The 57,671-nt window shown below is 37.8% G+C and carries 51 protein-coding genes and 1 pseudogene (1 of these 52 running past the window's edge); 46 read left to right on the forward strand and 6 right to left on the reverse strand.

Annotated elements, in window-relative coordinates; translation table 11 throughout:
- Positions 1-138: 138 nt before the first annotated feature.
- Positions 139-1,470 carry a branched-chain amino acid transport system II carrier protein gene (brnQ, locus tag PQ479_RS10095; protein ID WP_047990218.1) on the reverse strand — a complete coding sequence of 444 codons (1,332 nt, stop codon included), beginning with the start codon at positions 1,468-1,470 and terminating at the stop codon, positions 139-141.
- Between the two features lie 909 nt (positions 1,471-2,379).
- Here brnQ and PQ479_RS10100 point away from each other — a divergent pair.
- The 4 genes from PQ479_RS10100 (at position 2,380) to PQ479_RS10115 (ending at position 6,807) form a co-directional block, all read left to right on the forward strand.
- Positions 2,380-3,522, forward strand: a complete 1,143-nt coding sequence (locus PQ479_RS10100; protein ID WP_047990220.1) for a cysteine desulfurase family protein — start codon at positions 2,380-2,382, stop codon at positions 3,520-3,522.
- A 25-nt stretch (positions 3,523-3,547) separates the two neighbouring features.
- Positions 3,548-4,759 carry a tRNA uracil 4-sulfurtransferase ThiI gene (gene thiI, locus PQ479_RS10105; RefSeq protein ID WP_047990221.1) on the forward strand — a complete coding sequence of 404 codons (1,212 nt, stop codon included), beginning with the start codon at positions 3,548-3,550 and terminating at the stop codon, positions 4,757-4,759.
- 161 nt (positions 4,760-4,920) lie between these two features.
- Entirely contained in the window at positions 4,921-5,121 is a 201-nt protein-coding gene (locus PQ479_RS10110; protein ID WP_047990222.1) for an alpha/beta-type small acid-soluble spore protein, read from the forward strand.
- A 117-nt stretch (positions 5,122-5,238) separates the two neighbouring features.
- Positions 5,239-6,807 (forward strand): amidohydrolase, encoded by a 1,569-nt coding sequence (locus tag PQ479_RS10115; RefSeq protein WP_047990223.1) that lies wholly within the window; start codon positions 5,239-5,241, stop codon positions 6,805-6,807.
- A 49-nt stretch (positions 6,808-6,856) separates the two neighbouring features.
- Here the strand turns inward: PQ479_RS10115 and PQ479_RS10120 are convergent, their stop codons facing one another.
- Positions 6,857-7,654, reverse strand: coding sequence for an NAD kinase (locus PQ479_RS10120; protein WP_047990495.1), 798 nt, complete (start codon positions 7,652-7,654; stop codon positions 6,857-6,859).
- 200 nt (positions 7,655-7,854) lie between these two features.
- Between PQ479_RS10120 and PQ479_RS10125 the strand changes: the two genes are divergently transcribed.
- From PQ479_RS10125 to ald, 12 genes are all read left to right on the forward strand, one after another.
- Positions 7,855-8,526, forward strand: coding sequence for a DUF2953 domain-containing protein (locus PQ479_RS10125; protein WP_053070508.1), 672 nt, complete (start codon positions 7,855-7,857; stop codon positions 8,524-8,526).
- Positions 8,527-8,545: 19 nt separating this feature from the next.
- On the forward strand, positions 8,546-8,995 hold the full coding sequence (ytfJ, locus tag PQ479_RS10130) for a GerW family sporulation protein (RefSeq protein ID WP_047990225.1): 450 nt from the start codon (positions 8,546-8,548) through the stop codon (positions 8,993-8,995).
- A 212-nt stretch (positions 8,996-9,207) separates the two neighbouring features.
- On the forward strand, positions 9,208-10,197 hold the full coding sequence (locus PQ479_RS10135) for a class I SAM-dependent methyltransferase (protein WP_047990226.1): 990 nt from the start codon (positions 9,208-9,210) through the stop codon (positions 10,195-10,197).
- Between the two features lie 286 nt (positions 10,198-10,483).
- Complete coding sequence (locus tag PQ479_RS10140; RefSeq protein WP_047990227.1) at positions 10,484-11,671, forward strand: acetate kinase; 1,188 nt, start codon at positions 10,484-10,486, stop codon at positions 11,669-11,671.
- A 588-nt stretch (positions 11,672-12,259) separates the two neighbouring features.
- Positions 12,260-13,144, forward strand: a complete 885-nt coding sequence (locus PQ479_RS10145; RefSeq protein WP_047990228.1) for a CMP-binding protein — start codon at positions 12,260-12,262, stop codon at positions 13,142-13,144.
- A gap of 594 nt (positions 13,145-13,738) precedes the next feature.
- Positions 13,739-14,578 (forward strand): EcsC family protein, encoded by an 840-nt coding sequence (locus PQ479_RS10150; protein ID WP_047990229.1) that lies wholly within the window; start codon positions 13,739-13,741, stop codon positions 14,576-14,578.
- A 199-nt stretch (positions 14,579-14,777) separates the two neighbouring features.
- Positions 14,778-15,989 carry an argininosuccinate synthase gene (locus tag PQ479_RS10155; RefSeq protein ID WP_047990230.1) on the forward strand — a complete coding sequence of 404 codons (1,212 nt, stop codon included), beginning with the start codon at positions 14,778-14,780 and terminating at the stop codon, positions 15,987-15,989.
- Positions 15,986-17,356, forward strand: a complete 1,371-nt coding sequence (argH, locus tag PQ479_RS10160; protein WP_047990231.1) for an argininosuccinate lyase — start codon at positions 15,986-15,988, stop codon at positions 17,354-17,356. Before PQ479_RS10155 ends, argH begins: the two co-directional genes overlap by 4 nt.
- Positions 17,357-17,816: 460 nt before the next feature.
- Positions 17,817-17,963, forward strand: coding sequence for a hypothetical protein (locus PQ479_RS10165; protein ID WP_273716966.1), 147 nt, complete (start codon positions 17,817-17,819; stop codon positions 17,961-17,963).
- Positions 17,964-18,069: 106 nt separating this feature from the next.
- Positions 18,070-18,837 carry an SDR family oxidoreductase gene (locus tag PQ479_RS10170; protein ID WP_337957094.1) on the forward strand — a complete coding sequence of 256 codons (768 nt, stop codon included), beginning with the start codon at positions 18,070-18,072 and terminating at the stop codon, positions 18,835-18,837.
- 47 nt (positions 18,838-18,884) lie between these two features.
- A complete protein-coding gene (locus PQ479_RS10175) occupies positions 18,885-19,316 on the forward strand; it encodes a hypothetical protein (RefSeq protein ID WP_047990233.1) in 432 nt (143 codons plus the stop codon).
- Positions 19,288-20,403: an alanine dehydrogenase gene (gene ald, locus PQ479_RS10180; RefSeq protein ID WP_047990234.1), complete on the forward strand. Its 1,116-nt coding sequence runs from the start codon at positions 19,288-19,290 to the stop codon at positions 20,401-20,403. Before PQ479_RS10175 ends, ald begins: the two co-directional genes overlap by 29 nt.
- Before the next feature lie 58 nt (positions 20,404-20,461).
- Here the strand turns inward: ald and PQ479_RS10185 are convergent, their stop codons facing one another.
- Entirely contained in the window at positions 20,462-21,565 is a 1,104-nt protein-coding gene (locus PQ479_RS10185) for a M24 family metallopeptidase (protein ID WP_047990235.1), read from the reverse strand.
- Between the two features lie 140 nt (positions 21,566-21,705).
- Between PQ479_RS10185 and PQ479_RS10190 the strand changes: the two genes are divergently transcribed.
- The 4 genes and pseudogenes from PQ479_RS10190 (at position 21,706) to PQ479_RS10205 (ending at position 24,370) form a co-directional block, all read left to right on the forward strand.
- A complete protein-coding gene (locus PQ479_RS10190) occupies positions 21,706-22,389 on the forward strand; it encodes a metal-dependent hydrolase (RefSeq protein ID WP_047990236.1) in 684 nt (227 codons plus the stop codon).
- A gap of 149 nt (positions 22,390-22,538) precedes the next feature.
- A pseudogene (locus PQ479_RS10195) lies at positions 22,539-22,649 on the forward strand (acyl-CoA thioesterase); the annotation flags it as partial.
- 89 nt (positions 22,650-22,738) lie between these two features.
- On the forward strand, positions 22,739-22,984 hold the full coding sequence (locus tag PQ479_RS10200) for a hypothetical protein (protein WP_047990237.1): 246 nt from the start codon (positions 22,739-22,741) through the stop codon (positions 22,982-22,984).
- A gap of 84 nt (positions 22,985-23,068) precedes the next feature.
- Positions 23,069-24,370: a DRTGG domain-containing protein gene (locus tag PQ479_RS10205; protein WP_047990238.1), complete on the forward strand. Its 1,302-nt coding sequence runs from the start codon at positions 23,069-23,071 to the stop codon at positions 24,368-24,370.
- Between the two features lie 70 nt (positions 24,371-24,440).
- Here PQ479_RS10205 and PQ479_RS10210 read toward each other — a convergent pair whose 3' ends face one another.
- Complete coding sequence (locus PQ479_RS10210) at positions 24,441-24,740, reverse strand: YtpI family protein (protein WP_047990239.1); 300 nt, start codon at positions 24,738-24,740, stop codon at positions 24,441-24,443.
- 157 nt (positions 24,741-24,897) lie between these two features.
- Here PQ479_RS10210 and PQ479_RS10215 point away from each other — a divergent pair, with 157 nt between their 5' ends.
- Positions 24,898-25,839 carry a DHH family phosphoesterase gene (locus PQ479_RS10215; RefSeq protein ID WP_047990240.1) on the forward strand — a complete coding sequence of 314 codons (942 nt, stop codon included), beginning with the start codon at positions 24,898-24,900 and terminating at the stop codon, positions 25,837-25,839.
- 19 nt (positions 25,840-25,858) lie between these two features.
- Here the strand turns inward: PQ479_RS10215 and ytrI are convergent, their stop codons facing one another.
- Together ytrI and PQ479_RS10225 are read right to left on the reverse strand one after the other, a co-directional pair.
- Positions 25,859-26,374: a sporulation membrane protein YtrI gene (ytrI, locus tag PQ479_RS10220; protein WP_047990241.1), complete on the reverse strand. Its 516-nt coding sequence runs from the start codon at positions 26,372-26,374 to the stop codon at positions 25,859-25,861.
- Positions 26,374-26,703, reverse strand: coding sequence for a YtrH family sporulation protein (locus tag PQ479_RS10225; RefSeq protein WP_047990242.1), 330 nt, complete (start codon positions 26,701-26,703; stop codon positions 26,374-26,376). The genes ytrI and PQ479_RS10225 overlap by 1 nt, the downstream gene beginning before the upstream one ends.
- Positions 26,704-26,902: 199 nt before the next feature.
- Here PQ479_RS10225 and dnaE point away from each other — a divergent pair, with 199 nt between their 5' ends.
- From dnaE to dnaI, 25 genes are all read left to right on the forward strand, one after another.
- A complete protein-coding gene (gene dnaE, locus PQ479_RS10230; RefSeq protein WP_053070509.1) occupies positions 26,903-30,028 on the forward strand; it encodes a DNA polymerase III subunit alpha in 3,126 nt (1,041 codons plus the stop codon).
- Positions 30,029-30,258: 230 nt separating this feature from the next.
- Positions 30,259-31,503 carry an NADP-dependent malic enzyme gene (gene ystJ, locus PQ479_RS10235; protein WP_047990243.1) on the forward strand — a complete coding sequence of 415 codons (1,245 nt, stop codon included), beginning with the start codon at positions 30,259-30,261 and terminating at the stop codon, positions 31,501-31,503.
- A gap of 23 nt (positions 31,504-31,526) precedes the next feature.
- Positions 31,527-32,177, forward strand: a complete 651-nt coding sequence (locus tag PQ479_RS10240; RefSeq protein ID WP_047990497.1) for a FadR/GntR family transcriptional regulator — start codon at positions 31,527-31,529, stop codon at positions 32,175-32,177.
- 119 nt (positions 32,178-32,296) lie between these two features.
- Entirely contained in the window at positions 32,297-33,151 is an 855-nt protein-coding gene (accD, locus tag PQ479_RS10245) for an acetyl-CoA carboxylase, carboxyltransferase subunit beta (RefSeq protein ID WP_047990244.1), read from the forward strand.
- Positions 33,152-33,167: 16 nt separating this feature from the next.
- The gene (accA, locus tag PQ479_RS10250) at positions 33,168-34,145 is read left to right on the forward strand and encodes an acetyl-CoA carboxylase carboxyl transferase subunit alpha (RefSeq protein WP_047990245.1); all 978 of its coding nucleotides are present in this window, start codon (positions 33,168-33,170) and stop codon (positions 34,143-34,145) included.
- 311 nt (positions 34,146-34,456) lie between these two features.
- Positions 34,457-35,416, forward strand: a complete 960-nt coding sequence (gene pfkA, locus PQ479_RS10255) for a 6-phosphofructokinase (protein ID WP_047990246.1) — start codon at positions 34,457-34,459, stop codon at positions 35,414-35,416.
- 275 nt (positions 35,417-35,691) lie between these two features.
- Positions 35,692-37,449 (forward strand): pyruvate kinase, encoded by a 1,758-nt coding sequence (gene pyk, locus PQ479_RS10260; RefSeq protein WP_047990247.1) that lies wholly within the window; start codon positions 35,692-35,694, stop codon positions 37,447-37,449.
- A 97-nt stretch (positions 37,450-37,546) separates the two neighbouring features.
- Positions 37,547-37,948, forward strand: a complete 402-nt coding sequence (locus tag PQ479_RS10265) for an FxsA family protein (protein WP_047990248.1) — start codon at positions 37,547-37,549, stop codon at positions 37,946-37,948.
- 51 nt (positions 37,949-37,999) lie between these two features.
- Positions 38,000-38,476, forward strand: a complete 477-nt coding sequence (locus tag PQ479_RS10270) for a DUF441 domain-containing protein (RefSeq protein ID WP_047990249.1) — start codon at positions 38,000-38,002, stop codon at positions 38,474-38,476.
- An 820-nt stretch (positions 38,477-39,296) separates the two neighbouring features.
- Entirely contained in the window at positions 39,297-40,412 is a 1,116-nt protein-coding gene (citZ, locus tag PQ479_RS10275; protein ID WP_047990250.1) for a citrate synthase, read from the forward strand.
- A 150-nt stretch (positions 40,413-40,562) separates the two neighbouring features.
- The gene (gene icd / locus PQ479_RS10280) at positions 40,563-41,831 is read left to right on the forward strand and encodes an NADP-dependent isocitrate dehydrogenase (protein WP_047990251.1); all 1,269 of its coding nucleotides are present in this window, start codon (positions 40,563-40,565) and stop codon (positions 41,829-41,831) included.
- Between the two features lie 96 nt (positions 41,832-41,927).
- Entirely contained in the window at positions 41,928-42,872 is a 945-nt protein-coding gene (mdh, locus tag PQ479_RS10285) for a malate dehydrogenase (RefSeq protein WP_047990252.1), read from the forward strand.
- Positions 42,873-43,077: 205 nt separating this feature from the next.
- Positions 43,078-43,794, forward strand: coding sequence for a response regulator transcription factor (locus tag PQ479_RS10290; protein WP_047990253.1), 717 nt, complete (start codon positions 43,078-43,080; stop codon positions 43,792-43,794).
- Positions 43,794-45,584: a two-component system histidine kinase PnpS gene (pnpS, locus tag PQ479_RS10295; protein ID WP_047990254.1), complete on the forward strand. Its 1,791-nt coding sequence runs from the start codon at positions 43,794-43,796 to the stop codon at positions 45,582-45,584. Before PQ479_RS10290 ends, pnpS begins: the two co-directional genes overlap by 1 nt.
- A 1,084-nt stretch (positions 45,585-46,668) precedes the next feature.
- The gene (hflK, locus tag PQ479_RS10300) at positions 46,669-47,670 is read left to right on the forward strand and encodes an FtsH protease activity modulator HflK (protein WP_047990255.1); all 1,002 of its coding nucleotides are present in this window, start codon (positions 46,669-46,671) and stop codon (positions 47,668-47,670) included.
- Entirely contained in the window at positions 47,663-48,598 is a 936-nt protein-coding gene (gene hflC / locus PQ479_RS10305; protein WP_047990256.1) for a protease modulator HflC, read from the forward strand. The genes hflK and hflC overlap by 8 nt, the downstream gene beginning before the upstream one ends.
- 482 nt (positions 48,599-49,080) lie before the next feature.
- Positions 49,081-51,714 (forward strand): DNA polymerase I, encoded by a 2,634-nt coding sequence (gene polA / locus PQ479_RS10310; protein WP_047990257.1) that lies wholly within the window; start codon positions 49,081-49,083, stop codon positions 51,712-51,714.
- A 12-nt stretch (positions 51,715-51,726) separates the two neighbouring features.
- Positions 51,727-52,551: a DNA-formamidopyrimidine glycosylase gene (mutM, locus tag PQ479_RS10315; RefSeq protein ID WP_047990258.1), complete on the forward strand. Its 825-nt coding sequence runs from the start codon at positions 51,727-51,729 to the stop codon at positions 52,549-52,551.
- 61 nt (positions 52,552-52,612) lie between these two features.
- The gene (gene ytaF, locus PQ479_RS10320) at positions 52,613-53,251 is read left to right on the forward strand and encodes a sporulation membrane protein YtaF (protein WP_047990259.1); all 639 of its coding nucleotides are present in this window, start codon (positions 52,613-52,615) and stop codon (positions 53,249-53,251) included.
- Positions 53,252-53,268: 17 nt separating this feature from the next.
- Positions 53,269-53,877: a dephospho-CoA kinase gene (gene coaE / locus PQ479_RS10325; RefSeq protein ID WP_047990260.1), complete on the forward strand. Its 609-nt coding sequence runs from the start codon at positions 53,269-53,271 to the stop codon at positions 53,875-53,877.
- Positions 53,878-54,229: 352 nt separating this feature from the next.
- Positions 54,230-54,613 carry an adenosylmethionine decarboxylase gene (speD, locus tag PQ479_RS10330; RefSeq protein WP_047990261.1) on the forward strand — a complete coding sequence of 128 codons (384 nt, stop codon included), beginning with the start codon at positions 54,230-54,232 and terminating at the stop codon, positions 54,611-54,613.
- Between the two features lie 127 nt (positions 54,614-54,740).
- Complete coding sequence (locus tag PQ479_RS10335) at positions 54,741-55,175, forward strand: DUF1499 domain-containing protein (protein ID WP_273716967.1); 435 nt, start codon at positions 54,741-54,743, stop codon at positions 55,173-55,175.
- A 130-nt stretch (positions 55,176-55,305) separates the two neighbouring features.
- Positions 55,306-55,764 carry a transcriptional regulator NrdR gene (gene nrdR / locus PQ479_RS10340; protein ID WP_047990263.1) on the forward strand — a complete coding sequence of 153 codons (459 nt, stop codon included), beginning with the start codon at positions 55,306-55,308 and terminating at the stop codon, positions 55,762-55,764.
- Between the two features lie 132 nt (positions 55,765-55,896).
- A complete protein-coding gene (locus PQ479_RS10345; protein WP_047990264.1) occupies positions 55,897-57,315 on the forward strand; it encodes a replication initiation and membrane attachment family protein in 1,419 nt (472 codons plus the stop codon).
- A 15-nt stretch (positions 57,316-57,330) separates the two neighbouring features.
- On the forward strand, positions 57,331-57,671 hold the 5' portion of the coding sequence (dnaI, locus tag PQ479_RS10350) for a primosomal protein DnaI (RefSeq protein WP_047990265.1). The gene runs 592 nt beyond the window's last position; the window shows 341 of its 933 coding nt (coding positions 1-341); its start codon is at positions 57,331-57,333; its stop codon lies beyond the right edge, outside the window.

Here is a 57,671-nt window from a genome sequence, read left to right on the forward strand (position 1 = left end):
AATGGAACCGCCGTATACGGAACCGTACGTACGGTGGTGTGGGGGGTGGAGGTTAGTCGCCTCCTTCTATCCCGATTGCATTTATAGGTGGTCGTACTTACATGTACTGTATTTAAAGATGTTTTATTAACGACTCTACTAAACGGTTTTTGTCTTTTTGCTAATAATGGTTGTAATCACAAATCCTACTACAGCACCAAAAAACGTTGGAATTAACCAACCCATTCCTGTTTCAAAGAGTGGCAATTTCCGTAAAAATGGAAAAGCGTCACTAACGGGAATATTTGCCGCTTCGAGTCCGTCAATAAAACTAAATATGGAAGTTATCAGGATACTTGTAATAAAAACGGGCCTTTTTAATTTGAAATAATCATCAATTAAGGTTAAAACAATTAATACTATCGCGATAGGGTAGAGAAAAATAAGCACCGGTAAAGAAATCGATATTAATTGATTAAGACCTAGGTTGGCCATTAAAAAGCTAGAGAAGGTTAAGATAAAAACAAATATTGAGTATTTTACTTGAGGAAATCTTTTGGCAAAAAATTCACTACAAGCTGATACTAATCCAATCGCAGTCGTTAAACAAGCAACTAAAATAACGACAGCTAATAAGATGAGACCAAAATATTGGTACATATGAAAAGATAGCTCTGATAAAATTTGCCCTCCATTATCAAGCCGACCAATGATAGGAACACTGATAGTCCCAAGAAGTGCCAAACTTATATAAACAAAAGAAAGCCCAGCTCCAGCTATCAATCCTGAATGAATCGTATATTTACGCATAAGCTTTTGGTCATGTATACCCAAATCCTTCAATCGATCCATAATGACGATACCGAATACGAGAGCGGCAATCGTATCCATTGTCAGGTAACCTTCGATGAAACCAGAAGAAAATGGATTTTGAACATATGTACCTAATGCAGGAGTAACCAAATCAAAAGAATAAAGGAAAAAAGTTGAAATCGTCATAAATCCAATTAACCCAAGTAAAATCGGCATCATCCGTTTTCCAATTGAATCAATAAGTTTTAAAGGATTCAAAGCTAACCAAAATGTGAGTCCGAAAAATACAAAGGTTGAAATGAAAAGGGCAATCTCATGATTGAAGTGACTTGGCAAAAATGGTGCGACGGCAATTTCATGTGTAACCGTACTCGTTCTTGGAATACCGAAAAATGGTCCGAGTGCTAAATAAACAGCATAAGCAAAAAAGGTTGAAAAGATAGGATGAACCCGTTTCGCCATTTCAAACATATTACCTTTTGTTAGGGATATGGCCATAATTGCGAGTAAGGGCAGGCCAACAGCCGTTAATAAAAAACCTAAAGTAGCAAGAAGGATTGAACTCCCCGCGTCTTGACCTAACTGAGGAGGGAAAATTAAATTACCAGCTCCTAAAAAAAGTGCCAGCATAAGTAATCCTAATGCGAATTGATTCTTTATAGATAGTTGTTCTTGCATATTAATCCTCCAATTGTATTTTAACGCTTTTCATCTATTGCCAGATTTCCTCAGTAAAGGAAAAAGAAAAAAAGAAATAGTGTGAAAATTGAATAGAAAAGACAAATTTCGACAACGAGATTTATCTTAACATATACTAAATAAGAATGGAAGTAAGACTAGCGAATGAGCTTTTGTAATAAGTTGCAAATAAGAGAGAAAGCCCGAGCGAACGAGAAATCGAAGGGGTACGAGCCTAAAAAAGGGAGAAAGCCTGAGCAAAGTTGGAATCGCAGGGTTATGAGCGAAAAAAGAGGAAGTCACGAGAGTGCGGTCGAAAAAAATCGTTTACAACTTCATCACCAACAAAGGTGAAAGTGGTGATTAGCCTTAACAACTCAGCTTTTCATACAAAAGCCTCATGTCGGAGCCAAAACCGCTCCAACACCAACAAAGATGAAAGTGTGGTTTTGCTCTTTAACTGGTGGCTTTTCATTCATAAACGGTTTTGAGGATTCTCAAACTTTGCCGTAGCCCCGCCACTTTTTAGGAAAGAGCTCGCAAGAGCTTTCCTAAAAAGATTCAGCGCACCGCACAACCAGCCACCACCAACCAAAAATTGTGTAGTATTCTATCAGGATTAGTATCTAAAATCGAAGTGTTTTTGGACCGTTAGCCAAGCTTGCTTGGCTACTTCACGCATTTGCGTGAAGTTTTGAAAATCGAAATGAACCTTTAGACGAATTCATTCGTCTGTGAGGTCATTTCGATTTTCAAAAACGGTCCAAAAACAAAGATCGAAATGTCAATAACATGAGAAATGAGCAACACCCATATAACTTTCATACAAAAAATATTGTTATTCCACATTTTTATGCTAAGATATAGTGATGCAAACTTTTATATCTGGAAAGAGGAGTTAGCCTTTTTATGATTTACTTCGATAACAGTGCTACAACTAAACCATTAGAAGAAGTCGTTCAGACCTATTTAAAAGTATCAACCAATTATTTTGGAAATCCATCGTCACTACATACGTTAGGAATGGATTCTCAAATTTTAATAGAAAAAGCAAGAAAACAAATAGCAGAGCTATTAAAAATTAAGCCAAAAGAAATCATCTTTACTTCTGGGGGAACAGAGGGTAATAATTTGGCCATAAAAGGGACCGCACAGGCAAGAAGAAATCGCGGAAAACACCTGATCACAACCATGGTTGAACATGCCTCAAGTTATGAAGTATTTCAAAGCTTAGAAAAGGAAGGCTTTGAAGTAACGTATTTAAACGTGAATAAAGAAGGTCATATTTCGGTTGATGAATTAATAGAGGCGATTAGGCAGGACACTATTTTAATATCAGTTATTCATGTAAATAATGAAACAGGGGCCATACAGCCGATAGAAGAAATATCTAGGCGCTTAGTTGATTATCCACATGTTCGTTTTCATGTTGACCATGTTCAAGGTGTTCATAAAGTTCCTTTACATTTTAACGATGTACGTATCGACTTTTGTACGATGTCAGCTCATAAATTCCATGGATTGAAGGGGAATGGTCTATTATATGTTCGTGAAGGGAATCGACTTTCTTCCTTATTACACGGTGGTGAACAGGAATTCAAGCTGCGAGCAGGAACTGAAAATGTAGCAGGGATTGTTGCGATGGCTAAGGCGTTTCGGTTAGGAAGTGAGCATAGCCGTCAAGGTAATCAACACCTCGAAACATTAAAAACAACATTTATTGCTGGGATAAAAAAAATAGACAAGGTCGTTATTCATACACCAGTGAAAGGTTCCGCTCCCCATATTGTTAATTTTTCTATTGGCCATATGAAACCGGAAGTTTTAATTCAGTCACTTTCCAAAGTTGGTGTTTATGTATCAACGAAATCGGCATGTTCTTCGAAGCTTAATGAGCCGAGTAGAATATTACTTGCACAAGGTATTGATGATAAAAAGGCAAGTAGTGCAATAAGAGTTAGCTTTTCTTATCTGAATACAGAAGATGAAGTTAAACGAGTATTGAACGATTTAGAAACAATGATTCCTGAATTACTACAAGTACAAGGGTAACGGGAATGAGGAGGTTTTAAGGTTGATGGAATATAATCATATATTAATTCGCTACGGTGAGCTTGCTTTAAAGGGGAAGAATCGTACGTATTTTGAAAAACAGTTACAACAAAATATGAAATATGCATTAAAGGCTCATCCAAGTGCAAAAGTGAGACGAACTTTTGGACGAATGATTGTTGAATTAAATGGAGAAGCATACGAACCAATTATTGAGAAGCTTCAAAATGTATTTGGTATTCACTCAATGAGTTTGGCTGTAAAAGTAGAGAATGATTTAGAGAAAATGAAGGTAGCGGCCCTTCACTTATTTCAAGAAAGCCGCAAGGAAAAAGCGATTCATACGTTTAAAATCTCAGCACGGAGAGCGTATAAACCTTTTCCAATTTCTTCTCAGGAATTAAATCACCACTTAGGTGGGTATGTATTAACAAATACAGAAGATTTAAAAGTGGATGTGCATCATCCAGACTTAGACATTCGTGTTGAAGTTCGCGAAACAGCTACCTATATCACTTCAGGTGTTTTTGAAGGGGCTGGTGGTTTACCGGTTGGAACGAGTGGGAAAGTGCTGTTAATGTTATCGGGTGGGATTGACAGCCCTGTGGCCGGTTATTTAATCCAAAAACGAGGTGCCATGTTAGAAGCTATACATTTTCATAGTCCACCTTATACAAACGAACGTGCAAAGCAAAAAGTCATTGATTTAGCAACAACATTAACCAAATATGGGGCTAGCATTAAACTTCATTTAGTTCCATTTACGGAAATTCAAACTTATTTGCATAAAGAGGCCCCAAGTAATTTCCAAATGACTCTTATGCGAAGAATGATGCTTCGAATTAGTGAGTGCATTGCCAAAGAACGCGGAATACTTGCTTTAGCATCAGGAGAAAGCTTAGGACAGGTAGCAAGTCAAACACTACACAGTATGAATACGATTAATGAGGTAACGAATTTACCTATAATTCGTCCGCTCGTGACAATGGACAAGCTAGAAGTCATTCAAATTGCTCATAAGATTGATACGTATGAAACATCCATTTTACCATATGAGGATTGCTGTACGATTTTTTTACCTTCTGATTCAAAAACAAGACCAAGACGTGACCAAGCACAAAAGTATGAAAGCTACCTAGATATCGAACCTATTTTGGAGAAAGCAATAGCCGATACAGAAATAATTACAATCTCTTCAAAAGAAAAAGTGAATCAGCAAATAGACGATTTATTTTAAAACATAAACTTTTTAAAAACCTTGAGTATTTGAACTCAAGGTTTTTTACTGTCTGACAAGGTTAATCTCGCTCAAAAAAACATAAATATTACCATTTTAAATATTGTATGTTTCGAACTTCTTTCGCACATTCTATAGTTACAGAAGGAGGTGAAAGAGAAATGGCAAACAACAGTTCAAACCAACTTGTCGTACCTGGTGTACAACAAGCTCTTGACCAAATGAAATACGAAATCGCTTCTGAATTTGGAGTTCAATTAGGACCTGATTCAACATCTCGTGCAAACGGTTCTGTAGGTGGCGAGATTACAAAACGCTTAGTTCAAATGGCTGAGCAACAATTAGGTGGATATCAAAAATAATTAATTTAATTAAAATGGCTTGAAGGAGAGAGTAGGAAACTACTCTCTTTATTTAGTTTCACGAAAAAGTTACAATATATTCAAGAATGAAATGAATGGTAACTAGGAGTGAATGCAATGGGAAAATTATGGTTTCATGCTACCTTTTATACAATGAACAAAGAAAATGAATATGTAGAAGCTCTCTATACAGAAGGGGGACTGATTCGAGATACCGGTACGGAAGCAGAGCTCGTTGAAAAATATTCAGAAAAAATAGAAGAAACGATCGATTTAGATGGAGCATTTGCTTATCCTGGATTTGTTGATAGCCACTTACATATGATTGGACATGGTGAACGATTAATGCGCTTAGATTTATCACATGTATCCTCTTCAGTCGAGATGCTTCAACTTTTGCTTGAGCAAAAAGAGAAAGCCGATCAATGGATTATTGGTGAAGGTTGGAATGAAAACAACTTTATTGATAGAAAAATATTTCACAGGATGGAATTAGATGAAATTTCAGATGACAAACCGATGTTTTTGACAAGGATATGTCGTCATGCGGCTTTAGTCAATTCCAAAGCTCTTGAAATGGCAGGAATAACAAAAGATACGATAAACCCAGAAGGTGGGGTTATCGTTAAAGATGCAGAAGGTGAACCCACTGGTTTATTGTTAGATGAAGCAGTAGAGCTCGTAAAAGAGGTTATGCCAGGTGTTTCGGATCGTTATATAAAAAAAGCCTTAATGGTTTCAATTAAAGATTTATACAAAAAGGGTTTAGTCGGTGGACATACGGAGGACTTAGCCTATTATCGCGATCCTCTTGAGACGATTAAAGCTTTTGATGAGTTAGTAGAGGAAGGAGAATTACCACTTCGGGCTCATTTGCTTGTCAATCATAAGGCATTTGAAAAAGTTCCCTATGAACAATTACATCGTTCAGGTGCATTTGTCGAAACTGGAGCAATGAAGATATTTGCTGATGGTGCATTAGGTGGAAGAACAGCTCTTTTATCAGAACCTTATGCGGATGACCCGAGTACAAGTGGAGTCGCTATACACAATCAGATGCAATTAGATCAATTAGTGGTGGATGCGAGAAATAAAGGGATGGATGTGGCGATTCATGTCATTGGCGATAAAGCCTTAGAGATGGCCCTTACAGCAATTGAGAGAGCTCCACGTGCCCCTGGTCGGGATAGACTTATCCATGTGCAGGTAGCTAGAAAGGATCTAAGAGAAAGAATGAAAAAGTTACCGGTGATTTTAGATATTCAGCCACGCTTTGTCGCTTCTGATTTTCCGTGGGTCCAAGAACGATTAGGTCTCTCGAGAATGGAAGAATCATTCGCTTGGAAGACTCTTTTAGATGAAGGCTTAATCTGTGCAGGTGGCTCTGATGCTCCTATTGAACCAGTTGATCCTTTATTAGGAATTCATGCTGCTGTCACAAGAAAAAAGCCGACAGAAAACCATCAAGGCTATCAACCTGAACAAAAATTAAGTATGTATGAGGCTATTCAATTGTTTACGACAGCTAGTGCTTATGCCATTCAAAAAGAACATGTCGCAGGAAAGCTCAGTAAAGGTTTTTATGCCGATATGACTATTCTTTCCAATGACCTATTTAAAATGGAACCTGATCAAATATTAGATACGGAGATATTAGGGGTTGTTATAGCGGAGCAAAGGAAGTAACCTACATGATTAGGAAAGCCAATGACTTAATAAACCATTGGCTTTTTCTTTATAAAAATTTTCTTTGAACTCGATTCCAAAAAGAGTTGTTTTTAAGCTTTAATACTTGAATTTGTCGATTGGCTAATTGTAATTGTACTTGTTTTACTTGAGGGAAGGATAACGCTTCATTATCTACGGCAATAACCGGAAATTCATTACCGGTTTGAACAATTTTTAAGGTTAATTGTCGGTCTGACCCTAAGACAAATGATGTTCCTAATGTTCGATATTCACTATTATTTAATGAAGATATTTCATTAACTTGCATGGACGGAAGCTTTGGATCAATGACCGCACCGCCTGCTGATTTATTATAAGCTGTACTTCCAGTAGGTGTGGCAATAATCATACCGTCTCCACGAAACGTTTCAAAATAGTGCGAGTCAATGCAGACGTCCATCACAAATGTTTTAATCGTGCTTGAGCGGATCGTGCATTCATTTAAACAATAGAATGGAGCCTTTTGATCAATTCTCGCTTCAATTATTGGATATTTCCGAACTTCTAATGTGGATTCTTGCATGGATTGAATCAATAAATCTAATTGATCAACAGTGAAATCCGTATAAAATCCAATATCATCCGTATTAATCCCGATATAAATACAGTCAGAACGAAATCCCGTTTTACGAACGGTTTGCAGAAAACTGTTATCGCCTCCGAGGCTAATAATAAAAGTCGCTTCGTTAAACGTTGGTGCTTGTTTAAATGCAGCTTGTTCTAATTTTTTGATCAAAGGTAAGGATGTTTGCTTCATTTTTTCAGTTTGTTTAAAGAATAAATAATACTGATTCTGTGAGGTCATAAAGATCAACTCATCCCTTCTATATGTGACTAGCTATGGCTTAATCATATCATAACCCAAAGTGTGGAAATAGAAACCCGCAGTAATTGCCTTTAAACGTTCAAGAACATCGATAACAAATCATCATATAGAAAAAATTGGATAAAAATTAGTAGTTAGGATAATCTATAAAATGAAATTTCATGAAAAAGGAGATAACTATGATCTGGTGGATATTACTATCGTTATTTGGCATCATCATGTTTTTTACGATCATCTACCTAGCTAAAGTGACAATCGATTGTCATTATCAACATAAAATTGATGATGATTTGTTAACGGTCCAATTTTTTCTTTGGCATATTCATATCTATACATTTACTTCACCGTTGCTAAAGTTCGATCCCGCTTCGATGAGTTTTACAATGGAAGAAAAGAAACAATCACCATTAGGTCAGAAAAAAGAAACAGCATCGTTTGGATTAAGTTGGTTAAAGACAAAGCTTCGAGAATCAGAAAAGTTTCTTGCTCATGTAACGGGATTTTATAAAATTCTGCGTGTGTTTTTGAAAAAAATTCAAGTGAAAAAGTTGGAGTGGCATTCACAGTTAGGTGTTAGTGATGCGGTGTTAACAGCTTATTTAGTCGGTGCCTGTTGGAGCTTAAAGGGAATGGTTGTTGGTATCCTTTCAAATTTCTTCCGATTAAAAGCCTACCCAAAAATTCAAATAGATCCTATTTATCAAGGGACGATAACAAAAACCAATTTTTCATGCATGATCTCTTTTCGGATCGGGCATGCTATCAGTGCAGGAATAATGATTTTGCTTCATTGGCAAAAAATAAAAAGAACGAATCAAAACCAATCAAATGTTATGAATTCATCCATGTAAAGAAAGAGGAGGGATATACATGTCTGACCATCCAATTCAAGGGCTTATGAAAACAGCGATGGAAAATATTAAAGAAATGGTTGATGTGAATACAATAATAGGAGACCCTGTTGAAACACCCGATGGCAGTGTCATTATGCCTGTATCTAAAGTAGGTTTCGGTTTCGCGGCAGGTGGTAGTGAATTTGCCGTTGATGGACATCACGATGATACCCAAAGTCATCCTTTTGGTGGAGGAAGTGGTGGGGGAGTCTCCATTACTCCTATGGCCTTTCTCATCGTAAATAGTCATGGTGTAAAAATGGTACATCTTGATAATAGTACACATCTGTATGAACGATTATTAGATTTTGCTCCTCAAGTAATTGAGAAGATACAAGAAATGTTACATCTAGATAAAAGAGAGCACCATCGCGATGAGCACGACCGCCATGATCATCACTCTTATCGCCAGCAACCCCCTATTTAATAATCAGAAATACGAGAGGCAACTTGTAGAGTTGTCTCTTTTTGGTATAAAAGTTGCTTGGGCGCTATAAGTATCTTTCATACAAAACACGACTACTTGCCATGCACCATCATTCGGTGCTACGATTAAGAACAGTGTTTTAATATAAAAAAAGCTGTCTAGACCTACATATAAATGCACATCATAAACAGAATTTTATTGGAGGAGAACCTATGCAAGACAAACAATTAGAGCAATTATTTCATTTATTAGACCGAAGTGCAGAGCTCATCAGTGAAGAACAAGAACTTCCTTATTTAGATGCACTTGCACTAGCTGGTGATAAGCTTTCTGCTGGGGAATTCATTGAAACCAAAAATGAGATAGAAAAGAAAAAGCTCAAGCAAATCGTAGAAGACATCTATTTAGATGAACTTCCAAAAGAAGTGATACGAAAATCCTTTCAACTAACTGTACTCAAAGGTATGAAAGGAGCTACTCAACCACATCACTCATTAACACCGGATGCAGTAAGTCTATTTATAAGCTATTTAGTTAATAAAATCTCCTCTGACTTAAAAAGTGAATATTTAGTTGCTGATTTTGCATTAGGAAGTGGAAATTTATTATCAGCTGTATTAAATCAATCGACTAAACCGGCACGAGCTGTTGGTTTTGAAGCTGATGAGACATTATTGCATATTGCTTTTGTCAGCTCGAATCTACAACGAAATGAAGTAGAATTATTTCATCAAGACAGTATTCAAAACCTACCCTTACTTAAGGCAGACGTCGTTGTAACGGACCTACCGGTTGGATATTATCCGAATGATATCATTGCTAATGATTATGAACTAAAAGCAGAGTCTGGCCACTCCTATGTACATCATTTAATGATTGAACAAGCTATTCAGCAAACGCGTGAAGGTGGCTATTTATATTTCTTAATTCCTAACTTCCTCTTTGAAAGTGATCAATCAGAGAAGTTACATCGTTATTTAAAAGAAAAAACGCATATATTGGCTTTGTTGCAGCTCCCTAAATCAATGTTTCATTCTGAACAACAAGCAAAAAGTATTTTAATGCTACAGAAAAAAGGGACAGAGGTGCAACCTATTCAACAAGCACTTATGGCAGAATTACCTTCTTTCTCTAAACCGACAGCTTTGGCCGATATGATCAAACAAATTGATGGTTGGTTCAAGCAAGAATTAGGAAAGTAAAATGAATGTAGGCAAACCCATTTCACTAAGGTGATGGGTTTGTTTTTGTTATAAAGAGCTAGTTTTAAAGAGGAACATCTCAGAATTATAAAGCGTTTTCAGTAAGCGTTATCAAATCAGAAAATAAAGAATTCATGAGTTTGATGGAGATATAAGTCGATTTCCCTTGATAAATGAAAGAACGAGTGCTTAAATGGTAATGGACATATTGTTATGTATTTAAGTAAAAACTCTAATGTAGAGTCTAACTCTTATTGTATAAAAGCTATAAAGGAGCTGTTTTAATATGGCAAAAATCATTGCGATTAATGCTGGTAGTTCATCTTTGAAGTTTCAACTTTTAAATATGCCGGAGGAAACGGTAGTAACAAAAGGTCTTGTTGAAAGAATCGGTATGAAAGATTCTATTTTTACGATCGAAGTGAACGGAGAAAAAGATAAGGAAATTACAGATATTCCTGATCATGATGTTGCTGTTAAGATTTTATTAGACAAGTTAACTGGAACAGGTATAATCTCTTCGTTAGATGAAATTGAAGGAATCGGTCACCGCGTTGTTCATGGCGGAGAGAAATTCAATGATTCTGTTTTAATTAGTGACGAGGTGTTAGCGGGAATTGAAGAGGTTTCTGAGCTTGCCCCATTACACAATCCAGCAAACATTGTTGGTATTAAAGCATTTAGAAGTGTATTACCAAATGTACCAGCAGTTGCTGTATTCGATACGGCTTTCCACCAATCGATGCCTGAAAGCTCTTACCTATATAGCTTGCCATATGATTATTATGAAAAATATGGTATTCGTAAATATGGTTTCCACGGAACTTCTCATAAATATGTATCGGAGAGAGCGGCCGAATTATTAGATCGTCCTCTAAAAGATTTACGTTTAATCTCTTGTCACCTAGGAAATGGTGCAAGTATTGCTGCTATTGAAGGAGGAGAATCGATTGATACATCAATGGGATTCACTCCTTTAGCTGGTGTTACAATGGGAACTCGTTCTGGTGATATCGATCCTGCCTTAATTCCGTATATTATGGAGAAGACAGGTAAAGATGCCAATGAGGTTATCAACGTATTAAATAAAGAGAGTGGTATGTTAGGTGTTACAGGTTTTTCTAGTGACCTTCGTGATATCGAAACAGAAGCAGAAGCTGGTAATGAACGTGCTGAATTAGCTTTAGAAGTTTTTACATCTCGTATTCATAAGTATATTGGTTCTTATGCTGCAAGTATGAAAGGCGTAGATGCCATTATCTTTACAGCTGGTATTGGTGAAAACAGTGATGTTATTCGCGAACGTGTATTAGAAGGTTTAGAATACATGGGTGTTTATTGGGACCCATCTCTAAATAAAGTCCGTGGAAAAGAAGCGTTCTTAAACTATCCACATTCTCCAGTTAAAGTAATTATCATTCCTACAAATGAAGAAGTGATGATTGCACGCGATACGATCCGATTAGGTCAATAATTTTCTAACGATAAAAACGTGGTGAGTAGCTTTTACTCATCGCGTTTTTTGTATGAAAGTGGACTTGGGTTGTGCTCATTTCTCGAAATAACTTGACCTTTCGGTCTTTGTTTTTGGACCGTTTTTGAAAATCGAAAACACCTTATCAGATGAATGAATTCATCTGAATGGTGTTTCGATTTTCAAAACTTCACGCGAATGCGTGAAGTAGCAAAGCAAGCTTTGCTAACGGTCCAAAAACACTTGGATTTTAGTTGCTAATCCTGATGGGTTATTACTCTCTCTTTTTTTATTGTTGGTGGCTGGTTGTGCGGTGCACTGAATCTTTTTAGGAAAGCTCTTGCGAGATCCTTCCTAAAAAGTGGCGGGGCTACGGCAAAGTGTGAGAATGCTCAAAACCGTTATTGAATGAAAAGCCACCAGTTAAAGATCAAAACCACACTTTCATCTTTGTTGGTGGCGGTCTCTTGGCTTTAATATGTCGATTTTGTATGTTGATGAATGAAAAGTACGCACATTTCCGTTATGATGAACTTAGATACCTTTGCATATAATAGAGCAAGTTTAGCTATAGGGAGTCGATGAAACATGAGTACATGGCAAGAGTTAAAAGAAGGCGAAAAAATAACAGGTTTCTTTTTTGTGAGAGAGAAAGAGATGAAGCAGGCGATTAATGGCAGTGATTATGGTTCTTTTTTGTTAGAGCGCCATTTAGAAAGAATACCAGCAAAAATGTGGGATATCGGTGAAGAGTTACAAAAAAATGTACAAAAAAAAACGCTTGTTAAAGTCGAAGGCGTTATTTCAAGCTATCGAAACAAAAAAGAATTGACGATACAAAAGATGCGTTTGGCAAAAGATGATGATAAAGTTAATGTCACAGAGTTACTAACAAAAAAAGGACTTTCGCGAGAAGTTTTGTGGCTAGAACTACGTACATGTATGGATGATATTCAAAATGAATCATTAAAAAAGCTTGTTATGACTGTATATGGACAACGTTATATACGAGAGAAAATAACTACTTTACCAGCGTCTAAGCAACGGCATCATGCATATTATGCAGGGGAACTCGAACATATTGTAGAATTATGCCAAACGGCTACGCAATTATTCCCTCTGTATCAACACGTAAACCGTGATATCGTGTTAGCTGCATGCACCTTGCATAATATTGGAATTGTACGAGTCTTAGATGATCCCTTTGCCCCAAGCTATACAAATGAAGGGAAGCTATTAGGTCAGATCCTTTTAACTTTTGAGATCATTCACGAGGCCATATTTGAAGCAGGAATCGACAAGTCTAACCAAGAACTATTACATATGAAGCATTGTATCGCAAGTCAGTATGGCCCAATAGATAATGCTTGGGGAAGTGCAGTCAATCCATCTACACCAGAGGCGATATTTTTCCATCATATTAAAGAGTTAAATGCCAAAGTTCACACAAACTCCACTGAATCTAATGAATAAGCCATAAACCTAAAGAGAAGTAAGAGAAATAAAACGACTAGCAACAAAAAAGGCGGACATCGTGAGAGCCTAAAAGTGCGGTTTGGAACTTTGTTTAATGAAGGTCTGGTTATATGAGTAGAGTTGCAATTGCCTGATGACTTCATGTAATTGGTTCTTGTAATGAATGTTGTAAGAATTTGAATAAAAGATACTTTGATAGCTAGCGGTAATTAGAACTTCGCACGTGAGCATGAGCCTTAACTTTCAAAACCCGCATGGCAAAGTTGAATTCACTTTACCACCAACAAAGATGAAAGTGGTTTTTGGCACTTTGCCTGTTGGCACTTTATTTAATTTGATTTTATTCTTTTTCATTTTAAATGTATGGTGTTAGATTGTGTTGTGAACTAGAGAATTAGCAGAAACCTAGCGGACGAAAACATGGACGTAGTGGCAGAGCTGAGATCGAGCGGCGAAGTCGATTAGCTCAGCGACACGTGATTGTCTCGGAGCATAATTTTCGGTAGCGGGTGAGCAAAAATCCGCACATGAGCATCAACTTTATACAAAAGAATTCAAAATATATCATTTAAAGAGTAGGTGAATAGGAAGATGGAACAATTTAAAAGAGAGCAAAGTCGCTTAAATGAAATTTTACAATGGGAACAAGATTATTTGCAATTTCATCACGAACAATTCCTTAAACGGGCAGATAAAGTCGCTCCTGCCCTCAAAGAATGGAAGCTACCAATCGATCAAAAAGTAGTGAATCAGTTAGATTCAATCTTTATACAATTACAATCCTTCATCCAAAATAACAAAAATGACCAAGAACTAAAAGAAAAGGTATTTCGATACGCAAGGCTGTTTAATCCTCAAATAGAAAATGTAGAAGACATGAAAACATTATCAATTGACCAGTTACATTACTTATCCGAACAATTTATGGCCAAACAGCGCCTGCTAGCCGTAGGACAAGGAAGTGTAACAGGATTAGGTGGTTTTTTATTACTAGCCATTGACCTACCCGTTCTCGCTTCCATTCATCTAAGAACGATTCAACAACTAGCAATGGTATATGGTTATGATACAAAAAAACCACTTGAACAAGTCATAGCCTTAAAGCTATATTATTTAGCGACATTGCCAAAAGCGAATCAATATGAAGCGTGGGATGATTTATTTGATGAGATTTCATACTATGAGCAAGAGCATATTTTTTATGAAGGTGAAGACCAAGTCTTTGATTCTGCTTGGTTTGGTCAGCTGGTTAAACAAATAGGAAAAAATATGCTTATATCCGTATTGCGGAGAAAGTCCATTCAAGGTGTCCCTTTATTAGGAATTGCTATTGGTGCAGGCATGAACTATCAACTAACAAAGCAAGTAACAAATGTAGTTGAACATTTTTATCAAAAACGATTGCTGCTAGAACGTTTAGGAGAAGTATAAAAAAGAGAACAATAATTTTATAAAACTTTATAAATACCTATTGCCAAAATTCATGTTCATTGTTAAAGTAATGTATATTAATAAGATTGAATTTAGGTTTTATACAATCAGTTGAAGAGCTTAAAAGGCTCTTTTCTTTCGAATATTAATGTATAAAAATAATTATACAAGTATGATTATTCAGTGGAGGGAACAAATCATGACAAAAAAGAAAGTAGTATTAGCGTATTCTGGGGGATTAGATACATCAGTAGCCATTAAGTGGCTTTCTGATCAAGGTTATGATGTTATTGCAGTAGGATTAGATGTTGGTGAAGGGAAAGATCTAGATTTTGTAAAACAAAAAGCATTGGACGTAGGTGCTATTGAATCATACTCAATCGATGCAAAAAAAGAGTTTGCTGAGGATTTTGTTTTACCTGCTCTACAAGCACATACGATGTATGAAGATAAATACCCATTGGTTTCAGCTTTATCTCGTCCGTTAATTTCTAAAAAGTTAGTTGAAATTGCGGAGCAGACGGGTGCATCAGCCGTTGCTCATGGATGTACAGGTAAAGGGAATGACCAAGTACGTTTTGAAGTATCCATTCAAGCACTAAATCCAAATTTAGAAGTGCTGGCACCGGTTCGTGAGTGGGCATGGTCTCGTGATGAAGAAATTGCTTATGCAAAAAAGAATCATATTCCGATTCCAATTGACCTTGATAACCCTTATTCAGTTGACCAAAACCTTTGGGGGCGTGCCAATGAATGTGGGATTTTAGAAGACCCTTGGGCTACACCTCCAGAAGGGGCTTATGAGTTAACAACAGCCTTAGAGCATACACCGGATACGGCAGATATCATTGAGATTGAATTTGAACAAGGTGTACCAGTAGCTATTAATGGGGTCAAATATCAATTAGATCAGTTAATTCTTTATTTGAATGATCTTGCAGGCAAACATGGGGTTGGACGTATTGACCATGTAGAAAACCGCTTAGTTGGAATTAAATCACGTGAAGTTTACGAGTGCCCTGGTGCGATGACATTGATTAAGGCACATAAAGAGTTAGAGGATATTACATTATCTAAAGAAGTAGCACATTTCAAACCAGTTATCTCAAAGAAACTTACAGAGCTTATTTATGATGGCTTATGGTTCTCGCCATTACAACCTGCTTTGTTAGCTTTCTTAAAAGAAACACAAAAGTCCGTAACTGGAGTTGTACGTGTAAAATTATTTAAAGGTCATGCGATTGTGGAAGGTCGTAAATCTCCTTATTCTTTATATGATGAAAAATTAGCTACGTACTCGACAGATGATGAGTTTGACCACAGTGCAGCCGTTGGTTTTATTTCTCTTTGGGGCTTAACTACAAAAGTACACAGCATGGTGAACAAGGAGAAAAAGGAGGTTACACTGTGACAAAGCTTTGGGGAGGACGCTTCACAAAAACAGCAGAGGAGTGGGTTGACGCGTTTGGAGCGTCAATCGGCTTCGACCAGAAGTTAGTGGATGAAGATATTGAAGGCAGTCTTGCTCATGTCACGATGCTTGGTAAGTGCGAAATCTTATCGAGCGAAGAGGTTGAGCTAATTAAAGGTGGATTAAATATCCTTCGTGAAAAAGCGAAAAAAGGTGAGTTAGAGTTTTCCGTTCACAATGAAGATATTCATTTAAATTTGGAGAAGTTTTTGATCGATGAAATCGGTCCCGTAGGTGGTAAACTTCATACAGGAAGAAGTAGAAATGACCAAGTGGCGACCGATATGCATTTATATCTACGTAATCAAACAGAAGAAATTATGAGTGCGGTTAAGAAACTCCAAGAGGCTATTGTATGTCAAGCCAATGATCATATTGAAACGTTAATTCCAGGTTATACGCATTTGCAGAGAGCACAGCCTGTTTCGTTTTCACATCATTTATTAGCTTATTTTTGGATGCTTGAGCGCGATTATAGCAGACTTTCAGATAGTCTTAAACGTGTAAATATCTCACCTTTAGGTGCTGGAGCCTTGGCAGGGACGACTTTTCCAATTGACCGAGAATATTCTGCTCAATTATTAGAGTTTGAAGGCATTTATGAAAATAGTCTTGATGCGGTTAGTGATCGAGATTTTATTGTCGAGTTTCTTGCAGCTTCTTCAACGTTAATGATGCATTTATCTCGTTTTGCAGAGGAGCTCATTTTATGGTCTTCCCAAGAGTTTCAATTCATAGAAATGGATGATACCTTTGCTACTGGTAGTAGTATTATGCCTCAGAAAAAGAACCCAGATATGGCTGAATTGATTCGTGGTAAAACAGGAAGAGTATACGGCAATCTGTTTTCCCTTTTAACAACCTTAAAAGGGTTGCCTCTGGCCTACAATAAGGACATGCAAGAGGATAAAGAGGGGATGTTTGATACCGTTGAGACTGTAAAAGGATCCTTACTTATCTTTGCAGGTATGATTGAGACGATGAAAGTCAAAGCTGAAGTGATGAATGAGGCGGTTCACCAAGACTTTTCAAACGCAACCGAATTGGCTGATTACCTTGCAACAAAAGGAATGCCATTCCGCGAAGCACATGAGGTTGTTGGTAAACTGGTTCTTACTGCCATCAATAAAGGTGTATTTTTATTAGAACTTCCATTTAGTGACTATAAAGATGCAAGTGACTTATTTGAAGAAGATATTTATGAGGTATTGCAGCCTAAGACAGTCGTTGCTAGAAGGAATAGTGCAGGTGGGACAGGGTTTGAACAAGTGAAAAAGGCATTAGCTAAAGCCCAATCGCTTTTATAAAATGTATAGGTAAATCAAGATATATTTGTACCGTTGACATTCTAGTGAGAAATGTCGACGGTTTTGTTTTGTGTATAAGTTACTTGGGTGATGTGCGAACATCGTACATTGCTACTGATACTCATACGACAAATGTGGCAGAGTTATATAAATAAGATTAATGACAACAACTCACCAAATATGATGCATCCAAGTTGTAGATAATCGTGATTCATGACAATTATAAGTGTTGTTTTGCGGTTACCAGACACTCCCTCTTATGTTTAAGCACATATGCCACATACTAAAAACTAAATTCTTTAAACAACCGTTTAAAAACGAATAAGAATGTATATGTCATTTTGAATTAAACTGTCTAGCCTTGTTCCATTTGATTTCTTTACATCTGAGAATGGTTTTGCGGCTAGTAGGCAATAAGTTCGTTCGTACGGCATTTAAGTATAAAATGGAGGAATTGACAATGAAAGAACACAAAACAACTCATTTTACTTATGTAGAAGAAGGAGAAAAAGAGGTTCATGAGCAGGTGATGGATATTTACCGTCAATGTGAAGGTGAACAAATGCCAAGTAAATCAGAATCTGGGGATGAGAATTCATTTCTATAAGTAAAGACGCAGAAGCCTTCTAAACATTAGCCATATATTTTTACAATTCCCAAAGTAAATAGTATGCTCATAATAAAGACAATAAATGGTTTGGGAGGCTCAATTTATGCGGCGTCATGCTTTTATTACAGCAGGAACAAAAGGACTTGGATTTCAAGTTTCTCGTGCTCTCTTATATAGAGGCTATTCTTTAACAATTACATATCATAAAGATATGGAAGCTGTTGAAAAGTTTAAGCAAGGTTGGCCAAATGATTTAGAGAGAATTCAATTTGTTCAAGCGGATGTCACGAAAAAACAAGATTTACACAATGCCATCAAAGAAGCATATGATCAGTTTGGAAGAATTGATATTCTAATCAATAATGCCGGACCATATATTTTTGAGCGGAAAAAGCTTGTTGATTACGAGGAAGAAGAATGGTATAGCATGATGGAAGGTAATTTAAGTGCTGTTTTTCACCTACTTCGTTCTGTAATTCCTATCATGAGAGAGCAAAAATTTGGTCGTATTGTTACGTATGGTTTTCAAGAGGCTAATTATGCACCAGGTTGGAAATATCGTTCTGCTTATGCAGCTGCAAAAGTAGGTGTGGTCTCATTAATGAAAACCGTCTCGATTGAGGAAGCTGAAAATGGCATTACCATCAACATGGTGAACCCAGGGAATATATTAGGCGAAATGAAAGAAGCCTCCATTGAACAAGCAAGAGAAAAACAAATGGAAGGTAATACCCCGATAGGACGTTCAGCGACAGGAGAAGATATCGCAAGAACCATATTATTTCTATGTGAAGACAATTCGGATATGATTACCGGTAGCGTTGTGGATGTAACGGGTGCAGTTGATGTTATTAATCGTGAACGTAAATGAATAGTTTAGAGATCTTTGTGTCACTTTAATCATTAGAGGTGGTACGAATGATTCAAGGACTAGTATTTCATCTTATTGTCACCATGACCTTATGTGGCGTATGTATTCATCCAGGGACCACGCTTGCAGCGACTCAACCATCGAAACCGACGAAAGTAGAAATTGAAATTAAAGCTGATGGTCAACATAAAGAATGGATATATGAGAACCCAATGAGGTATGTATTTGTTCATCGAACAGATCGAACGGAAGGCAAGAAGGCGAAAAAAGAAGTAGATGCTATGGTTCGATTTCTTCACCTTCATGAAAAGGCAAAGATGGAAGAAATGATTCCTTTATTAAGTAAAAAATATGCTCATTTAGAAAAGGTATCCATTCGTCTTATTTCTGAGAAGAATCAATTATATACGTGGACATGGGATTCTCAATTGAAAAAGGAGCTGAACAAAAATGAAAATCGGTATACCGAAGGAAATTAAAAATAATGAAAACCGAGTGGCTATGACTCCAGCAGGTGTTTTTGCCTTAAAACAAGCCGGCCATGAAGTATATGTAGAAAGGACAGCTGGGGAAGGTAGCGGTTTTTTGGATGCCGAATATGCTCAAGCGGGTGCGACCATCGTTCATACAGCTAAAGAAGCGTGGTCTTTTGAAATGGTCATGAAAGTAAAAGAGCCGATTGCTGAGGAATACCCATATTTTCGTGAGGGGTTAATTTTGTTTACGTATTTGCATTTAGCACCAGAGGTTGAGTTAACCAAAGCCCTTGTTGAAAAGAAAGTAATTGGTATTGCATATGAAACGGTTCAATTGCCTAATGGCAGTCTGCCGCTCTTAACACCAATGAGTGAAGTTGCAGGACGTATGGCTTCACAGATTGGGGCACAATTTTTAGAAAAATCTAAAGGTGGTAAAGGTGTTTTATTATCTGGAATACCTGGAGTTGAGCGTGCAAAGGTGACGGTTGTTGGTGGCGGGGTAGTTGGTACAAATGCAGCAAAGATTGCGATGGGATTAGGTGCAGATGTTACTTTGTTAGATCTTAATCCAGAGAGGTTACGACAGCTTGATGATTTATTTGGCAATCAATTGCACACGCTTATGTCAAATCCTTTTAATATTGACGAAGCGATCCGACGTTCTGATTTAGTGATTGGGGCCGTATTAATTCCAGGTGCTAAAGCTCCACGGTTAGTAAAAGAAGAAACAGTTAGAAATATGGAGCCGGGTTCAGTAATAGTTGATGTCGCCATTGACCAAGGTGGTATTTTTGAAACGGTTGATCGCGTAACAACTCATGATAACCCAACTTATGAAAAGCATGGAGTCGTTCATTATGCAGTTGCAAATATGCCAGGTGCTGTTCCTAGAACCTCTACAATGGGCTTAACGAATGTTACAATTCCATACGCTTTGCAACTCGCAAATAAAGGGTACCAAAAAGCTTGCTTGGACAATCCAGCGTTGCTTAAAGGTGTTAATACGCTTAATGGATATGTGACTTACGAAGCCGTCGCAGAAGCTCAAAACCTCGAATATAAAGATGCAAAAACGTTATTAAGTTAAAAAAGGTCAAAAAGCTATTCCACCGATGAGTATGTCACGGTGAGATAGCTTTTTTGTCTTATTTAATTATTTGCAGTTCCTTTGGAAATTGAGTTAAGCAAGTTGGTCCAGTTTGATCAATAAACATATCATCCTCAATTCGTACACCGCCTATGTTTGGTACATAAATACCTGGCTCAATGGTATAACACATTCCCGGCTTTAGAAGCATGGAATTTGTCGCATTAAGTGATGGCCATTCGTGAACATCTGTACCAAGTCCATGTCCGATACGATGAGGAAAATAAGAGCCATAGCCCTTTTCTTCAATCGTGGTTCGTGCTGCCTGATCGATACTTCCTAGCGTATTTCCGATCTTAGATGCCTCGATGGCAGCTAATTGTGCTGATAAAACCGTTTCGTAAATCTCGTGCTGTTTTTCTGAGACAGATTGAAAGGCAACGGTTCGAGTAATATCGGAACAATAACCTTCATATACAACACCGAGATCAAAAAGAACAAAGTCACCTGGTTGAACAGCATTTAATCCAGGCTTGCCATGTGGGTTAGCAGAATTGGCACCTGTTAATACGAGTGTATCAAAAGACATTTCTCTGATTCCTTTTTGTTTAAGCTCATATTCAATAGTTGCAATTAGCGCTAATTCTGTAGCACCTTTTTTAATGGCTTGAACCCCGACTTCTACCCCAAAATCAGCAAGCTTGGCTGCTTCTTGTAAGATGGCTCTTTCTTCTTGTGATTTTATTAATCTTGTTTGCAATAACACTTCCTCAAAATCTATGAGTTCATTATTTTGCTCTTCTAGCTCTTGGAGCGCTAAAGCTCTTTGGTAGGTAAGAATGCTAGCTTCTATTCCAATCCGTTCAGTACCAATTTGATTTGATTTTAAGTATGTATGAATCAATGACCATGGGTTATCGGTATCACTGTAACCTATTATTTCAGATTGCCAACCTACTTCTTTAATTAAATTTAGTTCCATGTTTGGAGCAATAACGACGGGAGCTCCATCTGCAGGGATGATCAATGCGACGAGGCGTTCATGAGGTTCGCAACGAAATCCCGTTAAATAAAATAGATTAGACTTTCCTTGGATAAATCCAAAATCGAGGTTTTGACTTTTTAAGGCTGTTTGGATATGTTGAATGCGTGATACGTTCATGTAGGTCATCCTTTCTATTGTGTTCCAAAAATTCTTTATCTTTAATCTATCATGAATTAGAAATGACTTAAAGTTTAGATTCGTTTAAAATGGGAATGTAGGGGAAAATAACGATTTCTATTTTAAGGAGCTGAAATGGTATGAAAGTTAGTTATCACGGACATTCAGTTGTCTTGATTGAAACGAAGGGTAAAAAAATTATCATTGATCCTTTTATTACAGGTAATGGCAATACAGATTTAAAAGCAGACGAAGTAGAAGTAGATGTCATCTTACTATCGCACGGGCATAATGATCATGTCGGTGATACGGTTGAATTGGCTAAGAAGCATGATGCGTTAGTAGTAGCTCCATTTGAACTAGCGACTTACTTAGAATGGCAAGGAGTCAAAACACATCCGTTGCATATTGGTGGTGCTTATCAGTTTGATTTTGGAAAAGTAAAATTAACTCAAGCTTTCCACGGCTCGTCTTACGAGATATCTGAAACGAAAGAAATTATATATACAGGTATGCCTGCAGGAATTTTATTTTCGGCTGAAGATAAAACCATTTATCACGCAGGCGATACCGGGTTATTTAGTGACATGAAGCTAATCGGTGAAAGAAATACGATAGATATTGCCTTTTTACCAATTGGTGATAACTTTACAATGGGGCCGGAAGATGCAGCGACAGCGGCAGACTGGGTACGTGCTAAAAAGGTTGTTCCGATGCATTACAATACATTTCCAGTCATCGAACAAGACGGACAAGCCTTTGCAGAATCACTATCAGGTGGACAGGGTCTATATTTAGAAGTCGGAGCAAGTGTTGAACTCTAAACGTTACTAAAGCGTTTCTTGAGCAATTAGATTTTTTTCTTGACTTAGGGTGTTTGATTAATTTTATTATACTTTGAATTCATTCTCGTGAATGTTAAAAGTATGGTATTAAGTGTTCGTTCATACCCAAGAGGACGAGTCATGCGGAGACTACGACACATATTGTCGTAAAGGGAGAGCAAGGACATTTTCGCCCTATTCAATTCAAAAAAGCTTTTCCAGAATGGTTTCATAAATATGAAGAAATCAAAAGAAAATAAGGATATTCACTCTCATAAATAGACCTGAGTAAAAAGCTTGGTCTATTTTTTTTGATCGTTCATAAGTTGGATAAAAAGGGGGAATGACGATGAAACAAAGATATTTTATATCTATATTGTTAGCCTCAATCCTACTCATTTATAGCTTTGACTATTTTTCTCTACAAGCAACAGGTCTTGAATTTTACTTTTTTTGTGCATGGATTGTTTTTGCAAGCCTTGTGATTGTTGGCAATGCTATTGGTCTGTTATATAAGAAAAATCTAACTGTACCTACTAGGGAAGTAGCTAAAGAACATTATCGTAGTAAGAGTTTACGAGAATATGGAAGATAGGGTTGATACACCACTCTAACAGAAGTATAATGTCATTAATACAGTTAAGTGAAGATGACGAAGAAGAAAGAGTGGTGGCTCTTTTTGCCAACAAAACATGAACAAATACTGACATTTATTTCAGAATTACCTGTAGGTTCGAAAATTTCCGTTCGTTTGATTGCGAAAGAGTTACAAGTTAGTGAAGGAACAGCTTATCGTGCCATTAAAGAAGCTGAAAACCGGGGACTCGTTAGTACAATTGAGCGGGTTGGAACGATTCGAATAGAAAAAAAGAAAAAAGAAAATATCGAGAAGTTGACTTATGCAGAAATTGTTAAAATCGTTGATGGACAAGTCTTAGGTGGTCGAGAGGGTTTACATAAGACATTAAATCGGTTTGTCATAGGGGCAATGAAATTAGATGCTATGATGCGTTATGTGGATGCGGGTAACTTACTAATAGTTGGTAACCGTTATAATGGTCATCAATTAGCATTAGAAGCAGGGGCAGCAGTACTCATTACAGGAGGATTTGATACAAGTGATGAGGTGATTGCTTTAGCAGATGAGCTTCAATTGCCAATTATCTCAACGAGTTATGATACGTTTACGGTTGCCGCTATGATCAATCGAGCGATCTATGATCAATTGATTAAGAAAGATATCGTTTTAGTGGATGATATACTCATTCAATTGCATGAGACATTTTATCTTTCAATTTCCGATCCCATTGAGAAATGGCGGGAATTTAATGTGAAAACGGGGCATTCTCGTTACCCGGTTATCGACGATCGAATGCGTGTTCAAGGAATGGTAACAGCTAAGGATGTCGTCGGTGTTGATAAGGATACCTTAGTTGGCAAAGTGATGACACCTCATCCAATTACCGTTGGCGAAGGGACATCAGTAGCGTCAGTTGCTCATATTATGGTGTGGGAAGGCATTGAACTACTTCCTGTCATAGATGCAGAGAAACGCTTTATCGGGATTGTAAGTAGACAGGACGTCTTAAAGGCTTTACAAATGGCACAAAGACAACCGCATGTTGGAGAAACGATTGAGGATATCGTAACAAGTCGTTTTAGTGAAATTAAGGGCGAAGAGATTTATTCATGTGAAGTTACTCCACAAATGACCAATCAACTTGGGACGATTTCACATGGGGTGATGACGACATTAGTGACAGAAGCGGGTCGTCGTGTTTTAAGGAAATATAAACGAGGAAACCTAGTTTTAGAAAATCTAACCTTATACTTCCTAAAGCCTGTTCAAATTGATAGTGTCATCAAAATTAAACCTAAAATTTTAGAAATCGGACGCAAGCATGGGAAAATAGATGTTGAAATGTATGACGGTGATGACTTAGTGAGTAAAGCCTTACTCATGGCACAAATTATTGATTAAAAGAGCTTCGATTTCATCGAACATTTTTTATACATAAGATAAGCCATGGCTATAAAAGCCACGGCTTTACTTAATTTTGTTCAAGTTGTGGGATATAATGTAGATAGGCTTTATATCCATGGTAAGCGTTATAGGCACCAATAATCGTGAAAATAATACCAATAAATAGTTCAAGAATACTTCTATATCCAACGATAAAGTTCAAACCAAAAGCGGCCATAAACATTCCTAAAGAAAGGCTTGCTTTCGATTGATAAATTCGATTCACTAATGGTTCCTTTGCCCGTAATTGTTTTACTTTGTTAAATAAAAAGAAAACGAAGGCAATGACGATAATGATCATAAAAATTTTAGTTAATGAGTCAGCCATAGAAAACGGCTCCTTCCTAATTCAAGCTTTCATAATTACACTTCATATTGTAACGGTTTCACTAACAAAATGCTAGCATCGCCTCATGTCAATATCGTGAACCATCTTAACATAGACAATAGGCAAAGTCTGAATGAAAAGAAACGAGGAATGAAAAATGTTAAATCAGATTATCGAGAAAATAGAAGTGGCAGAAACGATTATTATTCACAGGCATGTCAGGCCAGATCCGGATGCATTAGGTTCGCAAATCGGACTAAAGAAACTTTTAACCAATGTATATCCAGCTAAAAAAGTATATGCAGTAGGTGAAGTGGAGGAGTCTTTGCTATTTATTGGCGAGATGGATCAAGTTGAAGACGAGGTTTATCAAAATGCTTTAGTGCTTATTTTAGATACCGCCAATCAAGAGCGTATCAGTGATGAACGTTACAAATTAGCCAAATCGGTCATCAAGATTGATCACCATCCAGCAGAAGACCAGTACGGGGATATTAATTGGGTCGATACGTATGCAAGTTCAACGAGTGAGATGATTGTGTCTTTAATTGAAAGCAGTGAGAAGTATGATTCCAAATTGGATTCAGAGGTTGCTTTTCCTCTTTACGCAGGGATAGTTGGAGATACGGGGCGTTTTATGTATAATAATACAACTCAAACCACACATGAACGTGCTGGTAAACTGATTGCAGCGGGGGTAGACCAGCCAAGCTTTTATTCACAGCTCCACAAGAAATCATTGACGACATCAAGACTCGAAGGTTATGTTCTTCAACATTTTATCTTCCATGAGAATGAGGGGGTTGGAGAAATGAGAATTACAGCGGATACTTTACAATCATTTGGAGTAACTGCCAATGAATCTTCACAATTGGTTAATGTTTTTTCACAGGTTGAAGGGATGAAGGCCTGGGTGTTTTTTGTAGAGGATGAGGACAAGATTAGAGTTCGTCTACGTTCAAAGGGGCCAGTAATTAATACGTTAGCCCAAAAGTTTAATGGTGGTGGTCACCCGATGGCTTCTGGTGCAACGGTTTATAGCTTTGAAGAAGCAGATGCATTAATCAAGCAATTAAAGGAATTATGCGGGCAAAACTAAAAAGATAAAGAGCCTACCTTTAGCTATTAGAGGTGGGCTCTATATGGATTTCTATCGTGAAATGGAGCGTTGTTGAAAATGAGTCACCGATTATCCTGAAGCGGTAATTCCGTTCATTAACTACATAGGTCTTATTTTCGATCGTTCGATAAATAAGTTCTCTTGCTTGGAAGACAGATTCAATGCTATTGCCTTTGACGTCACTAATTTGGTCAAGGGCTTGATGCCGTAAATCATGAATCGTTAGTTGACTAAGTTTTAATGCTTTATCATTAGAAAAGTTAATTTCAATTTCTTGTACGGTTAGTTTATTTTTATTGTCTTCATTCTGTTTAACCTGGTCGTTTTTCAATTGTTCTATATCTTCTTGTAAGTGGATAATTTCATCTTCCTGTGTTTTAATTTTGACAATCATGTGATCATATACTTTTCCGTAATGATTAAGAAAAAAAGCCCAACCAATTAATACACCGATGGTAATTCCTGCAAAAAAGCGTTGCCAGCCAGGTCGTAAATAATATGGCGGAACCCGCATTAGTGCTCACCGCCAACAATCCATAAGATAATAACCGTACCTGCTTGAGCACCACCAAAGGCAGTGAATAACATCATAAATGTTCTGAATATATCTTCATGTAATCCTGCAAAGAGACCGCGTTCAATGCTTGTAATGGCATCAAATGAACCACCAATTGCTGCAACGATCGCCCATATTTTTAAAGAACTAGCCAGGTTTTTCATCTCATCTAATGGCGCCTTTCCTACTAAAAAAGCTCCAAGACTGCCAATGATAGCACCACCAATAATGACTCCAAAAGCGACAAAGAAAACATCAACAAGGGTTGAAAGTAATTCACGAGTCATAATTCTCATCCTTCCAAAACATCTAAATAGCTTGTTTCTATCAATATATGGTCAGGGAGTGGACAAATATGCAAAGACTTTTTCATTACCCGAAAAAAGGATTATAATAGACCTGCGAAATAAACGTATTTGAATAAGACCATCCGTAGTAATGAATCGCCCATAACTAACTTTCATAATAAAAGAGAGGAGGATTTACATGCAGCTACTTCATACAAATGTTTATAGCGAATACAGTTTAATGCAGTCAACGAACCGAATGAACGAATTAGTAAAACGTGCTAAGCAATTAGGTTATGAAGCAATTGCATTAACTGACCATCATCACATGTATGGTGTAATCCCATTCTATCAAGCTTGTCTCAAGCAAAATATACAACCAATTATCGGTCTGGAAATTACCGTAAAATCTAATGACCAAGCGATTCCTTTTCTTTTAAGACTATTGGCCAAATCGTTTAAAGGTTACCAATCATTAGTCAAGCTCGCGACAATCTTAGGATTAAAAGATAAAAAAGACAGTTACATAATGATGCCTGACCTGTACCGCTATGTGGAGGAATGTTTTGTGATTATCCCGTATTATGATGGGCCTCTTGGTTCATTGCATGAAAACGAAGACCGTCATGTAGCTGTGCAATGGCTCAAGACGAATTTACCTTCATCTTTTATACAAGAAGAAAACATTTTATTAGAGATCAGTGGGCAGACCGAACAAGATCGGCTTCTGCACGAGCGAATCATCTCGTTGGAGCAACTAGGGAAGTGGCGAGCTATAGTGGGATGGCCTGTACGATTTTTACACCAAGATGACGTATCAGGAGCGATTGTACTAAAAGGGATTGATGCGGGCACACCTTTCCAGCGCATTGAAACTCCTCGTTATTTCAAGCACGCCTACTTACCGGAGCTTGATCAGTTTCATCAACAAGTCCCATACTTAGCAGCTTATGAAGTAATGGCGGAAGTTATTTCACAATGCCAGATTCATTTGCCATTAGAAGAAACGAAAATGCCTAAATATCCATTAAAGGAAGACGAAGCTCCACACACCTTTTTAACTCAGCTTTGTGAAGAAGGCTTGAAAAAGAGGTATATAAACCCTTCAGTTGAAGCAAATGAGAGATTAGCTTATGAATTATCTGTCATCCATAAGATGGGCTTTACTGATTATTTTCTAGTTGTTTGGGATTTTATTCGTTATGCGAAAGAGCAAGGCATTATGGTCGGTCCGGGTCGAGGATCAGCAGCAAGTTCGATTGTTGCTTATACGCTCTCTATTACAGAGATAGACCCGTTAAAGTATGAGTTATTATTTGAACGGTTTTTAAATCCGCAAAGACAATCATTTCCCGATATTGATGTCGACTTTCCTGATCACCGCCGGGATGAAGTGATTGAATATGTACAAAAAAAATACGGCAAAAACCATGTAGCTCAAATTTTGACATTTGGTACGTTTGCAGCTAGGGCAGCTCTACGTGATGTTGGAAAAGTGTTAGGTATTCATGCTTTTGAAATCGATCGAGCAGCCAAAATGGTTCCTTCCCGACCAGGTATTACAATAACGAAGGCACTTGAACAATCAACGGATTTACACGATTTGTTCCAGCAATCCGACAAACATAAACAGTGGTTATATTTAGTTGAGAAGATTGAAGGCTTGCCAAGACATACTTCAACCCACGCTGCAGGAGTTATTATTAGCCAACAAAGATTAACCGAACTGATTCCCTTACAAGCGGGGCAACAAGATATCTATTTAGCTCAAGCAACCATGAATGTGTTAGAAGAGAGTGGTTTTGTTAAATTCGACTTTTTAGGGTTACGTAATTTAACGATGTTAGAACGAATTGTGAAGGCTATTAAAGTTTTTGAAGGTAAGAACATTGATTTATTACAATTACCATTAGATGATACAGACGTTTTTAAAGGGCTAGCAGCAGGGAAGACGACAGGTGTTTTCCAATTAGAATCAGATGGAATGAGACAAGTTCTTACACAGCTTCAGCCAAATCGCTTCGAGGATATCGTTGCAGTTAATGCCTTATATCGGCCTGGTCCGATGGATTTTATTCCAACTTATATTAAGGGAAAGCATCACCCCAATGAAAAAATCGACTATCTTCATCCTGACTTAGAACCGATATTAGCTCCAACATATGGGGTTATTGTTTATCAGGAGCAGATTATTCAAATTGCCGTACAGCTGGCCGGTTACAGCTACGCAGAGGCCGATATTTTAAGAAGGGCCATTAGCAAAAAGAAAAAAGAGACGATGCTTGCTGAAAAGCAACACTTTATTGAAGGTGCGTTGGAGTCGGGCTATGAGGTTCAGGTGGCCAAAGCAATCTTTGATTTAATTGAACGCTTTGCCAATTACGGATTTCCAAAAAGTCACGCAGTCGCCTATAGTATGATAAGTTACCAGCTTAGTTATTTAAAAGTTCACTATCGATCTGCTTTTTATGCTGCTTTATTTTCCGGTTCTACCCATCATAAGGAGAAATTAGCCGAATATATTCAAGAGGCCAAAAGAGAGGGTGTTGAGATTTACCCACCTTCTTTAAAAAAGGGCTCTGTTCTCTTTTCGCTTGAGAAAGCAGGAATTCGAATTGGCTTACTATCGATTGAACATGTTGGTTATCAAGCGGCCAAGTATCTGGTTGAGCTTGATGACAAATCAAATATTCGAGATTTATTTGATTTAGTCGTAAAAGTTGACCATAAAATAATCAATAAAAAAGTTGTCGAGGGTCTCATAAAAACGGGAGCTCTAGATGAGTTTCAAAAAGATCGTGCCATCTTATTAGCGAATGTGGATCATGCTTTTGATTATGGAAGTAAGGTGCAAGATTTTGAAGCGGAAATGGAAGGTTTATTTACCTTATCACTTGAAAAACCAGACTACTTCATGCAGGAACCACTTACACCTATAGAGAAATTAGAATATGAGCAAGAGGCATTAGGATTTTATTTATCTGGACACCCTGTTCTCCAATATGAAGAGCATTTTCACCATTATCGCCGTCTCACCATTGAAGAGATGAAAAAGGCTAGTAATTCGGTATGTAGGCTTGCCGTACTCATCATGAGTGTTAAGCAAATAAAAACAAAAAAAGGAGAACCTATGGCATTTGTAGAGGTAAGTGATGAATCTAACCAAATTTCTGCTGTTGTTTTTCCTTCTATTTGGAAGCAACATTATGAATTGATTCAACCAGGTAATTTAATATTTGTTGAGGGTAAGCGTGATCAATCAAGGCAAAATGAGCAGTTCATTATGAACAAGGTAATGATGCTTGAAAGTTTACAGAAATCTTGAATGGAATAAAAAAATTGATCCTCGATGAGGAAGTCTTATAATTGCGTCATGAAAGGATTTCTTTTATTGAGAAACCATTTTTGTTCATTAAAAAACCACCTGCTTTAAGAAGAAGGGGTTGGCTAATTACTATACAATCATTTATAATGATTATGTTTTAGTGGTCAGACCAGTGCGGAAGTTCCATCAAATGGTACAAAATGCAGGAGAAAATAAGGAGAGTGACCGTTGTGTCCACATTAAAAGAAGAAGCATTACACATACACCGTATTAATCAGGGGAAACTCGAATCGAAATCCAAAGTTCCAGTTAAGAATGCCAATGATTTAAGCTTAGCGTATTCTCCTGGGGTGGCTGAGCCATGTAAAGAAATATTTGAAGACGTTGAATCTGTTTATGAATATACAATGAAAGGTAATATGGTTGCCGTTGTAAGTAATGGTACGGCCGTATTAGGTTTGGGTAATATTGGACCAGAAGCATCTTTACCTGTTATGGAAGGGAAGGCTGTGTTATTTAAGTCTTTTGCTGGGGTTGATGCATTTCCGATTTGCTTACGTTCAACGGATGTTGATCAGATCGTTGAAACCGTCAAATTATTAGAACCAACTTTTGGTGGTGTTAACCTTGAGGATATCGCTGCACCAAGTTGTTTTATTATTGAAGAACGTTTAAAGAAAGAAGCGAATATTCCTGTGTTTCATGATGACCAACACGGAACAGCGATTGTGACACTTGCCGGATTAATCAATGCTTTAAAGATTACAGGTAAGAAAATGTCGGAAATTAAGGTTGTTGCTAATGGCGCGGGTGCTGCAGGTATTGCTATTATAAAATTATTACGTAATATGGGCGTCCGAGATATTATTATGTGTGATTCAAAAGGTGCTATTTTTGAAAATCGACCTTATGGTATGAACGATGTTAAAGCAGAAGTTGCCAAATATACGAACATGAATCAAAAAGAAGGCTCTTTGGGTGATGTAATAGAAGGTGCTGATGTATTCATTGGTGTTTCAGTTGCTGGTGCATTAACAAAAGAAATGATTGAAACGATGAATGCTGATCCGATTATATTTGCGATGGCTAATCCAGACCCTGAGATTATGCCAGCTGACGCAAAAGCAGCAGGTGCAAGCGTGATTGGCACAGGGCGTTCCGATTTTCCTAATCAGGTAAACAATGTCCTTGCTTTCCCTGGAATTTTCCGTGGTGCCTTAGATGTTCGTGCCACACATATTAATGAAGAGATGAAGGTAGCGGCTGTTCATGCGATTGCTGAACTAGTTACTGACGCTGAATTATCGACTGATTATGTTATCCCGGCACCATTTGATCCACGAGTGGCACCAGCTGTGGCAGCGGCAGTTGCGAAGGCTGCAATGGAAACAGGTGTTGCGAGGAAAAAGTTGGACCCAGCTGCAGTGGCTGAAAAAACAAGAAAATTAGCGATCATTGGGAATGACGATCAATAAATGCAACGGAGACGTGAGTGGAAATGACGAACCAACCATCTAAACGCTTTATTGATGTGATCGAGCAGCTTCATCAGTTCATTTTAGATGAAGGTATAAGTAGTGGCGATAAGCTGCCATCTGAACGAGTGCTCAGTGAACGTTTAGGTGTTGGTCGTTCTTCTGTTCGTGAAGCCTTAAGAGCACTTGAACTTCTTGATTTAATTGAAACGAAACGAGGTGAGGGGACTTTCCTGAGTGCATCTGGAAGTCACCGCCTCGTTGATATTATATTGCTATATATGTTAAAAGATGACCAAGCTAGACAGGATTTGGGTGAGACGCGATTATTAATTGAATTAGATGCGGTTCGCTTAGCGGTGGATCGAATCTCTGAAGCTGATTTTTTCAAGTTAGAAGACATTTATCAACAGCAGTTCAAGAACCCCCATGAGACTGATTTGGATCATCATTTTCATAAGATTTTAGTTACAGCCTCTAATAATAAACTATTAATTAATATATGGAATTCTTTAGTGGATTTTCATCAAGCGTCTTTTTTTACAGGAAATTTAGTAGCAGATCCTAAAAAAAAGCTCGAAGATCATCGAATGATATTGACTTTATTACGTGAAAAGAACAAAAGTAATCTCCTTTCCTTACTAGAAGAACACTTAAAAAAAGACCATTTCTAAGAGTTAGTCACATCATATTTATTAAATAAAGCATGTTTTATATAGCTTGACCATATGATAGATTAAGAATTTCTGAAAGAGTTGGCGATATAAAAATGGTTAACGAATGAGGTGCAGCCATGAATATTAAAGGACTATTTACCAAAAAGAAACGCTATGCCACAATTCCATCTGAGCGAGCGAAACAAGAAGTTCCAGAAGGCTTAATGACAAAATGTCCTTCGTGTCGAACAATTATGTATACAAAGGAATTAAAAAAGAACTTACTTGTTTGTGCCTCTTGTGGACATCACCACCGCATGAGTGGTTATGAGCGATTGGAAAGTATATTCGATGAAGGTATATTTAAAGAGTTTGATCGTGGAATTACAAGTGTGAATCCACTGCAATTCCCTGATTATGAGAAGAAACTTGAAGCGGTTCAGAAAAAGACAGGCTTACAAGAAGGGGTTGTATCTGCTGAGGGATTAATCTGCGGATATCCAGCTATTGTAGCCGTAATGGATGCTAGATTTATTATGGGAAGTATGGGTTCAGCTGCCGGTGAGAAGCTAACAAGGGCAATTGAAGCAGCAATCGAACAAAAGAAACCAATCATTATCTTTTCTGCATCTGGTGGTGCGAGAATGCAAGAAGGTGTTTTGAGTTTAATGCAAATGGCTAAGACAAGTGCCGCTCTCGAGAAGTTAAACCGAGCCGGTGGTTTGTTTGTTTCAGTCATTACGCACCCGACAACAGGTGGGGTTTCTGCTAGCTTTGCATCATTAGGTGACTATAATTTTGCTGAACCTAAAGCTTTAATCGGCTTTGCTGGTCGTCGCATTATTGAACAAACCATTCGAGAAGAGCTTCCAGAAGACTTCCAAACGGCAGAATTTCTTTTAGAGCATGGTCAATTAGATCAAGTTATTCCTCGTCATAAGCTAAAAGAGACGTTAGGCACATTATTAGATATACATCAACCACAAGTATAATGAGGAGGTGCAATGGATGGCGGCAGAATTAAAGTTTGAGAAACCTATTATTGAACTTAAAAATAAAATTAATGAGTTACGTACGTTTACAGAAGAAAAGGAAATTGACCTTTCTGATGAAATTATGAAGCTCGAAAAAAGATTACATGAATTAGAGAAAGAGATTTATGGTAATTTACAGCCATGGGAACGGGTACAAATAGCTCGTCATACCGATCGTCCAACAACGCTCGATTATATCTCAAATATTTTTACTGACTTTCTTGAGATGCATGGTGATCGACTGTATGGAGACGACCCTGCTATTGTTGGTGGGATTGCGAAGTTTAAAGGAAAGGCTGTTACCGTTATCGGCCAGCAGCGTGGGAAAGATACGAAAGATAATATTTATCGTAATTTTAGCATGCCTCACCCGGAGGGTTATCGTAAGGCTTTACGTTTAATGAAGCAAGCGGATAAATTTAGGCGTCCTATCATTTGTTTTATTGATACGAAAGGTGCTTACCCTGGGAAAGAAGCAGAGGAACGTGGGCAAAGTGAAGCAATTGCTAGGAATTTATTAGAGATGGCCGGTTTACGCGTACCTGTCATTTGTATTGTAATCGGTGAAGGTGGTAGTGGTGGTGCTCTAGCATTAGGGGTAGGAAACCACATCCACATGTTGGAGAATTCAACGTATTCCGTCATTTCACCTGAGGGTGCGGCTGCCCTTCTTTGGAAGGATGCGAGTCTAGCTCAAAAAGCGGCAGCAACGATGAAGATTACGGCTCCTGATTTAAAAGAACTAGGAATTATCGATGAGATTATTAGAGAAGTTAAAGGTGGAGCACACCGAAATGTGGAAGAACAGGCGAAGTTAATCGGTGGAGTTATTGAAAAATCACTACATGAATTATCACTGTTTACCGAGGAACAATTACTTGAAAAACGGTACGAAAAGTTCAAAAACATCGGTGAATTTAATGATAATACCGAAGGAAATAACGTGCATTAATTGGGTACTTTCTATTCTTAGAGAGTACTTTTTATTTGTTAAAGGTACACTATATTTGGTGGCAAAAACCCGATTATATCAATATTTTAAGAAAATACGGCTTTTGTCATATTTTCTTGCCGATCCTTATTGTATTTATGATCAGGTAGTGGTATTTTTAGGGGGAAATTGAGGTATTTCTATTTAATATACTACACTAATAAAATGCTCTCAGAATGTTAAGAAACACTAGAAAAAAGTAACAGGTTTTGAGTGTTACTAGAGACGGGAAATATAAAAATGAGTTATTTATGTAGTAGGAGGTTATCGCTATGAAAAGAATAGGGGTATTAACAAGTGGAGGAGATTCTCCAGGTATGAACGCAGCCATTCGTGCAGTAGTCAGAAAGGCTATCTTTCATGGATTGGAAGTATACGGGGTTAAGTATGGCTATGCGGGATTAATCGCAGGAGATATTCATAAAATGGAGTTAGGCTCTGTTGGTGATATCATTCATCGAGGTGGGACGATGTTATATACCGCTCGATGTGAGGAGTTTAAAACACTTGAGGGTCAGCTAAAAGGAATAGAACAATTAAAGAAACACGGTATTGATGGTCTTGTCGTTATTGGAGGAGATGGTTCTTTCCAAGGTGCTAAAAAGTTAACAGAGCATGGTTTTCCAACGATTGGAGTGCCAGGAACCATTGATAATGATATACCAGGAACTGACTATACGATTGGCTTTGATACGGCTTTAAATACTATTATTGAAGCGATTGATAAAATTCGTGATACAGCGACTTCACATGAGCGCACGTATGTCATTGAAGTGATGGGAAGACATGCTGGAGACCTTGCTTTATGGGCTGGTTTAGCTGATGGTGCTGAAACTATTTTAATCCCAGAAGCAGATTATGACATGGATCAAATCGTCAATCGTTTAAAGCGAGGACAAGAGCGAGGTAAAAAACACAGTATTATTATCGTTGCTGAAGGTGTTGGCAATGGCTTTAGTTTCGGAAAGAAAATTAGTGATGCGATTAACATGGAAACACGTGTAACTGTATTAGGTCATATTCAACGAGGTGGTTCGCCAACAGCTTCTGACCGTGTATTAGCCAGTCGATTAGGTGCGATGGCGGTTGATTTATTATTAAAAGGCGAAGCTGGTGTAGCTGTAGGTATTCAAAAAAACCAACTTGTATATCATAGTATAGAGGAAATCTTAGCACAGAAACATGAAATTGACTTAGATATGTACAAGCTATCACAGGAACTATCTATTTAAAAGTAAAGAAAGAGCATCTACCGAAGGGTGTTAATTACTAGCTACATCGAATAAAAGTGTAGTTTTGCTCTTTAACGGGTGGCTTTTCATGCATAAACGGTTTTGAGGATTCTCACACTTTGCCGTAGCCCCGCCACTTTTTAGGAAAGAGCTTGCAAGAGCTTTCCTAAAAAGATTCAGTGCACCGCACAACCAGCCACCACCAACCAAAAAAATGAGTACTACCCATGTAACTTTTATATAAAAGAGGTTTAAAATTTTTAGGAGGCTATATTATGCGTAAGACAAAGATCGTATGTACTATAGGACCAGCAAGTGAAACGGTTGAACAACTTGTGTCATTAATGGAAGCAGGAATGAATGTCGCGAGACTTAATTTTTCACATGGAGACTTTGCTGAGCACGGTGCAAGGATTGAAAATATTCGTGAAGCAAGTAAAAGAACAGGTAAAAATGTGGCGATTTTATTAGACACAAAAGGTCCTGAAATTCGTACACAAACCTTAGAAAATGGTGTAGCTGAATTAAGAGCTGGACAAAAGCTCATTGTTTCTATGAATGAAATAGTCGGAAATAGCGAAAGGATTTCGATTACGTATCCAGAGCTTGTAAATGATGTACACATAGGTTCTACTATTTTACTCGATGATGGATTAATTGAGCTAGAAGTGGTAGAAGTTCGAGCAGATGAGTTAGTAACCGAAGTGAAAAACAGTGGAATTCTTAAAAATAAAAAAGGTGTAAACGTTCCTAATGTAAGTGTGAATTTACCTGGAATTACAGATAAAGACGCAGCTGATATTTTATTTGGAGTTGAGCAAGGCGTTGACTTTGTAGCGGCATCTTTTGTTCGTCGAGCTTCTGATGTATTAGAAATTCGTGAACTTCTTGAAAACAACGGAGGAGAGACGATCAAGATCATTCCTAAGATTGAAAACCAAGAGGGAGTGGATAACATTGACGAAATCCTTCAAGTTTCTGATGGGCTGATGGTAGCACGCGGTGACTTAGGAGTGGAAATCCCTGTTGAAGAAGTTCCCCTTGTACAAAAGCAATTAATTAAAAAATGTAATGCGGAAGCTAAACCGGTAATTACAGCAACACAAATGCTAGATTCTATGCAACGCAACCCACGTCCAACAAGAGCAGAAGCAAGTGATGTCGCAAATGCAATTTTTGATGGAACAGATGCCATCATGCTTTCTGGTGAAACAGCTGCAGGAGATTACCCTGTCGAGGCTGTAAAGACGATGAATAAAATTGCAGCTCGAGCGGAACAAGGTCTAAACTATAAAGCATTGCTTAATAAAATTGCAAAAGCAGAGGATGCAATGACAACGACAAGTGCGATTGGACAATCTGTTGTTCATACGTCATTTAACCTCAAGACACCATATATTCTATCGGCGACAGAAAGTGGATATACAGCACAAATTGTTTCGAGATATCGTCCTAAGTCTGACATCATTGCTGTGACAAGTAATCCTAGTGTTTATCGTCAGTTAAGCTTAGTATGGGGTGTATTCCCTGTATTGGGTGAGAAAGCAAAGTCAACAGACCATATGCTAGAAATTACGGTGGATGCGGCTGTGAAATCAGGGATGATTAAGCAAGGTGAACGTGTAGTAATTACGGCAGGTGTTCCAGTTGGTGAATCAGGGACAACTAACTTAATTAAAGTTCATGTCATTGGAGAGGTCGTTGCAAAAGGCCAAGGTATTGGTAAAAGCTCTGTAACGGGTCAAGTCGTCGTTGCCACCAATGCACAAGAAGCGATTGAAAAGGTAAAAGCTAATTCGATTTTAGTAATGCAAAGCACAGATAAGGACATGATTCCTGCCTTTGAGAAAGCAGCAGCTGTCATTACAGAAGAAGGTGGGCTTACTTCTCATGCAGCCGTGGTTGGAATCAGCCTTAATACGCCAGTTATTGTAGGCGTTGAAGGTGCATTACGTTTATTTAATGAAGGTGAAGAAATAACTGTAGACAGTACCCGTGGAGACATTTACAGAGGACATGCAAGTGTTCTATAATGTAATGGAATAAAGGGCTGTCTTAGTAGTCTTAACAGATGAAAGGAATGAGAAGGAATATCCCCTTTTCATTCCTTTATTTATTGGAGGTAGAAGGATGCGTAAGTACCTGCTTTTCCTTATTTTTTTGTTACCCTTATTAGAAGTGATTGGTTTTATTATAGTGAGCCAATGGATTGGTGTCTGGCCAACAATATCGCTAATTATATTATCTAGTATATTAGGTGCTTGGTTAGCAAGACGGGAAGGCTTACAGACAATTCGCTTAGCGCAAATGCAAATGAACCAAGGACAGATGCCAAGTCAAGTGATGATAGATGGCCTTTGTATCCTATTAGGAGGTTTTCTCTTACTAATACCTGGATTTTTAACAGATATTTTTGGCTTACTTTTATTAATTCCAAAAACGAGAGCGATGTTCAAAGCACTACTAACGAAATGGCTTTCTAAGCTTATTCAGAACGGTCAAGTCATCGTCATGAATAGACGTCCTTTTTAATATTCTATTTACGTAAGCTAGTTGATATGTAGCAGAGAGAGGGACGATTACATGTCTCATGCAACCATTTTTATGTTGGTTTTATTAGTAATTGCGGTTATTGCTAAAAATCAATCTTTACTTATTGCGGTAATTTTTTTATTAATTGTTAAATGGACGGGGTTGGGAGAGAAGCTGTTTCCGTTAATCCAGTCTAAAGGAATTAATTGGGGTGTAACGATTATAACCATAGCCGTTTTAACCCCAATTGTAACAGGGGCGATTGGGTTTAAGGAGTTGCATGAAGCGGTTCGGTCGCCTTATGCATGGGTCGCTTTATTTTCTGGGATTTTAGTTGCAATAATCGCAGCAAATGGCCTTGATTTATTAAAAAATGATCCTCATATTACAGCTGCTTTAGTAATAGGAACAATACTCGCTGTCGCCCTTTTTAAAGGTGTTGCCGTTGGTCCATTAATTGGAGCGGGTATTGCTTATTTGACGATGCAGGTTATTCAATTCTTTAGCAGATTAGGTGGAGGCCCTTAAATGAGTGGAGAAAACTGTTCGATAGAAAATCGAGCAGTTTTTTACGTTTTCTATACGGTGTACAAGGGTAAGTGATTGATAAGGATCGTAATAGATATACATGGTAGCAACAATCCGTGGTTTACGTTTAAAGGCAAAACGAAGTCCAAGAGCAGAGGTGATAAAAAAGGGTTTAACGACAACAGGGAGGCAGATCATAGCTTGAGTAAAGTCACGAAAAGGCCTGAATATGACAGTTACTCAAGGGGACCAAGAGGTAACTAACTTCAAGGCACAAACTCTCGCACCTAAGTAACTTTCATACAGCGACGAGTAACGCTCTATGTTTGCACCAACTTTCATATAAACCCGCATGGTGAAGCCAAAACCACTCCACCACCAACAAACATGAAAGCGGTGTTGGGCTTTTTGACTGGTGGAACTTCATTCAATTGGTGCCAAGTGTTGTAGGGAAATTCATACAAAAGTTACTAATAGGTATAAGAGGTTTATATAACGGTTTTAAGGGGATTCATATTCATATGTAGACTAGGGCCATGGTTGAATGGCAGCTGGTGTTCCAAGTTAGTTTCACTTAGTTGGTGTTGAGTGTTACCGACAATTATCTCTGTTAAGAGGTAATCCATTTCGCATTAATAAAATGTAATTTTTGGTATATTAGAATTTGTTAAGGCGAAAACATTCACAAAAATAAAAAAAATGTTTATAATGGGATTTGGAGTTCCTTTCTACATATTGCATTTCTGGAATTAGATTTGGAAATGTAAGCATTTACTATATGCTTTGAGGGAAGATTTTATGGGAAAAAGGAGAGGTTATTGTGAGTGCAACTCGTGGATTAGAAGGTATCGTGGCAACAACTTCAAGTGTTAGTTCAATTATTGATAGCACGTTAACGTATCAAGGTTATGAAATTGATGACCTGGCAGAACATGCAAGTTTTGAAGAAGTTATCTTTTTACTTTGGAATGGTCGTTTGCCTAAAGAAAACGAACTGAACGAACTAAAAAGTCAATTAGCCGAGCACGCTGACATTCCAAAAGAGGTCATTGAGCAAATGAAAAGCTATCCATTAAAGGACATTCATCCTATGGCGGCTTTAAGAACAGCAATCTCAAGCTTAGGCCTTTATGATGAAGATGCAGATGTCATGGAAGAAGATAAAAACCGTCTTAAAGCTTTGAAAATTCAAGCAAAAATCCCAACAATCGTGACAGCGTTTTCGCGTTTACGTGAAGGAAAAGAACCTGTTGCACCAAAGAAAGATTTGAGTGTGGCTGCGAACTTTTTATATATGCTAAAGGGAGAAGACCCGGATGAAATCTCAGTAAATGCATTTAATAAGGCGCTTGTTCTTCACGCAGACCACGAACTAAATGCTTCAACATTTACTGCACGAGTGTGTGTAGCGACATTATCTGATGTTTATTCAGGTATTACTGCTGCTATAGGGGCGTTAAAAGGTCCATTACATGGCGGAGCAAATGAAGCAGTAATGAAAATGCTCAGCGAAATTGGTTCAGTGGAAAATGTAGAACCATACGTACGTAAAGCGATTGAAAATAAGGAAAAAGTCATGGGATTTGGACACCGTGTCTACAAAAATGGTGACCCGCGTGCGAAACATTTAAAAGAAATGTCTAAACGCTTAACGGAAATTACTGGTGAAACAAAGTGGTATGAAATGTCGATTAAAATTGACGAAATCTTCACTTCTGAAAAAGGAATTTTACCAAACGTTGATTTCTATTCAGCTAGTGTCTACCATAGCTTAGGTATTGATCATGACTTATTCACACCTATTTTTGCTGTAAGCCGTACATCTGGTTGGTTAGCTCATATTTTAGAGCAGTATAGCAACAATCGCCTTATTCGTCCGCGTGCAGAATATAACGGTCCGGATAAGCAGGTTTATGTTCCGTTAGAGAAACGATAAGTATTAGATACGGGTAGGTCGTTAATTCGACCTATTCCATAACATTGTTCGATCATTATAGATATTTAGTGACAATTTTCATGTATATTTGTTAAGCTAAGAATGTGAAGATTTTATATTGCGTAATTATTTCGAGGAGGTTTATGTAACATGTCAAACGGTGAAGTAATTAAGGTAAATAATGGAGTATTAGATGTACCAAATAACCCGATCATTCCTTTTATTGAAGGAGATGGAACAGGTCCAGATATTTGGGCAGCAGCTTCTAGAGTATTAGATGCAGCAGTTGAAAAAGCTTATAACGGTGAGAAGAAAATTGTTTGGAAAGAAATTTTAGCGGGTGAAAAGGCTTTTAATGAAACAGGAAGTTGGTTACCTGAAGAAACATTAGAAGCTATTGATAAATATATGATTGCTATTAAAGGACCATTAACGACACCAGTTGGAGGCGGAATTCGTTCATTAAACGTGGCACTTCGCCAAGAGCTTGATTTATACGTTTGTTTACGTCCAGTACGTTATTTCCAAGGAGTACCTTCTCCTGTTAAACGTCCAGAAGATACGGACATGGTTATCTTCCGTGAAAACTCTGAAGATATTTACGCTGGTATTGAGTATCAAGAGGGTTCTGAAGAAGTACAAAAATTAGTGAAGTTTTTACAAGAAGAATTAGGTGCTAAGAAAATTCGTTTCCCTGAAACTTCTGGTATCGGTGTAAAACCTGTATCTAAAGAAGGTACAGAGCGCTTAGTCCGTGCAACGATTCAATATGCACTTGACGAAGGCCGCAAGAGTGTAACGTTAGTTCACAAAGGAAACATCATGAAATTTACTGAAGGTGCTTTCAAGAACTGGGGTTATGAGCTTGCTGAGAAAGAATTTGGTGATCAAGTATTCACTTGGGCCCAGTACGATAATATTGTAGAAGCTGACGGTGTAGAGGCTGCCAATAAAGCACAAGATGAAGCTTTAGCTGCTGGTAAAATTCTAGTTAAAGACTCTATTGCTGATATCTTCTTACAACAAATTTTAACTCGTCCAAAAGAGTTTGATGTTGTAGCAACAATGAACTTAAATGGAGATTACATTTCTGATGCACTTGCTGCTCAAGTAGGTGGAATTGGTATTGCTCCAGGTGCTAATATTAACTATGTAACGGGACATGCTATTTTTGAAGCAACTCACGGTACAGCACCTAAATATGCGGGACAAGATAAAGTAAACCCTTCTTCTGTTCTACTCTCAGGTGAATTAATGCTTCGTCACCTTGGTTGGAATGAAGCAGCAGATTTAATTATGGGTTCTATGGATAAAACGATTGCTAGCAAAGTAGTAACATATGACTTCGCCCGCTTAATGGATGGTGCAACAGAAGTGAAATGTTCTGGATTTGCTGATGAGTTAATTAAAAACCTTTAATATTGATGACATGAGCGTATGTGAGTAAAATCCATACGCTTTCTTTCTAGGAATGATAGATTCACGTTTGAAATCAACAATCAGGAGTGATGGAAAATGGCAATTAAACGTAGAAAGATATCAGTCATTGGGGCGGGCTTTACTGGAGCAACAACGGCTCTAATGGTTGCACAAAAAGAGTTAGGGGATGTTGTGTTAGTTGATATTCCACAATTAGATGGACCGACTAAAGGTAAAGCACTAGATATGCTAGAATCAACACCTGTACAAGGCGTAGATGCTCATATTGTAGGTAGTTCTAATTACGAAGATACAAAGGATTCTGATATTGTTGTCATTACAGCTGGTATTGCTAGAAAGCCTGGAATGAGTCGTGACGATCTTGTTAGCACTAATGCAAATATTATGAAGGCAGTTACGCGTGAAGTGGTAAACTATTCACCAAATTGTTATATCATCGTGCTGACGAATCCAGCCGATGCAATGACTTATACGGTTTATAAAGAATCTGGATTTCCTAAAAATCGTGTAATCGGTCAATCAGGTGTTTTAGATACAGCTAGATTCCGTACCTTTATTGCTCAAGAATTAAACCTTTCTGTTGAAGATATCACAGGTTTTGTATTAGGTGGACATGGCGATGATATGGTTCCGCTTATTCGTTATTCTTTTGCAGGAGGCGTTCCTTTATCAAAACTTATTTCAGATGAGCGGTTAGAAGAAATTGTTGAACGTACTCGTAAAGGTGGAGGAGAAATCGTTGGACTTTTAGGGAATGGTAGTGCCTATTACGCTCCGGCAGCTTCACTAACTCAAATGGTTGAGGCAATTATTAAAGATAAGAAAAGAGTACTGCCAACCATTGCTTATTTAGAAGGAGAGTATGGCTATGAGGATTTATACTTAGGTGTACCCACGATTCTAGGTGGCGATGGTATTGAAAAAATTATTGAACTAGATCTACTAGAAGACGAAAAGGCTGCATTAGATCGTTCTGTTCAATCGGTCCGACATGTCATGGAAGCTCTACCAAGTAAATAATAAGTGAAACGGTGTAAGGATGATAAACATCTTTGCATCGTTTTTTATAAGCATTCAAAAAAAGAAGTCATTCAAAATACTTGATCAAAATGATATAACTATGTTAATAATCGAGCATTATTTGGTATACTAATGGTGAAAAATATAAAATCTATTGGGGAACCGTGAAAGATCTCATACATTGAGAAGAGCGGAGGAGACTTATATGTCACAAAGATTATTAGTAGTAGATGATGAGGAATCAATTGCAACATTACTTCAATTTAACTTACAGCAATCAGGTTATGAAGTAGATACTGTTCATGATGGTGGAGCTGCCTTTAGGAAAGCAGAAAGTGAAAAATATGACTTAATTGTTTTAGACTTGATGCTACCGGAGATGGATGGTTTAGAGGTTTGTAAACAATTACGACAAAATAAAGTCTTTACACCTATCTTGATGTTAACAGCCAAAGATGATGAATTTGATAAAGTTTTGGGTCTGGAGCTCGGAGCAGATGACTACATGACGAAGCCTTTTAGTCCACGTGAGGTGGTTGCAAGGGTTCGGGCAATTTTAAGAAGAGTTGCTCAACAAGCACCTGTAGAAACCGTAGAGGAAAAAGGAAATAATGGGAAAATGACGGTCGGGGAAGTCGTTATATATCCTGAAAACTATGAAGTATACTATCAAAACAAAGCCTTAGACGTTACGCCTAAGGAATTTGAACTTCTCCTCTATCTAATGAATCATAAAGGACGAGTATTAACGAGGGATCAGCTTTTAAATGCTGTTTGGAACTATGAGTTTGTTGGGGATACGAGGATTGTGGATGTACATATTAGTCATTTACGAGAGAAAATTGAACCCAATACGAAAAAACCTATTTATATTAAAACAATTAGGGGACTAGGCTATAAATTGGAGGAGCCCCAGTTATAATGTTTAAATTAAGATTTCGTTTGATTAGTATTGTTATGCTAACAATCTTATCCGTTTTAGCAGGCTTAGGAATCGCAATCGGTCAGTTATTTAAAGAGTTTCATTTAGATTATACAACAGAGAGGCTGCAGAACGATGCGGATCTAGTTTCGTATTTAATAGAAGAAGACCGCTTAATTGATCGTGATATCCAAAGCTTCACGAATGATGTAAGTCAGGAGTTAGACGTTAGAATTACGATCATTCTGATGGATGGAGAGGTAATTGGCGAATCAAGCACCGATCCTTCCTTAATGGAAAACCATCTAAAGCGTCCAGAAATTGCAGAGTTATTAGAAGGAAATACAAGTCGTGAAATCCGATATAGTGAAACGGTTGATAATGAACTGCTTTACTTAGCGGTACCAATTATGGATGGAGAAGAAATGGTCGGTATCGTAAGACTAGGGTTGCCTACTTCTGATATTCAAGAAATGAATAAGCAAATTTGGATGGTCTTGATTATTAGCTTCTCATTGGCAGCTGCTGTTATTTTCTTGGTTATTTATCGGGTAACCTCACAAATGATACGACCAATCGAAAGCGTGACTGATGTTGCAAACGAATTAGCAAAAGGTAATTTTAAAGCTAGAACGGTTGAAGGTGAGCAAGATGAAATTGGTCAGTTAACTAAATCAGTGAACGTTTTAGCAAGTAATCTTGAGCATATTACGAAGCGTCATCAGCTTCAAAAAGAACGGATGGAAACGTTAATTGAGAATATGGGTAGCGGTTTAATTTTAATTAACATGCGTGGAGACATTTCACTTATTAATAAAACATGCCGTGATATCTTCAATGAAAATACAGATAAATGGGATCATCAGCTGTACCATGATGTGATTGAAAATAAAGAAATTACGCAATTAATTCAATCGGTATTTATGTCAGAAGAAAAGGTTCAAAAGCAGCTTACATTTGAGGAGCATTTTGAATTGAAATACTACGATGTACATGGAGCCCCTGTTATTAGTCATAATGGAAGTTTTAAGGGTGTGGCCATCGTCATGCATGATATTACCGAATTGAAAAAGCTAGAGCAGGTTCGTAAGGATTTTGTTGCCAATGTATCACATGAATTAAAAACACCTGTAACTTCAATTAAGGGCTTTAGCGAAACGTTGTTAGACGGAGCGATGTATGATGAACAGTTTCGTGAGAAGTTCCTTCGTATCATTTTAAAAGAAAGTGAAAGATTACAGGGATTAATCCATGACCTGTTAGAGCTTTCAAAAATTGAACAGCAATTTTTCCGCTTAAATTTGTCTAGAATAAAGTTAGCAGAAGCAGTTGAAGAAGCTATGACGCTTTTGAAGGATAAAAGTGAAGAAAAATCGATAGAACTCCATTTACGTGTAACGGGAGATACAGTTGTTGATGGTGATTTCCAAAGAATAAAACAAATTGCGATCAATTTAATTAACAACGCCATTACCTACACGCCTGAACATGGAAGAATTGATGTGCTGGTAAAAGAAGAGCGAGATCAAGTCGTCTGGTCTGTCTCTGATACAGGAATTGGGATTACCGAACAAGAGCTTCACCGTATTTTTGAACGTTTTTACCGAGTGGATAGAGCAAGAAGTCGCAATTCGGGAGGGACTGGTTTAGGTTTAGCGATTGTGAAACACCTTGTTGAGGCACATCATGCAAAGATTGATGTGAAAAGTAAGGTGGGTGAAGGTACTACATTTACTCTAATTTTTGCGAAGAAGCAAAAAGAGGAATGGCAGCGTATTTTAGAAGAATAGAGGGAGAAAAGCTATCTTTCGGCAATGGAAGATAGTTTTTCTTCTTTTACAAATGTTTTACATTGGCTTTATGTTTAGTTAACTTACGGGAGCTATACTGATATAGAACGGTTCCCCTCAATGTTCGAATGATGGAAATGATTTCTTTCATCGCATTGAATTCCCTTTTTGACTATCCGCAGGTTAGTAATACTGATCTGTGGATGGTCTTTTTTGTGTGGAAGTTAGTTAGGGGCGATAGTTTGTGCCGTGAAGTTAGCTCGTCATCCATCTCGCGATAAATGAACTTAGCAGGAAAGTGCTCCCTGTTTGTTCAGGTCGACTCCTGTTGGTGATCGAGTTGTAAACGTGCCAACAGTTTGAACAGTTGCCACTACTTTCACCATCTTAACCATTCATAAAAGTTTGTGCAGATACTGACATCAAACCTTGGAGTAACTACACGAAAAAGGCTGAGTGTGACTGTTACTTGAAGGGAGAAGGTGAGTAACTACACGAAAAAGGCCGAACGAGACAGTTACTCGAATGAAGAAGGTGAGTAACTACAAGAAGAGGCGGTTAATGTGCAGTTACGGAGGCCAAACCTTGGAGTATCTGCACAAAGGCCACTCTTCATGGATAGTGACGACTTCTTAACCTGTGGATATGTTTATAACTAGTCCTCTCCGAATATATAAGTAGGGTTTCAATCTTTAACTGATGGCTCTTCATTCATAAAACGGTTTTGAGGATTCTCATACTTTGCCGTAGCCCCGCCACTTTTTAGGAATGAGCTCGCAAGAGCTTTCCTAAAAAGATTCAGTGCACCACACAATCAGCCACCACCAACCAAAAAAATGTGTAGTATTCCATCAGAATTAGTATCCAAAACAAAGACCGAAAGGTCAAGTTATCTCGAGAAATGAGCGCCGCCCAAGTAACTTTCATAAAAAATTTATCGGAAAATCCAATGAAAAAAATGAGGGAATCCCGCTTTTATATGTGATACGATAAGAAGTAGTGAAATTTTATGTAAATGGATTGAAACCTTTTGCATAATTATCTCGTATATAGAAAGTGAGAAATAGAGGGAGGGGAATTAAGAATGACAGTGAAACAATTAGTAATTGGCTTCTTTTCACTGATTGTTGTAGCGGTGCTTGGTCTATTTTTAGTCACAGGTTGGTACATAGTAGACGAATCAGAACAAGCAGCTGTAATAACATTTGGTAAAGTGGAAGAAACCGTCGTAGAGCCGGGATTAAAATTTAAGTTGCCATGGCCGATTCAACGTGTAGAAATATTATCGCGTGGTACGTATAACCTTCAAGTAGGGTACCAAGAAGAAGGTGGAGAAGTAGTAGAATTTACAAATGAAGCAAAGATGATAACGGGGGATGAATTTATCGTTTTTGCCGATTTAGCTGTTCAATGGAGAATTAGTGATCCTGAGCAATTCCTTTTTAGTACGAAAGAACCTGAAACCGTTCTATATAACGCGGCATCTGCTTCTTTAAGAGGGGTTATTGGTAGCTCGAATATCGATGATGCATTAACCGATCAAAGACCAGAAATTGAAGCAAGAGTTTTTGATACACTTGTGGAGTTAGTTGATATTTATCAAATAGGAATAAGTATTCAAGATGTAAAGCTTCAAGATGTTGAACTCCCTACACAGGAAGTACGTCGTGCATTTACAGAAGTAACCGATGCTCGTGAGGAGCGATTAACAAAAATTAATGAAGCTAGAAAATATGAGAATCAAAAAATGAATGAAGCAGAAGGGGAAAAGGATGCGATTATTTCCCGTGCAGAAGGTCAAAAAACTGAGCGAGTTCAACGTGCTCGAGGTGATGTTGCACAATTTGATGCTTTATATACAGAATATCAGGTTAATCCAAATGTAACGAGACAACGTCTATTGTTAGAAACACTAGAGCAAGTATTACCAAATACAGATATTTATATTATGGACAGTAATAATGATACGATTAACTATTTACCAATTCGTCCTCTTGATGGTGGAAATAGCTCGAGTTCATCAAACCCACCTCCATTAAATAATGATAACAACCAAGGAGAAGGAGGGGAAAATAGCGATGAGTGATGACCGTATCATTGATATTAATGAAAAAAGAACACCTGAGACATATCGTAAATATGTAAAGCTTGGGGCTACGGCAGTTATATTGATTGTTTTGTTATCTGTCGTGATTAGTAATCTATTTATTGTCGAGCAAGGTGAATATAAAGTTGTAAGGCAATTTGGGGAAGTTGTAAAAATAGAAGATGAACCAGGATTAAGTTATAAAATTCCATTTATCCAAACGGTGAGCACTCTTCCAAAGTATCAAATGGTCTATGATATTCCAACAGCGGAAATTAATACGAGTGATAAAAAACGAATGCTTGCTGATTATTACGCTGTCTGGAAAATTGAAAGCCCACAGCAAATGATTGCTAATGCAAGATCAATTGAAAATGCAGAAGCCATTATGGGAGAAATCATTTTCTCAGCTATACGTGCTGAACTAGGTCAATTAAATTTTGATTCGATTATTAACTCTGGTGAAGGTGAAGCTCGTGATGACATCGGAGAGCTCGTCCGTATCCGAGTTAATACATCTTTAGAGAACGGAAATTACGGGATCTCTTTAACGGATATTCGTATGAAGCGTGCCGACCTTCCAGAAGAAAATGAAGAAGCGGTATATCGTCGCATGATTTCTGAGCGTCAAACGACGGCACAGGATTATTTGTCTGAAGGGGATGCTGAAGCGAATAGAATTCGTGCCAATACAGATCGTGAAGTTCAAGAAATGATAGCAACCGCCAATGCCGATGCAGATGAGGTTATTTCAGAGGGTGAAGCAGAAGCCGCTCGAATTTATAATGACGCATTTGGCCAAGATGAAGAATTCTACCAACTTTACCGCACATTAGAATCTTATAAGAAAACCATTGATGGAGAAACCGTTCTTGTACTCCCAGCAAACTCTCCATATACACGTTTATTAATGGGTGATCTCGAATAATAATTAAATCATGAAAAGGTACTATCTTCATTCAAGAAATGAGGAGGTACCTTTTTTGTTTCGAACGTATGTGTGCTACAATGATAATAATAAAAAGCCGATAGAAGAATCTTTATGGTAATGATGAAAACAATCTATCTTCACAACATCCCAAAATAAATTTACATACAAAACGCACATGACGACCGATTCATTTCGCCACCAACAAATATAAAAGTAGGTTTAGTTTTTAACTGGTGGCTTTTCATTCGATTTGTTCTATTCTTATTCATTTTAATATTTGTTGTAAGAATGATTTTAAATTTGACAATGAGCAGTAACCCAGACTCCCGTGGGAAATAGTGGAAGAGCTGAGATCCAGCGGTGTAGCCGATTAGCTCAGCGCCACCCCACAGGATGCGGAGCATGATTTTGGGTAGCGGTAAGTAGAGTGCCGTATATGAGTATCAGCACTAACTTTCATATAAAAGGAGAAAAAAACCATGAAAAAACTAGTATTAATCGATGGAAATAGTATTGCCTATCGAGCTTTCTTCGCCTTACCTTTACTAAATAATGATAAAGGCGTTTATACCAACGCCGTTTTCGGTTTCACTACGATGTTGCTAAAAATTTTAGAGGAAGACCAACCGACTCATATGTTAGTTGCCTTTGATGCAGGTAAAACAACATTTAGACATAAAACTTACAGCGAATATAAAGGTGGTAGACAAAAGACACCACCAGAATTATCCGAGCAGTTCCCACTTGTTCGAGAGCTATTAGATGCTTTTCAAATTAAACGATTTGAAGCAGAGAACTATGAAGCGGATGATATCATTGGGACATTTGCTAAGGAAGCAGCAGATGAAGAATGGCAAGTTAAAGTTTATACCGGGGATAAGGATTTACTGCAGCTAGTAACCGATAATGTCACAGTCGTTTTAACGAAAAAAGGAATTACACAGGTTGACCCGTATACGCCTGCTGCTTTAGATGAAAAGTATGGACTAACAGCAAACCAAATCATTGATATGAAAGGTCTGATGGGTGATAGTTCCGATAATATCCCTGGGGTACCTGGAATTGGTGAGAAAACAGCGATCAAGCTATTAAAAGAATATGGTACTGTTGAAAAAGTATTAGAGTCCATTGAGCAAATATCAGGTAAAAAAATGAAGGAACGTCTTGAAGAAAATAAACAACAAGCACTCATGAGTAAAGAATTAGCAACGATTTTTAATGAAGTACCATTGGATTTGTCATTACAAGATTTACAGTTTGGTGCCTATGATACAACAAAGGTAGTCAAGCTATTTAAAGAATTAGAGTTTAAATCATTGTTAGAGAAATTTGATTCAGAGGCTGTAGAAGATGAAATAGAGACAAAAGATGAAATATCTTTTGAAATTGTGGATGAAATTAAGGAAGAACACTTACACACACCGGCAGCCTTGATTGTTGAGATATTAGATGATCATTATCATCAATCAGACATCGTAGGTATATCGGTCGTCCATGAAAAGGGAAAGTACTTTTTTGAGACAGAAAAAGCCCTACAGTCAAAAGTGTTTGTAAATTGGTTAGCAGATCAAAATCAAAAGAAGTGGCTTTTTGATGCAAAAAGAGCTACGGTACTCCTTGGATGGCAAGGAGTAGAGTTAAAAGGCGTAGAGTTTGATTTGTTGATGGCTTCCTATTTATTAGATCCTTCCCATTCTGCTCATGATATTGTCGATATCGCCCAGCGTAAGCAAGGTGGTTACGTACAAGCTGATGATACGGTTTATGGGAAAGGGGCAAAGAGGAAAACACCTGATGATATTCATGTGTTAGCGGAGCATTTAGTTCGTAAAGCACTTGTTACTTTTTCGTTAAAAGAGAAATTGGAGCAAGAATTAAAAAATAATCAACAGTTTGAGCTTTATTTCGATTTAGAAATGCCACTCTCTATTATCTTAGGAAAAATGGAGTTAACAGGTGTAAAGGTCGACATAAGTCAATTGGAGAAGATGGGCGAAGACCTAGAGGTTCGTTTAAAGAAATATGAAGAAGAAATTCATTCATTAGCAGGTCAAACTTTTAATATTAATTCACCGAAGCAGCTGGGAGAAATATTGTTTGAGAAGTTAGAGCTCCCACCGATTAAGAAAACCAAAACAGGGTACTCTACTTCAGCTGATGTGTTAGAGAAGCTTGCTGGTAAGCATGAAATTATTGAACATATCTTAAACTATCGTCAATTAGGGAAGCTTAATTCAACGTATATTGAAGGTTTATTAAAAGTCATTAAAAAAGATACGAGCAAGGTTCATACTAGATTCAATCAAGCTTTAACGCAAACAGGTCGCCTTAGCTCAACCGATCCTAACTTGCAAAATATCCCGATTCGATTAGAAGAAGGTAGGAAAATTAGAAAAGCATTTATTCCCTCTGAAAAGGGTTGGAAAATCATGGCTGCCGACTACTCCCAAATTGAGCTTCGTGTATTAGCTCATATATCAGAAGATAAAGGATTGATCGAGGCTTTTCAAAAGGATATGGATGTCCATACGAAAACAGCCATGGATGTTTTCCATGTGAAGGAAGAGGAAGTAACAAGCTTAATGAGAAGAAGTGCAAAGGCTGTTAACTTTGGAATTGTATATGGAATTAGTGACTATGGCTTGTCTCAGAATTTAGATATTACACGTAAAGAAGCGGCAGAGTTTATTGAACGGTATTTTGCTAGCTACCCAAAAGTCAAACAATACATGGATGAAATTGTCGAGCAAGCAAGAGAAGACGGGTATGTAGAAACGCTTTTACATCGCCGTCGTTATTTACCTGAGCTGACGAGCCGTAATTTTAACCTTAGAAGCTTTGCGGAGCGAACGGCTATGAATACACCGATACAAGGAACGGCTGCTGATATTATTAAGCAAGCTATGGTTAATATGGGTGAAGAGATTGAGAAGAATGGTTGGAAAACCCGAATGCTTTTACAAGTGCATGATGAATTAATTTTTGAAGTACCTGAGGATGAGGTGGAAACTTTTAAAGAAGTTATTTCAAAGGTGATGGAGAATGCAATTCAATTAAATGTACCGTTAAAAGTAGATGCTGAGGTCGGAGACAGTTGGTATGATGCGAAGTAAGGAGAGAGTGAAATGCCGGAGTTACCAGAGGTAGAAACAGTAAGAAGGACGTTAACTGAATTAGTTGTAGGGAAAACACTAAAAGAAATTGACATATTTTGGTCTAAAATTATAAAGCTACCTGATGATAGTCACGAGTTTAAAATGATGCTAGTTGGTCAAACGATTCAATCAATCGACAGGAGAGGGAAGTTCCTCCTTTTTCAATTAACGGATTATACGCTTGTTTCTCATCTAAGAATGGAAGGGCGATATGGTTTACATCAAAAAGGTGAAGAAAGAACCAAACATACGCATGTTATATTTCGTTTTGAAGACGATACAGAATTATGGTATCAAGACGTTCGTAAATTTGGAACGATGCACCTTTTCTTAAAAGGAGCAGAGGAACATAGTGAGCCTTTACTCGGGTTAGGTGTTGAGCCTTTCTCTGAATTATTTCAAATCGAAACACTTAAAATCGCCTTCTCTAGAACAGCACGAAAAGTCAAGGTCGTTCTTCTTGACCAAAAAGCGGTGGTAGGTTTAGGAAACATTTATGTGGATGAAGCGTTATTCCGTGCAGGTATTCATCCAGAGCGCTTAGCCAATACCATAGATGACCAAGAATTGATGGTCCTACACCTTAAGATTAAAGAAACATTACAAGAAGCCGTGGACCTAGGGGGAAGCTCGGTGAAGTCCTATGTGAACGGACAAGGGGATATGGGCATGTTTCAGCAGCACTTAGACGTTTATGGTCGTAAAGCTTTGCCGTGTAATCATTGTGGAACAGAAATTGAAAAAATAGTGGTAGGTGGCAGGGGCACACACTTCTGTCCTTCTTGCCAAAAATAATGTACGTCGGAATAGCTCCTTCCATATACTATCCTATTAGTAATGTAAGGAAGGAGTTAAAATTGTGGCATTATGGACATTATTAGCTTTAGCGTTTGCTGTAAGTTTGGATAGTTTTGGTGTAGGGTTAACATACGGCATGAGGAAGATGAAGTTACCTTTCAAATCACTAATATTTATTGCATCTTGTTCAGCACTTGTTATTCTAATAGCTATGGCCGTAGGCACGGTCATCTCACAATGGCTTTCGCCTGATATAGCAGGGATGGTAGGAGGATGTATCCTCATTTTAATTGGGATTTATGCATTAATCCAAGTATTTCGGACAGATTCAAGCCCTTCAAAAGTAAAAGAACCTGTTATATTAAATTTTGAAATTAAAATGTTAGGAGTCGTGGTGCGAATTCTAAGACAGCCGATGTCAGCAGACTTAGATGATTCAGGAACGATAAGCGGCAGAGAGGCCGTACTGTTAGGCTTAGCTCTTTCACTGGATGCATTTGGAGCGGGCCTTGGTGCTGCTTTGTTAGGGATATCTCCCCTTTTCCTAGCTCTTTCAGTCACGTTTATGAGCGGCTTCTTTTTAACGGTGGGCATGGGGATTGGACGTAAATTCTCTGCTTCTGCCTTTATGCAACGATTTTCCTTTATACCGGGATTACTTTTAATTATTCTAGGTGCTTCAAGTCTGTTCGGGTAAAAGTAAGAGGTGGAAATGTGGCTATCATAATAGGTTTAACTGGTGGAATTGCCAGCGGGAAATCGACGGTTTCAAATTTTTTACGTGAAAAAGGTATACCTATCGTGGATGCAGATAAGATTGCCAGAATGGTCGTAGAGCCTGGTGAGTATGCACTAGAAGAAATTGTTCGTACATTTGGCAAAGAGGTGCTGACGGCCGCAGGAGGGCTGAATCGAAAAAAACTTGGTCAGATTGTGTTTCAGGATCCAAATGCTAGGGAAAAGCTAAATAAGATTGTCCATCCAGCGGTTAGGCAGAGAATGGTCCACGAAAAAAATATATGGCTTCAAGAAGGTAATAAGATTATTGTTTTAGATATACCTTTATTGTATGAAAATGATTTATTTCATTTAATAAATAAGGTACTTTTAGTTTATGTTGATAAACAGACGCAATTACAACGATTAATGGCCAGAGATGGATCAACGGAAAAAGAAGCACAGCAACGAATTCAAGCACAATGGCCCCTAAAGGACAAACTTGATAGAGCCGATGCCGTTATTAATAATGGTGGTTCATTAAAAGAAACCGAAAAACAGCTTCAGCATATTTTAGAGCGATGGGATATTCAGACACCTTCTTAACACAGAGAGGGTGTCTTTGTTTGATACGGGGGATTGTTAAATAATGTGAAAGAAAATCACTTATAATCTTGTGTGATTAGGTTAGTCTAATCATTAAGAGCGATTAGACGAATAGAAGTGACAACTCTTTGTCGAAATCAGTAAAAAATGCAGCTTGAAATAAAAATTACCTGTTGCATTCATGTACTAAACCAAGTATACTGATTTTCGTGAACTTCAATTACAGCAAAATTGATATGTCTAGCTACAGAAAGGGTTAGGACCTCTCTGGACTAACTTTCCCCCGTGTAGTTGTACATATCTACATGCTTGAGAAGGCATGATAATTTATTTGAAAAGGGGGATTCAACTTATGGACACAATGGGTCGTCACGTTATCGCAGAATTATGGGGTTGTAATGTGGAGAAGTTGAATAATATGAAACTGATTGAGCAGGTATTTGTAGATGCAGCCTTAAAAGCTGGAGCGGAGGTAAGAGAAGTTGCCTTTCATAAGTTTGCTCCGCATGGTGTAAGTGGTGTGGTTATTATTTCAGAATCACATTTAACAATTCACAGTTTTCCTGAGCATGGCTATGCAAGTATCGACGTATATACATGTGGTGATCGCATCGATCCGAATGTAGCTTCAGACTTCATTGCAGAATCTTTGGATGCAAAAACATCAGAGGTAATCGAAGTACCTCGTGGAATGGGTCCTGTTAAAATTGAAAAGACAAAGGTACAAGCGCTATAATAAATTTTAAAGGGTTACCTACAGCTGTCTCTTTTACGACAGTTTGTGGTGGCCCTTTATTCGTCTTAATTTTGAGAAGAAGTTGCAAGGTAAGTTCACCCAAAATGGATGAGTATATGCTATAATAATGTTTATACATAATTTAGAGATGGGTGGTATTATGGGCTTTCGTGATGTGATTGAATTTATTGCAAGTAATCGAACGGAAACAAGAGAAGCACATCGTAATGAACAGTTAAAAACAAGGTATTATAAATCTCAAAAAGATAAGGTCATGGAAAACGTTGAAACGGTTCTGAAGAAGAATGGATTTCGCGTAAAACGTTCCGAATCTGAGCGAGGGGAAATTATTGCTCAAGAGAGCAAAGGTACCAAACAGCTAGTGATTGCGACGGTCATTACGGTTAAACCCTTTAAAACAGCGGTTGACTTCTCCATTTCCACAGAGTCATTATTACCTGGCGATTTTGGGAAAAGTAAAAAGCAAGTTTTAAAGTTATATGCAGATCTTGATAAAGAGTTAACTTTTATTGGAACAGGATTAGGCGATCAACTGTTGTAAGCTTGTCACATCGATATTAATTTTATAGAATAGAAAAAAGAATAATGACTATGATGAGATTAAGACATCCATTTGTCTATCTGATCGAAATAAAACAATACTGAATGATTCCGATGAAGGTGATGGTTATATGCGATGTCCAACTTGTCATCATAATGGAACAAGAGTGCTAGACTCTAGGCCAAGCCATGAAGGTCGTTCGATCAGAAGGCGAAGAGAGTGTGAAGTCTGCAATCAACGTTTTACTACTTTTGAAATGATTGAAGAGGTTCCATTAATTGTTGTAAAAAAAGATGGGACAAGACAGGAATTTAATCGAGATAAGATTTTGCGTGGACTAATAAGGGCCTGTGAAAAGCGCTCGGTCTCTTTAGAAACATTAGAGAATATTGTCAACTACGTTGAACGAGAACTAAGAAGTAAAGGAACCAATGAAGTACATAGTCGGGATGTTGGTGAGTTTGTCATGGAACAGCTGGCGACGATTGATGATGTTGCTTACGTTCGCTTTGCTTCAGTCTATAGACAGTTCAAAGACATTAACGTCTTTATTAAGGAATTAACAGATTTAATGAAAAAAAATCGATAAATACGAGTTTGAGAATATAATTCGTACACCCTTAAGAAGCTTAAGGCGCCTGTGTCGCTAAAGGCTTTTTTTTTGAAAAGGGAGACAGATTTCGTTTAGAATAAAGGACAAGATGAGAAGAGAGGGGATTATATGAGCTGGCATTGGAAGGAGCTAATACCTGTTGATCGATTTACAGTTAGATTAATGACACCATTAAGTGATACCGATCTTAATGTGATTACGTTACTTTATCAGCCGCTTATTGGGTCCCTCGCTAGCAGCTTATATATAACACTGTATCGGTTGTTGGAAAAGGATCAATATTGGTGTGAAGAATTAACGCACAGACAATTAATGGCACAGGTTGGACTGGATTTACAAACGATTTATGAAGAAAGGAAAAAGCTTGAAGGGACTGGGCTTTTAAAGACTTTTAAAAAAAGTGACCAGGGTTCCTCCTCCTATCTTTATCAACTAAAAGCACCGATGTCACCTGCTGACTTTTTTCAAAATGATGTCTATAGTGTTTTCTTATATAACCGTCTTGGTAAAAGCTCCTACTTGAAATTACGTGAGCGCTTTTCAGTGGAGAAGGTGGATTCTAGTGCGTATCAGGAATTAACGTACTCCTTCGGTGATGTTTTTACTTCTTTAAAGCATTCGGAGCTCTTTCAAACGTCAGAGACAAGGATAGATGTTAAGAAGCAATCAAATATGGAGTTTATTCAAACAGATCAGGGTGAACAACAGGATATCCTTCACCCAAGCTTTGACATGGAATTAATGAAGCGAGATTTGTCGTCGTTTATTGTTCCAGAAAATGCGATTACAGCTAGTATGGAAAAGCTTATCCTTCGATTAGCGTTTGTTTATCAAATTCAGCCTTTAGAAATGAGTCGAATCATTTCCCAAGCAATGGTGCATGATGAGGAAATTCATCCACAAGAATTAAGAAAACGAGCTCAAGAGTGGTACAAGATGGAAAATGGCAATGAGCCACCAGCTTTAGGGCTAAAAACACAACCTATACATGAACGCGTGATGACCAATAAAACACCCGTGACAGAGGAAGAGAAGGTTATTCACTTTTTTGAGACAACCGCACCGATGCAAGTGTTAGAAATGCTATCGGACGGGGCGAAACCAGCACCAGCTGATATGAAAATTGTTGAGGCTTTATTATTGGATCACGAGCTAAACCCTGGCGTTGTTAATGTTCTGATTGATTATGTGATGCGTCAAAATGATATGAAGCTTCCAAAAGCCCTTATTGAAAAAATAGCGGCTAATTGGAAGAGGCTCAAAATTTATACCGTTCCTGGTGCGATGAGTGCAGCTAAAAAAAGTGTCGCTGATTATAAGAATAAGGCAAGTCAAAGTATGAAAAGAACGGTAAAAAAAGGACAAAGACAAGAAAAATTACCGGATTGGTTGATTAAAGAGCGGAAATTAGAAGCGGAATCGGACCAAACAGAAAAGTCAAAGTCTGAAGACAAAAAAGAGAGTACGGATAATTCAGATGCGAAAAGACGTTTTGAAGCCGTGCTAAAGAAGTTACATGATGAATAGAAGGAGGTGTAGGTAATGCGTAAGATGCAAACACAGTTTGGGCAGTGGGGGAGTCAAGATCAGCTATTTGAGAAATTAGAAAATCAAAAACAAGTATTATTAAAAGACCCACTTATTCAAAAGGCTTTAAACAATCATGAACGAGTAACGACTGAGATGGTGGAGCAGGGGCTCATTCAACTTTTTGAGTATCAAAAAGAGCAGCATAACTGTGAAAAATGTCCTGGATTAGCAGCCTGTCCAAATATGATGCAAGGTTATCAGCCAGAGCTTACTACTAGACATGGTTATTTTGATTTGTCTTATCACCCGTGTCATTTGAAAGTCAAGGAAGTGGAAAGAGCGAAGCAACGTGA

Source organism: Alkalihalobacillus pseudalcaliphilus (assembly GCF_028610675.1).
GTDB lineage: Bacteria > Bacillota > Bacilli > Bacillales > Bacillaceae_D > Alkalihalobacillus > Alkalihalobacillus pseudalcaliphilus.

Bases quoted from the DNA above. Each gene is read 5' to 3' on its own strand.
- brnQ (WP_047990218.1), bottom strand. From the start codon at position 1,470: ATGCAAGAACAACTATCTATAAAGAATCAATTCGCATTAGGATTACTT.
- PQ479_RS10100 (WP_047990220.1), top strand. From the start codon at position 2,380: ATGATTTACTTCGATAACAGTGCTACAACTAAACCATTAGAAGAAGTC.
- thiI (WP_047990221.1), top strand. From the start codon at position 3,548: ATGGAATATAATCATATATTAATTCGCTACGGTGAGCTTGCTTTAAAG.
- PQ479_RS10110 (WP_047990222.1), top strand. From the start codon at position 4,921: ATGGCAAACAACAGTTCAAACCAACTTGTCGTACCTGGTGTACAACAA.
- PQ479_RS10115 (WP_047990223.1), top strand. From the start codon at position 5,239: ATGGGAAAATTATGGTTTCATGCTACCTTTTATACAATGAACAAAGAA.
- PQ479_RS10120 (WP_047990495.1), bottom strand. From the start codon at position 7,654: ATGACCTCACAGAATCAGTATTATTTATTCTTTAAACAAACTGAAAAA.
- PQ479_RS10125 (WP_053070508.1), top strand. From the start codon at position 7,855: ATGATCTGGTGGATATTACTATCGTTATTTGGCATCATCATGTTTTTT.
- ytfJ (WP_047990225.1), top strand. From the start codon at position 8,546: ATGTCTGACCATCCAATTCAAGGGCTTATGAAAACAGCGATGGAAAAT.
- PQ479_RS10135 (WP_047990226.1), top strand. From the start codon at position 9,208: ATGCAAGACAAACAATTAGAGCAATTATTTCATTTATTAGACCGAAGT.
- PQ479_RS10140 (WP_047990227.1), top strand. From the start codon at position 10,484: ATGGCAAAAATCATTGCGATTAATGCTGGTAGTTCATCTTTGAAGTTT.
- PQ479_RS10145 (WP_047990228.1), top strand. From the start codon at position 12,260: ATGAGTACATGGCAAGAGTTAAAAGAAGGCGAAAAAATAACAGGTTTC.
- PQ479_RS10150 (WP_047990229.1), top strand. From the start codon at position 13,739: ATGGAACAATTTAAAAGAGAGCAAAGTCGCTTAAATGAAATTTTACAA.
- PQ479_RS10155 (WP_047990230.1), top strand. From the start codon at position 14,778: ATGACAAAAAAGAAAGTAGTATTAGCGTATTCTGGGGGATTAGATACA.
- PQ479_RS10165 (WP_273716966.1), top strand. From the start codon at position 17,817: ATGAAAGAACACAAAACAACTCATTTTACTTATGTAGAAGAAGGAGAA.
- PQ479_RS10170 (WP_337957094.1), top strand. From the start codon at position 18,070: ATGCGGCGTCATGCTTTTATTACAGCAGGAACAAAAGGACTTGGATTT.
- PQ479_RS10175 (WP_047990233.1), top strand. From the start codon at position 18,885: ATGATTCAAGGACTAGTATTTCATCTTATTGTCACCATGACCTTATGT.
- ald (WP_047990234.1), top strand. From the start codon at position 19,288: ATGAAAATCGGTATACCGAAGGAAATTAAAAATAATGAAAACCGAGTG.
- PQ479_RS10185 (WP_047990235.1), bottom strand. From the start codon at position 21,565: ATGAACGTATCACGCATTCAACATATCCAAACAGCCTTAAAAAGTCAA.
- PQ479_RS10190 (WP_047990236.1), top strand. From the start codon at position 21,706: ATGAAAGTTAGTTATCACGGACATTCAGTTGTCTTGATTGAAACGAAG.
- PQ479_RS10200 (WP_047990237.1), top strand. From the start codon at position 22,739: ATGAAACAAAGATATTTTATATCTATATTGTTAGCCTCAATCCTACTC.
- PQ479_RS10210 (WP_047990239.1), bottom strand. From the start codon at position 24,740: ATGGCTGACTCATTAACTAAAATTTTTATGATCATTATCGTCATTGCC.
- PQ479_RS10215 (WP_047990240.1), top strand. From the start codon at position 24,898: ATGTTAAATCAGATTATCGAGAAAATAGAAGTGGCAGAAACGATTATT.
- ytrI (WP_047990241.1), bottom strand. From the start codon at position 26,374: ATGCGGGTTCCGCCATATTATTTACGACCTGGCTGGCAACGCTTTTTT.
- PQ479_RS10225 (WP_047990242.1), bottom strand. From the start codon at position 26,703: ATGACTCGTGAATTACTTTCAACCCTTGTTGATGTTTTCTTTGTCGCT.
- dnaE (WP_053070509.1), top strand. From the start codon at position 26,903: ATGCAGCTACTTCATACAAATGTTTATAGCGAATACAGTTTAATGCAG.
- PQ479_RS10240 (WP_047990497.1), top strand. From the start codon at position 31,527: ATGACGAACCAACCATCTAAACGCTTTATTGATGTGATCGAGCAGCTT.
- accD (WP_047990244.1), top strand. From the start codon at position 32,297: ATGAATATTAAAGGACTATTTACCAAAAAGAAACGCTATGCCACAATT.
- accA (WP_047990245.1), top strand. From the start codon at position 33,168: ATGGCGGCAGAATTAAAGTTTGAGAAACCTATTATTGAACTTAAAAAT.
- pfkA (WP_047990246.1), top strand. From the start codon at position 34,457: ATGAAAAGAATAGGGGTATTAACAAGTGGAGGAGATTCTCCAGGTATG.
- pyk (WP_047990247.1), top strand. From the start codon at position 35,692: ATGCGTAAGACAAAGATCGTATGTACTATAGGACCAGCAAGTGAAACG.
- PQ479_RS10265 (WP_047990248.1), top strand. From the start codon at position 37,547: ATGCGTAAGTACCTGCTTTTCCTTATTTTTTTGTTACCCTTATTAGAA.
- PQ479_RS10270 (WP_047990249.1), top strand. From the start codon at position 38,000: ATGTCTCATGCAACCATTTTTATGTTGGTTTTATTAGTAATTGCGGTT.
- icd (WP_047990251.1), top strand. From the start codon at position 40,563: ATGTCAAACGGTGAAGTAATTAAGGTAAATAATGGAGTATTAGATGTA.
- mdh (WP_047990252.1), top strand. From the start codon at position 41,928: ATGGCAATTAAACGTAGAAAGATATCAGTCATTGGGGCGGGCTTTACT.
- PQ479_RS10290 (WP_047990253.1), top strand. From the start codon at position 43,078: ATGTCACAAAGATTATTAGTAGTAGATGATGAGGAATCAATTGCAACA.
- pnpS (WP_047990254.1), top strand. From the start codon at position 43,794: ATGTTTAAATTAAGATTTCGTTTGATTAGTATTGTTATGCTAACAATC.
- hflK (WP_047990255.1), top strand. From the start codon at position 46,669: ATGACAGTGAAACAATTAGTAATTGGCTTCTTTTCACTGATTGTTGTA.
- hflC (WP_047990256.1), top strand. From the start codon at position 47,663: ATGAGTGATGACCGTATCATTGATATTAATGAAAAAAGAACACCTGAG.
- polA (WP_047990257.1), top strand. From the start codon at position 49,081: ATGAAAAAACTAGTATTAATCGATGGAAATAGTATTGCCTATCGAGCT.
- mutM (WP_047990258.1), top strand. From the start codon at position 51,727: ATGCCGGAGTTACCAGAGGTAGAAACAGTAAGAAGGACGTTAACTGAA.
- speD (WP_047990261.1), top strand. From the start codon at position 54,230: ATGGACACAATGGGTCGTCACGTTATCGCAGAATTATGGGGTTGTAAT.
- PQ479_RS10335 (WP_273716967.1), top strand. From the start codon at position 54,741: ATGTTTATACATAATTTAGAGATGGGTGGTATTATGGGCTTTCGTGAT.
- nrdR (WP_047990263.1), top strand. From the start codon at position 55,306: ATGCGATGTCCAACTTGTCATCATAATGGAACAAGAGTGCTAGACTCT.
- PQ479_RS10345 (WP_047990264.1), top strand. From the start codon at position 55,897: ATGAGCTGGCATTGGAAGGAGCTAATACCTGTTGATCGATTTACAGTT.